The sequence below is a fragment of the Rhizobium sp. SAFR-030 genome (assembly GCF_059415005.1).
The window spans coordinates 113,175-170,085 of the sequence record NZ_JBPFDO010000005.1 but is presented as its reverse complement, the minus strand read 5'-3'; the positions used below and the strand labels follow the sequence as shown (position 1 = coordinate 170,085).

At 62.9% G+C, this 56,911-nt stretch carries 55 protein-coding genes (2 of these 55 only partly in view); 25 read left to right on the top strand and 30 right to left on the bottom strand.

The genetic code is table 11. From position 1 onward, the window contains the following. The 4 genes from ACR65N_RS16485 to ACR65N_RS16470 form a co-directional block, all read left to right on the top strand. On the top strand, positions 1–867 hold the 3' portion of the coding sequence (locus ACR65N_RS16485) for an ABC transporter substrate-binding protein (RefSeq protein ID WP_430306354.1). It extends 741 nt beyond the left edge of the window; 867 of the gene's 1,608 nt are visible here — the last part of the coding sequence; the start codon falls outside the window, past its left edge; its stop codon occupies positions 865–867. Between the two features lie 75 nt (positions 868–942). After that, positions 943–2,049, top strand: a complete 1,107-nt coding sequence (locus ACR65N_RS16480; RefSeq protein WP_440457898.1) for an NAD(P)/FAD-dependent oxidoreductase — start codon at positions 943–945, stop codon at positions 2,047–2,049. An 85-nt stretch (positions 2,050–2,134) separates the two neighbouring features. Then, positions 2,135–2,491 carry a RidA family protein gene (locus ACR65N_RS16475; protein WP_430306356.1) on the top strand — a complete coding sequence of 119 codons (357 nt, stop codon included), beginning with the start codon at positions 2,135–2,137 and terminating at the stop codon, positions 2,489–2,491. 53 nt (positions 2,492–2,544) lie between these two features. Next, the gene (locus ACR65N_RS16470; RefSeq protein WP_440457897.1) at positions 2,545–3,666 is read left to right on the top strand and encodes an alpha-hydroxy acid oxidase; all 1,122 of its coding nucleotides are present in this window, start codon (positions 2,545–2,547) and stop codon (positions 3,664–3,666) included. Positions 3,667–3,783: 117 nt separating this feature from the next. On the opposite strand, the gene ACR65N_RS16465 is transcribed toward ACR65N_RS16470, so the two are convergent. Genes ACR65N_RS16465 through ACR65N_RS16450 form a run of 4 tightly spaced genes read right to left on the bottom strand, consistent with a single transcriptional unit; the run spans position 3,784 to position 7,274 of the window. Further along, the gene (locus ACR65N_RS16465; RefSeq protein WP_440457896.1) at positions 3,784–4,305 is read right to left on the bottom strand and encodes a winged helix DNA-binding protein; all 522 of its coding nucleotides are present in this window, start codon (positions 4,303–4,305) and stop codon (positions 3,784–3,786) included. 51 nt (positions 4,306–4,356) lie between these two features. Continuing rightward, entirely contained in the window at positions 4,357–5,346 is a 990-nt protein-coding gene (locus ACR65N_RS16460; RefSeq protein ID WP_440457895.1) for a TRAP transporter substrate-binding protein, read from the bottom strand. A gap of 24 nt (positions 5,347–5,370) precedes the next feature. Next, entirely contained in the window at positions 5,371–6,687 is a 1,317-nt protein-coding gene (locus ACR65N_RS16455; protein ID WP_430306360.1) for a TRAP transporter large permease, read from the bottom strand. A 2-nt stretch (positions 6,688–6,689) separates the two neighbouring features. After that, positions 6,690–7,274 (bottom strand): TRAP transporter small permease, encoded by a 585-nt coding sequence (locus ACR65N_RS16450; RefSeq protein WP_440457894.1) that lies wholly within the window; start codon positions 7,272–7,274, stop codon positions 6,690–6,692. 195 nt (positions 7,275–7,469) lie between these two features. Here ACR65N_RS16450 and ACR65N_RS16445 point away from each other — a divergent pair, with 195 nt between their 5' ends. Both ACR65N_RS16445 and ACR65N_RS16440 read left to right on the top strand, forming a co-directional pair. Continuing rightward, entirely contained in the window at positions 7,470–11,117 is a 3,648-nt protein-coding gene (locus tag ACR65N_RS16445; RefSeq protein WP_440457893.1) for a hydantoinase B/oxoprolinase family protein, read from the top strand. A 261-nt stretch (positions 11,118–11,378) separates the two neighbouring features. Then, positions 11,379–11,561, top strand: coding sequence for a hypothetical protein (locus tag ACR65N_RS16440; protein WP_440457892.1), 183 nt, complete (start codon positions 11,379–11,381; stop codon positions 11,559–11,561). 103 nt (positions 11,562–11,664) lie between these two features. On the opposite strand, the gene ACR65N_RS16435 is transcribed toward ACR65N_RS16440, so the two are convergent. The 3 genes from ACR65N_RS16435 to ACR65N_RS16425 form a co-directional block, all read right to left on the bottom strand. Continuing rightward, on the bottom strand, positions 11,665–12,645 hold the full coding sequence (locus ACR65N_RS16435) for a sensor histidine kinase (protein WP_440458122.1): 981 nt from the start codon (positions 12,643–12,645) through the stop codon (positions 11,665–11,667). 32 nt (positions 12,646–12,677) lie between these two features. Then, complete coding sequence (locus ACR65N_RS16430) at positions 12,678–12,902, bottom strand: hypothetical protein (protein WP_440457891.1); 225 nt, start codon at positions 12,900–12,902, stop codon at positions 12,678–12,680. 125 nt (positions 12,903–13,027) lie between these two features. Further along, positions 13,028–13,237, bottom strand: coding sequence for a cold-shock protein (locus ACR65N_RS16425; RefSeq protein WP_430306365.1), 210 nt, complete (start codon positions 13,235–13,237; stop codon positions 13,028–13,030). A 234-nt stretch (positions 13,238–13,471) separates the two neighbouring features. Between ACR65N_RS16425 and ACR65N_RS16420 the strand changes: the two genes are divergently transcribed. Both ACR65N_RS16420 and ACR65N_RS16415 read left to right on the top strand, forming a co-directional pair. Further along, on the top strand, positions 13,472–13,792 hold the full coding sequence (locus tag ACR65N_RS16420; RefSeq protein WP_440457890.1) for a hypothetical protein: 321 nt from the start codon (positions 13,472–13,474) through the stop codon (positions 13,790–13,792). Positions 13,793–14,126: 334 nt separating this feature from the next. Then, on the top strand, positions 14,127–14,309 hold the full coding sequence (locus ACR65N_RS16415) for a hypothetical protein (protein WP_430306367.1): 183 nt from the start codon (positions 14,127–14,129) through the stop codon (positions 14,307–14,309). 78 nt (positions 14,310–14,387) lie between these two features. On the opposite strand, the gene ACR65N_RS16410 is transcribed toward ACR65N_RS16415, so the two are convergent. From ACR65N_RS16410 to ligD, 3 genes are all read right to left on the bottom strand, one after another. Then, complete coding sequence (locus ACR65N_RS16410; RefSeq protein ID WP_430306368.1) at positions 14,388–14,555, bottom strand: hypothetical protein; 168 nt, start codon at positions 14,553–14,555, stop codon at positions 14,388–14,390. Between the two features lie 311 nt (positions 14,556–14,866). Then, positions 14,867–15,793 carry a manganese catalase family protein gene (locus tag ACR65N_RS16405; protein ID WP_440457889.1) on the bottom strand — a complete coding sequence of 309 codons (927 nt, stop codon included), beginning with the start codon at positions 15,791–15,793 and terminating at the stop codon, positions 14,867–14,869. A 392-nt stretch (positions 15,794–16,185) separates the two neighbouring features. Next, positions 16,186–17,226 (bottom strand): non-homologous end-joining DNA ligase, encoded by a 1,041-nt coding sequence (gene ligD / locus ACR65N_RS16400; protein ID WP_440457888.1) that lies wholly within the window; start codon positions 17,224–17,226, stop codon positions 16,186–16,188. Positions 17,227–17,719: 493 nt separating this feature from the next. Between ligD and rsgA the strand changes: the two genes are divergently transcribed. The 10 genes from rsgA to ACR65N_RS16350 all read left to right on the top strand — a co-directional run bounded on the left by rsgA (position 17,720) and on the right by ACR65N_RS16350 (position 31,184). Continuing rightward, complete coding sequence (rsgA, locus tag ACR65N_RS16395) at positions 17,720–18,742, top strand: ribosome small subunit-dependent GTPase A (RefSeq protein WP_440457887.1); 1,023 nt, start codon at positions 17,720–17,722, stop codon at positions 18,740–18,742. A 407-nt stretch (positions 18,743–19,149) separates the two neighbouring features. Further along, positions 19,150–22,590, top strand: a complete 3,441-nt coding sequence (locus ACR65N_RS16390; protein WP_440457886.1) for a response regulator — start codon at positions 19,150–19,152, stop codon at positions 22,588–22,590. Then, positions 22,587–23,420: a CheR family methyltransferase gene (locus ACR65N_RS16385; RefSeq protein ID WP_440457885.1), complete on the top strand. Its 834-nt coding sequence runs from the start codon at positions 22,587–22,589 to the stop codon at positions 23,418–23,420. Before ACR65N_RS16390 ends, ACR65N_RS16385 begins: the two co-directional genes overlap by 4 nt. Next, on the top strand, positions 23,417–23,986 hold the full coding sequence (locus ACR65N_RS16380; RefSeq protein ID WP_440457884.1) for a chemotaxis protein CheB: 570 nt from the start codon (positions 23,417–23,419) through the stop codon (positions 23,984–23,986). Before ACR65N_RS16385 ends, ACR65N_RS16380 begins: the two co-directional genes overlap by 4 nt. Further along, positions 23,983–25,539 carry a response regulator gene (locus ACR65N_RS16375; RefSeq protein ID WP_440457883.1) on the top strand — a complete coding sequence of 519 codons (1,557 nt, stop codon included), beginning with the start codon at positions 23,983–23,985 and terminating at the stop codon, positions 25,537–25,539. The genes ACR65N_RS16380 and ACR65N_RS16375 overlap by 4 nt, the downstream gene beginning before the upstream one ends. A 440-nt stretch (positions 25,540–25,979) precedes the next feature. Then, positions 25,980–26,468, top strand: a complete 489-nt coding sequence (locus ACR65N_RS16370) for a Csu type fimbrial protein (protein WP_440457882.1) — start codon at positions 25,980–25,982, stop codon at positions 26,466–26,468. A gap of 14 nt (positions 26,469–26,482) precedes the next feature. Then, complete coding sequence (locus ACR65N_RS16365) at positions 26,483–27,205, top strand: fimbrial biogenesis chaperone (RefSeq protein ID WP_430306377.1); 723 nt, start codon at positions 26,483–26,485, stop codon at positions 27,203–27,205. 34 nt (positions 27,206–27,239) lie between these two features. Then, positions 27,240–29,627 (top strand): fimbria/pilus outer membrane usher protein, encoded by a 2,388-nt coding sequence (locus ACR65N_RS16360; protein WP_440457881.1) that lies wholly within the window; start codon positions 27,240–27,242, stop codon positions 29,625–29,627. Then, positions 29,609–30,577 (top strand): Csu type fimbrial protein, encoded by a 969-nt coding sequence (locus tag ACR65N_RS16355; protein WP_440457880.1) that lies wholly within the window; start codon positions 29,609–29,611, stop codon positions 30,575–30,577. The genes ACR65N_RS16360 and ACR65N_RS16355 overlap by 19 nt, the downstream gene beginning before the upstream one ends. A gap of 55 nt (positions 30,578–30,632) precedes the next feature. After that, positions 30,633–31,184 (top strand): metallophosphoesterase family protein, encoded by a 552-nt coding sequence (locus ACR65N_RS16350; protein WP_440457879.1) that lies wholly within the window; start codon positions 30,633–30,635, stop codon positions 31,182–31,184. A gap of 18 nt (positions 31,185–31,202) precedes the next feature. Here ACR65N_RS16350 and ACR65N_RS16345 read toward each other — a convergent pair whose 3' ends face one another. The 9 genes from ACR65N_RS16345 to ACR65N_RS16305 all read right to left on the bottom strand — a co-directional run bounded on the left by ACR65N_RS16345 (position 31,203) and on the right by ACR65N_RS16305 (position 37,856). After that, entirely contained in the window at positions 31,203–32,135 is a 933-nt protein-coding gene (locus ACR65N_RS16345; RefSeq protein ID WP_440457878.1) for an NAD(P)/FAD-dependent oxidoreductase, read from the bottom strand. Positions 32,136–32,215: 80 nt separating this feature from the next. Beyond that, the gene (locus ACR65N_RS16340; RefSeq protein WP_440457877.1) at positions 32,216–32,962 is read right to left on the bottom strand and encodes a phosphatase PAP2 family protein; all 747 of its coding nucleotides are present in this window, start codon (positions 32,960–32,962) and stop codon (positions 32,216–32,218) included. A 42-nt stretch (positions 32,963–33,004) separates the two neighbouring features. Next, positions 33,005–33,847, bottom strand: coding sequence for a DUF1206 domain-containing protein (locus ACR65N_RS16335; protein ID WP_440457876.1), 843 nt, complete (start codon positions 33,845–33,847; stop codon positions 33,005–33,007). 97 nt (positions 33,848–33,944) lie between these two features. Further along, complete coding sequence (locus ACR65N_RS16330; protein ID WP_440457875.1) at positions 33,945–34,970, bottom strand: DUF3618 domain-containing protein; 1,026 nt, start codon at positions 34,968–34,970, stop codon at positions 33,945–33,947. Beyond that, positions 34,970–35,386, bottom strand: a complete 417-nt coding sequence (locus ACR65N_RS16325) for a phage holin family protein (RefSeq protein WP_430306385.1) — start codon at positions 35,384–35,386, stop codon at positions 34,970–34,972. Before ACR65N_RS16325 ends, ACR65N_RS16330 begins: the two co-directional genes overlap by 1 nt. Next, complete coding sequence (locus tag ACR65N_RS16320; RefSeq protein WP_440457874.1) at positions 35,379–36,044, bottom strand: nutrient deprivation-induced protein; 666 nt, start codon at positions 36,042–36,044, stop codon at positions 35,379–35,381. Before ACR65N_RS16320 ends, ACR65N_RS16325 begins: the two co-directional genes overlap by 8 nt. 134 nt (positions 36,045–36,178) lie before the next feature. Continuing rightward, positions 36,179–36,583, bottom strand: coding sequence for a DUF2177 family protein (locus ACR65N_RS16315; protein WP_430306387.1), 405 nt, complete (start codon positions 36,581–36,583; stop codon positions 36,179–36,181). A 29-nt stretch (positions 36,584–36,612) separates the two neighbouring features. Continuing rightward, positions 36,613–37,278: a ChrR family anti-sigma-E factor gene (locus tag ACR65N_RS16310; protein WP_440457873.1), complete on the bottom strand. Its 666-nt coding sequence runs from the start codon at positions 37,276–37,278 to the stop codon at positions 36,613–36,615. Next, positions 37,275–37,856, bottom strand: coding sequence for a sigma-70 family RNA polymerase sigma factor (locus ACR65N_RS16305; protein ID WP_440457872.1), 582 nt, complete (start codon positions 37,854–37,856; stop codon positions 37,275–37,277). Before ACR65N_RS16305 ends, ACR65N_RS16310 begins: the two co-directional genes overlap by 4 nt. Before the next feature lie 210 nt (positions 37,857–38,066). Between ACR65N_RS16305 and ACR65N_RS16300 the strand changes: the two genes are divergently transcribed. From ACR65N_RS16300 to ACR65N_RS16290, 3 genes are read left to right on the top strand one after another with little or no spacing between them, the layout of a single operon-like run. Then, positions 38,067–39,413, top strand: coding sequence for an NAD(P)/FAD-dependent oxidoreductase (locus ACR65N_RS16300; protein ID WP_440457871.1), 1,347 nt, complete (start codon positions 38,067–38,069; stop codon positions 39,411–39,413). After that, a complete protein-coding gene (locus tag ACR65N_RS16295; protein WP_440457870.1) occupies positions 39,410–40,189 on the top strand; it encodes a DUF1365 domain-containing protein in 780 nt (259 codons plus the stop codon). Before ACR65N_RS16300 ends, ACR65N_RS16295 begins: the two co-directional genes overlap by 4 nt. A gap of 15 nt (positions 40,190–40,204) precedes the next feature. Beyond that, positions 40,205–41,428, top strand: coding sequence for a class I SAM-dependent methyltransferase (locus ACR65N_RS16290; RefSeq protein WP_440457869.1), 1,224 nt, complete (start codon positions 40,205–40,207; stop codon positions 41,426–41,428). A gap of 42 nt (positions 41,429–41,470) precedes the next feature. On the opposite strand, the gene ACR65N_RS16285 is transcribed toward ACR65N_RS16290, so the two are convergent. Further along, entirely contained in the window at positions 41,471–42,247 is a 777-nt protein-coding gene (locus ACR65N_RS16285) for an SDR family NAD(P)-dependent oxidoreductase (protein ID WP_440457868.1), read from the bottom strand. 177 nt (positions 42,248–42,424) lie between these two features. Between ACR65N_RS16285 and ACR65N_RS16280 the strand changes: the two genes are divergently transcribed. Next, on the top strand, positions 42,425–43,372 hold the full coding sequence (locus ACR65N_RS16280) for a nucleoside hydrolase (RefSeq protein ID WP_440457867.1): 948 nt from the start codon (positions 42,425–42,427) through the stop codon (positions 43,370–43,372). Between the two features lie 71 nt (positions 43,373–43,443). Here ACR65N_RS16280 and ACR65N_RS16275 read toward each other — a convergent pair whose 3' ends face one another. The 10 genes from ACR65N_RS16275 to ACR65N_RS16230 all read right to left on the bottom strand — a co-directional run bounded on the left by ACR65N_RS16275 (position 43,444) and on the right by ACR65N_RS16230 (position 54,226). After that, a complete protein-coding gene (locus ACR65N_RS16275) occupies positions 43,444–44,373 on the bottom strand; it encodes a pseudouridine-5'-phosphate glycosidase (RefSeq protein ID WP_440457866.1) in 930 nt (309 codons plus the stop codon). 5 nt (positions 44,374–44,378) lie between these two features. Next, positions 44,379–45,497 carry a carbohydrate kinase gene (locus ACR65N_RS16270; protein ID WP_440457865.1) on the bottom strand — a complete coding sequence of 373 codons (1,119 nt, stop codon included), beginning with the start codon at positions 45,495–45,497 and terminating at the stop codon, positions 44,379–44,381. Positions 45,498–45,593: 96 nt separating this feature from the next. Further along, positions 45,594–46,901 (bottom strand): nicotinate phosphoribosyltransferase, encoded by a 1,308-nt coding sequence (gene pncB, locus ACR65N_RS16265; protein ID WP_440457864.1) that lies wholly within the window; start codon positions 46,899–46,901, stop codon positions 45,594–45,596. A gap of 151 nt (positions 46,902–47,052) precedes the next feature. After that, a complete protein-coding gene (locus ACR65N_RS16260) occupies positions 47,053–47,361 on the bottom strand; it encodes a hypothetical protein (RefSeq protein WP_430306400.1) in 309 nt (102 codons plus the stop codon). A gap of 102 nt (positions 47,362–47,463) precedes the next feature. Next, on the bottom strand, positions 47,464–49,092 hold the full coding sequence (locus tag ACR65N_RS16255) for an ABC transporter ATP-binding protein (protein ID WP_440457863.1): 1,629 nt from the start codon (positions 49,090–49,092) through the stop codon (positions 47,464–47,466). After that, positions 49,089–49,586: a type II toxin-antitoxin system VapC family toxin gene (locus ACR65N_RS16250; protein WP_440457862.1), complete on the bottom strand. Its 498-nt coding sequence runs from the start codon at positions 49,584–49,586 to the stop codon at positions 49,089–49,091. The genes ACR65N_RS16255 and ACR65N_RS16250 overlap by 4 nt, the downstream gene beginning before the upstream one ends. Continuing rightward, complete coding sequence (locus ACR65N_RS16245) at positions 49,583–49,888, bottom strand: hypothetical protein (RefSeq protein WP_440457861.1); 306 nt, start codon at positions 49,886–49,888, stop codon at positions 49,583–49,585. Before ACR65N_RS16245 ends, ACR65N_RS16250 begins: the two co-directional genes overlap by 4 nt. Before the next feature lie 63 nt (positions 49,889–49,951). Next, complete coding sequence (locus ACR65N_RS16240; protein ID WP_430306404.1) at positions 49,952–51,106, bottom strand: ABC transporter permease; 1,155 nt, start codon at positions 51,104–51,106, stop codon at positions 49,952–49,954. Then, a complete protein-coding gene (locus tag ACR65N_RS16235; RefSeq protein WP_440457860.1) occupies positions 51,106–52,185 on the bottom strand; it encodes a microcin C ABC transporter permease YejB in 1,080 nt (359 codons plus the stop codon). The genes ACR65N_RS16240 and ACR65N_RS16235 overlap by 1 nt, the downstream gene beginning before the upstream one ends. Positions 52,186–52,387: 202 nt before the next feature. After that, a complete protein-coding gene (locus tag ACR65N_RS16230) occupies positions 52,388–54,226 on the bottom strand; it encodes an extracellular solute-binding protein (protein ID WP_440457859.1) in 1,839 nt (612 codons plus the stop codon). 213 nt (positions 54,227–54,439) lie between these two features. Between ACR65N_RS16230 and mepA the strand changes: the two genes are divergently transcribed. The 3 genes from mepA to ACR65N_RS16215 all read left to right on the top strand — a co-directional run. Next, positions 54,440–55,477, top strand: a complete 1,038-nt coding sequence (mepA, locus tag ACR65N_RS16225) for a penicillin-insensitive murein endopeptidase (protein WP_440457858.1) — start codon at positions 54,440–54,442, stop codon at positions 55,475–55,477. Between the two features lie 94 nt (positions 55,478–55,571). Then, positions 55,572–55,946, top strand: coding sequence for a methylglyoxal synthase (locus ACR65N_RS16220; RefSeq protein WP_430306408.1), 375 nt, complete (start codon positions 55,572–55,574; stop codon positions 55,944–55,946). 22 nt (positions 55,947–55,968) lie between these two features. Next, on the top strand, positions 55,969–56,911 hold the 5' portion of the coding sequence (locus ACR65N_RS16215; RefSeq protein WP_440457857.1) for a glucokinase. Its footprint extends 83 nt past the window's final position; 943 of the gene's 1,026 nt are visible here — the first part of the coding sequence; the start codon lies at positions 55,969–55,971; its stop codon lies off the right edge, out of view.

Sequence of the window (56,911 nt, the reverse complement as noted above, 5' to 3'; positions counted from 1 at the left end):
GCGTCGGTGCGATTGCAGCGGGCGATGGCCGGAGAATGCCAGATTGCCCTCTACCCGAACCTCGCGGACCGGGCGATGATTGAAAAAAGCGGCGCACTTCAGGCAGTTCGCACGCCTGTCGCATCGACGGGCTTCATCACCTTCAACTTCCGGGACGAGAAGTTCAAGGACAAGCGGGTGCGGGAAGCCCTCGCTCACGCCATCAACATCAAGCCGCTCGTCGACCTCGTCTACGACGGAATGGGGACTGTGACCGGCGCGGTCATCCCGCCTTCGCTCTGGGGCCATGACAAGGACGCGGGCGGTTACAGCTACGATCCGGAACTGGCAAAGAAGCTGCTCGCCGAAGCCGGCTACAAGGACGGATTTTCGACGCAGCTTTGGGCGATCCCCGTCGCACGCCCCTACATGCCGAACGGCCGCCGCGCGGCCGAGATGATCCAGTCTGACTGGGCCCGGATCGGGGTTAAAGCCGAAGTCATCTCCTACGAGTGGGGCGAGTACATCACCCGCGCCCGCAACGGTGAGGCACAGGTTGGAATGTTCGGCGGGATCTACGATTTCCCGGATCCGAGCCAGATCCCGAACAACTACTTCACCTGCGATTCAGCCGGCAAACCGAGCCCCTCCAACATCGGCGCCTGGTGCGACAAGGAGTTCATCGGGCTGATGAACCAGGCCGGCACCGTCACCGGACAGGCAGAGCGCATTGACCTCTACAAGAAGGCGCAGGAGGAGTTCCATGCCGAAGTGCCGGCCGTGATCCTCGGCGGCGCCGATACGATTACCGCCGTTGCCAAGACCGTCAAAGGCTATGTGCCGGCGATCTTCGGCACCAGCCGGCTATCGGGCGTCACTGTCGAATAAGTGTGATGAGCCGGCCGCAGTCAGCACCTGTGACTGCGGCCCTGGCTGTTGGAAATGCAATCCAGGAACTATGAAATGCGTGTCTTGATCATTGGCGCCGGTATCCTCGGCTCCAGCACCGCCTATCACCTTGCCCGTCAGGGTGTGGATGTGGAAATCGTCGATGAATCCCATCCGGGCAAGGCCACGATGGCCGGCGCCGGCATCGTCTGCCCCTGGGCCACCAAGGCCGACGAGCCGGAATGGTACCGGCTCTATGCCGCCGGGGCCCGTTTCTACGACGAATTGATCTCCGGGCTGCAGGCGAGTGGAGAAACCGACCTCGGATACGGCAAGGTCGGCGCGCTCGTCGTCGCCGAGGACCGTGCCGAGTTTGACGCTGCGGCCGAGCGCATCGCCCGCCGCGTCAAGGACGCGCCCGAAGCCGGCGACGTGCGTCACCTGACGCCGGCCGAAGCACGCGCACTCTTTCCGCCGTTGCGTGAGGATTTCGACGCCATCTACATCCCGGGTGCCGCACGTGTCGATGCCCGGCTTCTGTCGGCGGCAATGGTGCGCGCGGCAGTCGCCATGGGTGCCAGGTTCCGCAGCGACTACGTGACGTTGAAGACGGACGGCGATCGCGTCCGCTGTCTCGACAGTACCGGATCGGACATCGCGGCCGACGAGATCATCGTCACGGCGGGCGCCTGGGCATCTCAGATCCTTCGACCGCTTGGCCTTGATCATCCGGTCGTGCCGCAGAAGGGCCAGATCGTCCACCTGCGTCTTCCCGGCATTGCCACGGCAAGATGGCCGGTGGTCCTGCCGATGAGCAGCCATTACATGCTCGCTTTCGATGACAGCCGAGTCGTCATCGGCGCGACGCGGGAAAGCGGTTCGGGCTTCGACTACCGGGTCACAGCCGCCGGCGAGCTCGAGGTGCTGGCCGCCGGGCTCAACATTGCACCAGGCCTTGCCAATGCGACGCTGATCGAGACGCGTATCGGCTTCCGACCGGCCGGGGACACGATGAACCCCATTCTCGGTCGCATGCCCGGCTACGCGAACCTGACGATCGGCAACGGCCTGGGGGCTGGTGGACTGACGATCGGACCCTTTGCCGGCAGCCAGCTGGCAAAGCTTGCGATCGGACAGCCAACCGATCTGCCGCTCGACCAGTACGCCCCGAAAGCCGTCTGACCCACCTCTCTGCTCAACGGCCGCACATCCCGTCCGTTGCAACCCGCGACGGCCAACTCTCCTATCTCGCAAAGGAAAAACGATCATGATTACCCGCCACCGCAAGCACCGCATCATGCACGGCGTCGTCGAACACAACGGCGTCCTTTATGTCGGCGGGCATGCCGCCTCCGATATTTCGGTCGGCATGAAGGAGCAGACCGAGCAGACATGCGCAAAGCTCGAAGACGTGCTGAACGAGTGTGGCTCCGACAAGCATCATATCCTGTCCGCCCGCATCTATCTGTCCGACATGTCCGGCAAGGAAGCCATGAACGAGGCCTGGCTCGCCTGGCTGGACGGCGACGACTTGCCATCGCGTGCCACGATCGGCGTCGCCGACCTTGGCGATCCGAAGCGGCTGATCGAGATCGTGCTGATCGCGGCCAAGAAGGACGCATAGTCGAAGGCGCGGGCGGGCGCCACAGCGCCTGCCCCTTTCGCAGAGGAACGGGCATGACGGACAAGCCAGAGCGGATCGACGATCGGTACGCAACACCCGAGAAGTACACGACGCTGCGCGGCATCTACCATGACGCAAGACGCCGGCTTTCGGACATCGACTGGAACTACCTCTCCTGCGGCACCGGGGATGAAGTGACGCTTCGGGAAAATACGGCGGTCTTCGACCGGATCAGATTTGAAGTGCCGCTGTTTGCCGGGATCGACAATCCGGATACGCGGACGAACGTGCTCGGCTTCGACCTCAGCTTTCCTGCCTTCATCGCGCCGTTCGGCGGGGGTGAAGCAGTCTTTCACCCGGAGGGCCACCTCGCGATTGGCCGGGCCGCATCCGCGGCTGGCATTCAGCAGATGGTGCCGGTGGCTGCCTCCCATTCCCTCGAGGATATCGCCAAGGCATCTCCCGTCGCTTCGGTATTCCAGATGACTTTCGTTGGAGAGGAAGCTGCGGCGCTCGACATGATCGAGCGGGCCAAGGCCGCTGGATACTCGCATATATGTGCGACCTACTCGCCGATCCGCCAGTGGCGCGAGCGCATGATGGAAGACCGCTTTTCCTTGCGCAGCGAAAACGGTCCCTCGAATTTTGGCCCGGGTCGATCCGATCCGGCGGCACTGAAGGAGCTTCTGGCCTTCACGAAGCCGCGCTGGACATGGTCGCAGGCGGCGGATGTCATCAAGCGCTCTCCCCTTCCCTGCATCGTCAAGGGTATCTCAAGCGTCCGCGACGCTCAGGCAGCGCTCGATGCCGGCGCCGTTGGCCTCTACGTCTCGAACTATGGGGGGCGCACCATCGACCGTACGCCGACAGCGCTCGAGACGCTTCCTGCCATTCGCAAGGCCGTCGGCAAGCAGGTGCCGATCATCCTCGACTCCGGCATCCGGCGTGGCAGCGATATCGCGGCCTCGATCGCGCTTGGCGCCAATGCGGTCGCCCTCGGTCGTCTGATCGCCTACGGCATGGCCGCCGACGGCGAAGACGGCGTTCGGCGAACCCTTGAGCTGCTCCGGCAGGAATTCTGGACGACGCTGGGTCATCTCGGTTGCTCTTCGGTGGACGACCTTAACGAGGCGGTTCTGTCAAACGGCGCGACGAGCATCAACCTTCAGATATAACTCTCGAGGTCCCCGAGGCAGGATCAACGCGTGCCGGAGACAACCCGGCAGCTGCAAGGGCTTGCCTCGGTGGACTGCAGCGGCCCTTCCGCCCAGGCGCTAACGGGAGGGTGTTCCTTACAGCGAAGCTGCAGCGCGGGCAGCCTGGTCATAGTGGCCGGAGAGCGCCCGCAGCCTTGCTGCCACTTCCGACAAGCTGTCGATCGAGACCTCGGTTGCCAGGACCGATTTGACCAACAGGCTTTCACGCGTCGATTTGTACCGCACGCACGCCTCGGCGCCGGCCTCGGTCACCATCACCAGCTTTTCCTTGCCGCGTCGGCCGGACTTGATCAGCTTCAGCCGCTCCAGCTTCTTCAGAGCATAGGTCACGACATGGGTATCCTCGATGTTGAGCACGAGCGTGATGTCGGCAAGCGTCTTTGCCTTGTTGCGGCTATTGATGTTGTGCAGGACGAGGATATCGACCGGTGACAGGTCCGGAACGCCGGCCGCTGCCATGCAGCGGACCATCCAGCGACTGAAGGCGTGGTTCAGCATCACGAGGCCGAACTCTATCTCCGAGAGGGCAGGAAGCGCGCCGCTCGCCAGATGCTCCGACGAGACGATCGGACCGAGGCCTTTGTCTTCTTGTGACATGATATCCTCCGGGAACGGAGCGCCGCGGACAAAAGCCGCGGCGCTCTCGGCTCACATCTTCTTGTAGGCGTCGAGGATAGCCTTGCCGTCGGCGCCGGCCTTCTTCGACCAGTCATCCGTCAGCTTGGCGCCGACGTCCGACAGACCGGTCTTCAGCTCGGCGCTTGGCTCCAGCACCTGCATGCCGTTCTTCTTCAGCGTCTCCATGTAGGAGGCGGTCTTTTCGACAGCGAGCGCCCAGCCGCGCGTTTCCGCTGCCGCGGCGGAATCAGTCACGGCCTTCTGGACGGCCGGATCAAGCGCTGCGAAGGCCACCTTGTTGACGAAGATGACGTTCTTCGGGATCCAGGCCTGGGTGTCGTAGTAATGAGTGAGCGATTCCCAGATCTTCGAATCCACGCCGGTGGCGCTGGAGGTCATCAGGCCATCGACGACGCCTGTCGCCAGCGCCTGGGGCAGTTCGGCCGCCTGCACGGTGACAGGCTGGGCACCGACGAGTTCGGCGATGCGCGAGGTGCCGACATTGTAGGCGCGCCACTTGAGACCCTTGAGATCGGCAACGCTGTTGACGTCCTTCTTGGTATAGACGCCCTGCGGCGGCCACGGCGTTGTGTAGAGAAGCTTCAGGCCCTGCTTGTCGAGCGCCTGCTCGATAGCCGGCTTCGATGCTTCCCACAGCTTCTTCGACTGCTCGAAGCTCGTTGCCAGGAAGGGTACGACGTCGAGGCCGAAGATGGGGTTCTCGTTCTCGTGCAGCGACAGCAGCACCTCACCCGCCTGCGCCTGGCCGGTCTGGACGGCGCGCTTGATTTCCGGTGCCTTGAACAGCGAGGCATTGGGATGAACGGTGATCTTCAGCTCGCCCTTGGTCGCCGCATCGACGTCCTTGGCGAACTGGTTGAGGTTCTCGACATGGTAGTTTGCCGGCGGATAGGCGGACGGCAGGACCCAGGCGGTCTGTGCAAGCGCGGCACCGGCGCCGGCGACAATGGCTACGGCACTCAGGCCGAGGCGCGCGATGGTTTTGAAATGCATGGTCATATTTTTATTCCCCTTTTCACGTCGTTATCCCGGGTAAACCATTCGTGGCAGGACCAGCACGATTTCCGGGAAAATCGTGAGGATGGCGACCGTCGCCAAAAGCAGGAAGAAGAACGGCAGTGCGGCTCTTGCTACCGTCAGGCTGTCGCGTCCGCTCATCGTCTGGAGAACGAAGAGATTGAACCCGACCGGCGGCGTAATCTGGGCCATTTCGACCATCAGCACCAGGAAGATGCCGAACCAGACGAGATCGAAACCCGCCTGCTGAACCATCGGCAGCACGACGACCGTCGTCAGAACGATCATCGACAGACCGTCGATCGCGCAGCCGAGCAGGACATACATCAGGGTCAACACGGCGATCAGCGCGAAGGGGCTGAGCTGGAAACTATCGACCCAGGCGGCCAGCGCATTGGGAATGCCGGTATATCCCATGGCAATCGACATATAGCCGGCGCCGGTGAGGATCAGCATGATCATCGACGTCATGCGGGTCGCGCCCATGACGCTGTCGATAAAGCTTTTCCAGGTCAGCGCCTTCTGGCAGAGCGCGATGACCAGCGCGCCAAGCACGCCCCAGGCGGCGCATTCGGTGGCCGTCGCCCAACCGAGCATGAGCGCACCGAAGACGGTGAGGATCAACAGCGCAAGTGGAATGAGGTTCAGCGTCTGCCTGAGCTTTTCCCGCAGCGACATGCGCGGTTCCGGCGGCGGGCTCTGGTCAGGATTGGCAAGATGCCAGACGATGATGGCGCCCATATAGAGGCCCATGACGATCACCGCGGGGATGAGGCCCGCCATGAACATCTGGATGATCGAGACATTGGCCGCGACGGCATAGACGATCATCGGGATGGACGGCGGCACGAGAAAGCCGAGCGTACCGGCGCCGGCCAGCGAGCCGAGGCTGATCTTTTCGTTATAGCCGCGCTTCTTGAGCTCCGGCAGGGTGATCTTGGCGACCATGGCCGTGGTTGCGGCAGACGATCCCGAGACCGCGCCGAACAGGCCGCAGCCGAGGACGTTAACATGCACAAGCCGACCCGGCACCCAGTTCAGCCAGGGCGAGAGGCCGCGGAACATTTCGTCCGACAGCCTCGTCCGGTAGAGGATCTCGCCCATCCAGATGAACAGCGGCAGGGCGGCCAGGCTCCAGGAGGCTGAACCACTCCAGGCATTGGTGGCAAGTGCCGCGCCGAGCTGAATCCCGGCGGGGGCAAACTGCATGGCGAGGAAGCCGCAGATCAAAAGCGTCAGGCCGATCCAGACGCCGCCGATGAGCAGCAGGAGCATGGCGGCGAGAATGAGACCCGAGATCTCCACGAGGTGGCTGGCATCCATGGTTACACCCCGCTTTCCATGACGCGTTCGATGATTTCCTCGTCGGTGGTCGCAGGCGGCTTTTCGTATCGCGGGCTGCCGCCGAAGGTCACGTGCAGCAGTTCATCGACGAAGGCGATGGCGAGAATGACGAGGCCGAGCGACATGCCGACCTGCGGTATCCACAAGGGAACGGCGATCACGCCCTGCGAGACGTCGTTGAACACCCAAGAGGTCCAGGTCATGTCGACGGCAAACCAGGCGAAATAGAGCACCGCCACGGTGCCGATAAGCGTGCAAACGATCTCGATGACCTGCCTCGGCTTGCCGGTGATCCGGTCGATCACCAGGCCCATGCGGATCAGCTCGGCTGAACGAAACGTATGAGCGAGCGCCAGGAAGGCGCATGCGGCCATGCACCAGGCGGTAAAATCATCGCCTGCCGGGATGTCGAGGCCGAGCGGCCGTCCGGCGGAAAGAGACAGCATGATGACGAAGATGGCGACGAGGAACACGCCACCGAGATAGCCGGCGCCGAGATACAGCGCGTCCAGCCCCCTGCGGAGCCCATCGGGGAAGACGCTATGGTGCGGATCAGCGGTGGACATGGCTTGCCCTCCGCTCGAACATGCGGAAATCGCTCATGTGGCTTCCCCTCGGTTGCCGTTGCGGGTCCGGCTCTTGCGGCCGTTGTTGCCCGTTCGATAGGCATGATGCAGCAGTAGGCATTTTCCGTCAATCAATCATTGACGTTTTGTCGACGAACTGTTTTCGTTGACACCTTGAGCAGAAAGGGATGGCGGATGTCTGGCAGTGCAACCGGGTCAAGCGACGGCAAGTGGGACTTCTGGATCGACCGCGGCGGCACGTTCACGGACATCGTCGGCCGCAAGCCGGATGGCACGCTCGTCGCCCGCAAGGTTCTGTCGGAAAACCCGGAAGCCTATCGCGATGCCGCCGTGCAGGGGATCCGCGAGCTACTCGAAGTTCCGGTTGGTCAGCCCATCGCATCGAGCCTGATCGGCGCGGTGAAGATGGGCACCACGGTTGCGACGAACGCACTTCTGGAACGCAAGGGCGAAAAGACGCTGCTGGTGACGACCAGGGGTTTTCGCGACGCGCTGGCGATCGGTTACCAGGCGCGCGCCGACATCTTTGCCAAGAAGATCATCAAGCCGGAACTGCTGTATTCGGCCGTCGTCGAAGTGGAAGAGCGTGTCCGCGCCGACGGTACGGTCGAGGCGGAGCCACGGGAAGCAGCCGTTCGCGCCGACCTGCAGGCGCAGTTCGACGACGGCATCCGTGCTCTGGCGATCGTCTTCATGCATGCCTACCGCTACCCGGCGCACGAACAGCTTGTCGCCCGGCTGGCGCGCGAGATCGGCTTCACCCAGATCTCCGTCAGCCACGAGGTTTCGCCGCTGATCAAGCTGGTCGGCCGCGGCGATACAACCGTGGTCGACGCCTATCTGTCGCCGATTTTGCGCCGATATGTCGAGCAGGTTGCAAGCGAACTCGGCGCCGACGCCAATGACGCCGGAGAGGACGCCCCGCAGCTGATGTTCATGCAGTCTTCCGGTGGCCTCACCGCCGCGCGGCTGTTCCAGGGCAAGGACGCCATCCTGTCCGGCCCGGCGGGCGGCGTTGTCGGTGCCGTCGAAACGTCGCGGCTTGCCGGTTTCGAGAAGATGGTCGGTTTCGACATGGGCGGCACGTCGACGGACGTCTCCCACTACGACGGCGAACTCGAGCGCTCGTTCGAGACCGAGGTCGCGGGCGTTCGCATGCGCGCACCGATGATGTCGATCCACACGGTTGCGGCGGGCGGCGGCTCGATCCTGCATTTCGAGAACGGCCGTTTCTGCGTTGGCCCTGACTCGGCTGGCGCCAATCCCGGTCCGAAAGCCTATCGTCGCGGCGGTCCGCTGACCGTTACCGATGCGAATGTCATGCTCGGCAAGCTTTCGCCCGCGCTCTTCCCGAAGATCTTCGGTCCGAACGGCGACCAGCCGCTCGATGCGGATGCGGTGCGGACAGCCTTCGAAGAGATGGCAAAAGTGGTGGGCGACGGTCGCACGCCCGAACAGGTAGCCGACGGATTTCTGGCCATCGCGGTCGAGAACATGGCCAATGCGGTGAAGAAGATCAGCGTCCAGCGCGGTTACGACGTCACCCACTATGCGCTGACATGCTTCGGTGGCGCCGGCGGGCAGCATGCCTGCCTGACCGCCGACGCGCTTGGCATCTCGACGGTGCTGATCCACCCGTTTTCCGGCATCCTGTCGGCCTATGGGATGGGTCTGGCCGACATCCGCGCCACCCGCCAGCGCACGGTCTCGGAGGCGCTCGAAAGCGCGCTCGCGGCGCTTTCCCCGGTGCGCGACGAGTTGACCGCCAGCGTGCTTGCGGAAATGAAGAGCCAGGGCGTGGCCGCGAACGATACCGACATCGCTCACCGGGCTCATCTACGCTATCAGGGGACAGACACGACTTTGTCCGTAACCGTGACCGATGCGAAAGAGATGACCGCCGCGTTTGAGACGGCACACCGCAAGCAGTTCGGTTTCATCTTCGACAACCGCGAGATCATCTTTGAAGCCTACGAGGTTGAAGCCATCGGCGGCGGCGCGGATTCCTCCGAACCCGAGTTCCCGCTGGAGACTGCAGCACCGAAATCCGACGAAGAGACCAGGTTTTTCTCGAGCGGCGCATGGCGCCAAGCACCCATCTACCGCCGCGCCGACATCGCGCCGGGCGCGCGCGCCAACGGCCCCTGCCTGATCGTCGAGCCGCACCAGACTATCGTCGTGGAAGATGGCTGGGCCTTCGAGATCACCAGGCTGAACCATGTCGTGCTGAAGCGTGTCACCGCACTCTCCCGCGCCATGGCAGTCGGCACGCAGGCCGATCCGGTCCTCCTCGAGGTCTTCAACAACCTGTTCATGTCGATCGCCGAGCAGATGGGCGTGACGCTGCAGAACACCGCCTCCTCGGTCAACATCAAGGAGCGGTTGGACTTCTCCTGTGCGGTCTTCGACGAGAGCGGCGCGCTGGTTGCCAATGCTCCGCATATGCCGGTGCATCTCGGCTCGATGGACCGGTCTGTGGAGAGCATCATCGCCCAGAACAGGGGCAGGATCCGCCCCGGTGACGTGTTTGCTCTGAACGCGCCCTATAATGGCGGCACGCATCTGCCGGACATCACTGTGGTCACCCCTGTCTTCGACGAGGCCGGCGAAAAAATCCTGTTCTACGTCGCCTCGCGCGGCCACCATGCCGATGTCGGCGGTACGGCACCCGGCTCGATGACGCCGCTTGCGACCACCGTCGACGAGGAAGGCGTGCTGTTCGACAATGTGCTGCTGGTCGATCGCGGACGGTTCGACGAGGCGGGGATCACCAGACTGCTCTCCGAGCACCCCTACCCCGCCCGCAACGTTGCCCAGAATGTCGCCGACCTTCGCGCCCAGATCGCCGCCAACGAAAAGGGCGTGCACGAGATGCGCAAGATGATCGGCCAGTTCGGCCTCGATGTCGTTCAGGCCTATATGGGCCATGTGCAGGACAATGCGGAAGAAAGCGTTCGTCGCGTGCTTGAAAAGCTCAACGATGCCGAATTCGCCTATGTGACCGACCAGGGCAGCACGATCCAGGTGAAGATCACGGTCGACAAGCAAAAGCGTGAGGCGACCGTCGATTTCACCGGCACTTCGGCTCAGCAGAAGAACAACTTCAACGCCCCCGAACCGGTGACCCGCGCGGCGGTTCTCTATGTCTTCCGGGTCATGGTCGAAAGCTCCATCCCGATGAACGCCGGCTGCCTGAAGCCGATCCGTATCATCGTGCCGGAGGGTTCGATGCTGAAGCCTCAGTACCCGGCCGCCGTCGTCGCCGGCAATGTCGAGACCTCACAGCATGTCACCAATGCGCTTTTCGGCGCCTTGGGTGCGATCGCCGCAAGCCAGGGCACGATGAACAACCTCACCTTCGGCAACGCGACCTACCAGTATTACGAAACCCTGTGCTCGGGTTCGCCGGCAGGTCAGTTCAACGACGGCACAGGCTTTGCCGGAACCGATGCGGTCCACGTCCACATGACCAATTCGCGCCTCACCGATCCGGAGATCCTGGAAACGCGTTATCCGGTGCTGCTCGAGGATTTCCACATCCGCAGGGATTCCGGCGGCAAGGGCATGTTCTCGGCCGGAGACGGCACGACGAGGACGATCCGCTTCCTCGAAGGCATGGACTGCGCCATCCTCTCCTCGCACCGGACGATCCGGCCGCACGGACTGGACGGCGGCGGTGAAGGCGAACTCGGTCTCACCACCGTGCGCCGTCTCGATGGCAGTCTAGAGGAACTTCGTGGTTGCGATCAGACCTTTATCCACGCCGGCGAAGCGGTAAAGGTCGTGACGCCTACGGGAGGAGGCTACCGAAAAACTGCCTAGCGGCGTCGGAGCCGGCGGGGCCGTCCAAGAGAACCCCTCAGCTGCCAAGCATGCAGTGCCCGCTTCCCAGCAGGCGTCAGATCTCGTCCAATCATCCAAACCTCATCCGTCCCTACGCCCCGAGATTTGGCGGGACAGCACGGATGGGCTCGAAGGGGGGTACCGGACCGAGCCTGCAACTTCCGGGTCCGGCCGAAGTTGCAGAACCTGTAGACTTTCCACTCCGCTGGTGAACCAAGGACGGTGCGCATGGATGACGAGTTGGCCGACACCCGCACGCACCTTGCTGCCGCGATCCAGCATGCTCGATCCCTGCGCGCGGAACTTCGACAGCAGACGGCAAGAACCCGGACGACAATGGAGAAGATCGAGATCGAGCGCGACCGACTTCGCGACCTGATCAGGACCAGCAACGTTCTGTTGAACTATCGCGGCGACGAGTAAGCGCAGAACCGCGCGGGTCGCGTTTCGACCACCAGTGCCACCGCAGCGATCCTCGATCGAGGAGACCAGCACCGCAGGCCGGAAGGTCACATCTTCAGCAGGATCAGACGGCCAGTCGACGAGCGTCGATCTTGAGGCTCACCAGCGCGCCCGCCGGCGTCCAGTCATAGGCGATCGAGCCGCCCAGATGTCCCGCCATGGTGCGCTCCAGGAGCTTGCTGCCATAGCCACCTGGCCCTGTCGGCGGGACGACACTCGGGCCACCCTGCTCGATCCATGAAAGAGTGACATGGTTCTCGTCGACGGTCCCGGAGACGTTCAAGGTGCCGGCTGCGGATGACAATGCACCATACTTGAGGGAATTGGTGGCGAGCTCGTGGATAACCAGCGCGAGCCCGGTTGCTGCGGCCTCACCGACGCCCATTCTCGGCACAGCGACCCGGACGCGTCCCGAATAGGCAGCAGTTTCGTCATAGGGAGCGAGAAGGATGGTGATCAGGTCGCCGAGCAGAGCGGCGGTTCCCTGGCCTCCGGGCAAAGGTCGAACAAGGTCGTGGGCACGGCCAAGCGCGGTCAGCCGCTCCGTCAGTTGCGAGGTCATGTCCGCAATCGAACTCGATGAGCGGGAGGTCATCTGCGTCAGCCCCGACGCAATGGCGAGCAGGTTCTTCACCCGGTGGCTCATCTCGCCTGCCAGGAGCTCGTGTCCCTCTTCAGCCTGCTTGCGGCCCGTGACATCGAGGAAGATGCCGGTCATCAGGCTTGCAATGATATCCTCGTCACTTCCCTGGCCGCGGGCCGACACCCATCGGACATCTAGGTCGCTCAAGATCCGAAAATCGATTTCGTAGGGCCCGACGACGGCGCGCGTCGCTGCAAAGGCCGCACGCACCCGGTCCCGGTCAGCGGGGTGGATCTTGTCCGAAAGGTCTTCGAAGGAGAGAACGCCTTCGGTGGTGATGTCCCAGAGCTCGTAACCGCGCTGGTCCATCCGGAACGCGTCCGTATCGACGTTCCACGTCCAAAGAGACACGCCGGCGGCCTTTATGGCGCGGCGCAACTGGGTGAGATTCCACTCAGCCATCCCTGGATGATCGGGCACTGGATTTTCCTTGCTTAGGCTTTTCGAGCTCGCTTCGCGATCAGGCCGGCGGAAGCCGTCGCGATCGCCTTGGCTTCTCTCGTCAGACGCTCTTCGCGCAGTCGCATCGTCTTTGCATCCCGTGCCTGGACGATCGAGTCCATCTCTTCGACGGCGTGACCGCGGGCGAAGAACTGCGTCTGTGTCAATGCGAGGGCAAGCTCGGCCTTCTGCCGAGATTTGGACTGTGTTTGCGTCATGTGAATTCCGATCCGTTCGCGTGCGGAGCATCAAAAAAGGCCAGGCAATTTGCCCGGCCTCGTAGCTGAATAACGTGTTCCGTCAGTGCCGGTACATCCATGGTCAAGGACGGAACCAGTTAGGATCAGGCAGCCTGCAGGTTGCAGGCGGACATCTTGCCCGACTTGTTGTCGCGCTCAAGTTCGTAGCCGAGCTTCTGGCCTTCGACGATTTCGCGCATTCCAGCGCGCTCGACGGCCGAGATGTGAACGAAGGCGTCGGCGCCGCCGTCGTCAGGCTGAATGAAGCCGAAGCCCTTGGTGGAATTGAACCATTTTACTGTGCCGGTGGTCATGATGATGAACCCTCTCAAAGCATTGTTGATCGACCGCGCAGCGGAAGCGGCGCGGATGGTGACAGCGATGTTTTTGAAAGGAAGGTTCGTTCAAGGCACGGACGAAACCGCGCGGTAACCAAAGCTCAGCAAGCAAAATATCGATAAACCGTAAATAGAGACTACCCCACGCAAAGTCAACCTTTAGTTTTTACCGGGCATCGAAGGTGGGCCGCCACGCGCCATATCAATTTAATGGAAAAAACTCAGATAGACGACATCAACGCCCAGATCATCAAGCTTCGCGCGGCCCTGCCGACCTGGGGCGTCGAGGCAAACGACCTGGTGGAGCTTGCCCAGAATGCAGAGCGGGCAGCGGCCAAGCCGGATGAGCGAACGATGCAGCGCGTTCGCGGCCTGATCGAGACGACGACCGGGTGGCACAATACGCTTCTCTATTGGGAGGAGCAGGATGCGGCTCCCGCGCTCAGCGCGGAATTCCGGGTTCTGCGCGGTTCACTGGATGCGATGCGCTCCGAAGTGGCGAATGCCACCGGCATGTTTCACTCGGAGTGATTATCGACTGCTTTGACCATGTCGAAGGCAGGTTAGCGGTGCGGACATCATCATGCGTACGGATGACGGTGATGTGCGGATGATTGCCGGCTCAAGGCCCGCGAGGCGGCTACGTATCGCTCCGTCCGGCCCGTGCCGGATGTCGAGCACTGGTCACGACGCAGTTCAATGAGGCTGCCCTTGATCAACACCAGACTGGATGCGGCTGTCACCTACCGGCTCCACCCGATTACGCCCCTGACACTCTGCGATTGCCAGAGATCAGCGCGGGCAGCGCTGCAGGAACTTAATTCGCACTAAAGCATTCTTTGCGCGTCGCAAGGAGGCTTTTTCTATGACCCAGACCAAGCAGAAGCCCACGCAAGAAACAGTCAACTATACGGTCGAAACTTTCCAGGCTGCCTATGATCTGCCGCTCGCCAAAGCGGCCGAACTCTTCAGCAGATTTGGGCCGTCGTCGCATGACCTCGATCCGCTTATGAAGGCCTTCAAGAACAGGCGGGCTTTCGATCCCTGATGCCGGAGGCCAAGCCGCCTTCTGCAAGCCCCCCTGCCCGCATCCAAGGAGACGGGCAGGGATCAAGGCGTTAAGCAACTATCTTTTGGAAGAGGGTTTTGCCTTGCTGCCCTGGCTGTGTGCGCCGGTGGTCTTAGCGTCGTAACCTTGGCCGTGGTTTGTCCCGCCGAGATGGCCGCCGCCGCTCGTGTTGGCAACCTGCCGCTCGGCCCGCTTGATCTGCTGGGTCGCATCTGTCTTTTTCATGGTGTGCTTTCATCGTGGCAGAGATGAGAAAAGGCCGGGCGTTGCCGCACCGACCTCAATCATCGCCGTCTTCAACTGGTCGGATCACCTAGGTGATCGACGGTGAAGCGACGGCGGCACTTGCGAACATCGAGTATTTTCAACGTTCATCAGCAATGCCGATATCATCGATATAGGACCATTCGCCGGCCAAACAAGCGCGGCACAAGCGCCACACTATGGCGCCTCGATTTGCCGTGGGGCGCAGGGTGTCGTGATGTGAGGCCCCGGTGCGTTGCGGGGCCTCGTTCCGTTGCTTGCTTCGGGTCGAGTTATCTCGACTTCTTGTAGAGCTTCTGGGCGATCTCGAACATCTCTTCCGGCGCGTAGTCGGGTGTGAAGGCCGAGGGGACGCCGACGAGCTGATGGATTTTTCCGCCTTCGGGCATTCCGTCAACAACTTCAAGCTCGCCCGGCGGATCATTCGGAAGAGCGACTTCGCCATTGCCCCAGATGCCCGACATCTCCTTGTAGTCGTTCGGGCTGAAAGTGTAGAGGCGGCGGTGCGATCCTTCGTCGAGATATTTCTGGCACTCCGGGATCTTGCTCAGCGGGATGTTCGGCGTCGGCAGAAATTTTTCGATCTCGACGCCGGTGATCTTCTTGAGAGCCAACGCATAGGCATGGGCGTGAACCGAGCCGCGCACCAGAAGATAGCCGCAGACTTCGCGGCCGGTCGGATCGGTCAGGGTTTCGTAGACGCGCAGCTTATGCAGCCGCGCCCCGCATTCCAGATGGAAATTGTGCAGGAGATCGATCACGACGTTGCCGGTCGTGGTGATGAAGTCGTTGTTCCAGGAGATGCCGTTGCTGTTGACCGGCATGGCACCGCCGCCGCCCGACAGGAAGGCTGCAGCCAGGCGTATGTCCTTCATGTCCTCGAACGGCGCTCCGGAAATATCGCCGCCGTCACCCGTATCGCCCTTCGGCTTGTCTGGGCCGTTGTTGAGCATGGCGACACCATTGCTGACAAGCTCCACGTGGCCGAGTTCCTCGGCGGTGATGCTCGCGACGAGGCTGTAGAAAGGCTTCAGTTTCTCCTTCGATCGGAAGTTGAAGCTTTGAAACATGTAGTTTCCAAGCGTCGACATCTCACCATACTTGCCGCCGAGGAGCTCCTGCAGCGCGGCTGCGGCATTTGGGTCTGCACGTTTGGGAGCCGGCAGGGAAGCCTGCAACTGGTCGACTCGCATAAACATATTGATGTCCTTTGGTTGGAGGCGAACTACAACCCTCGTACAGAGCCATTGTTCCTGGATGCTCCGAACGCCTTGGATGTCACACCGCAGCACATCTCCCGCTAAATAACGGCGCTGCTCAGCCCTCGCGACCCCGAAAACGGCGTCTTTTTCTGCTGCCTAGGGTTGTGTAACCCTTGGTTTTGGTGCTGATCACTGAGACCATCAGGCACAGTCTACGTTGCCGCGTGCTGGACGAGGCGAACAAGGCTGCCGTGACGGTCAGTGTCGTGGATGCAGACGGCAGGGCCGTTCATGATCGTCAGCTGCGCAGCCACGCTTGAGCCGGTGATCGGCTCTTCGCTTGCAGTCTGACCGATCGGAAGGAAGCCTTCCTTTAGAGGCCGGAGCTCTTATGCGAGGCGGTAGATGTCGGCATTGTCCTGCCTGTCGCGCAACCCCTTGTAGGACGCGTGGCGCAGACTGCCGTCATTCGTCCAGCCGCGATACTCGATCTCGGCAATCAGCGTCGGGCTGGTCAGCACCAACTGCTTTCCCGGCAGCCGGATCGCCGGTGTCCTGGTCTTCAGCAGGTCCAGCGTCTGCTTGAGCTCGCGCGCAACAGCCCGTGTGAAGCCGGTGCCGACGCTTCCGACATGCACATAGTCCGAGCCACGCAGAGCCGCCAGCACAAGACTACCGACGGCTCCCCTGTCGGTCGTTGATGGTTCGTAGCCGACGACCACGAAGGCGTCGCTCTCGACGCACTTGATCTTCAACCAATCGCCCGTGCGGCCCGACCGGTAGGGTCGGTCGCGATGCTTGGCGATGATGCCTTCAAGACCGTGCTGGCAGGCTGCCTTCAGAAAGGTCTCCGGGTCCGCTTCGATCTCATGAGAAAAGCGGATCGCGCCCTCATCGTCGGTCAGCATCCCCTCGAGCAGCTTTCGACGCGAACTGCATTCCACTCCGGTCAGATCGTGACCGTCGAGATAGAGCAGGTCGAAGGCATAAAGGATCGCAGCCCCCGCCGGCTTCTTGCCGCCGCGGCCACCCAGCGAGTTCTGCAGCATGCCGAAGTCCGATCGTCCCTGATTGTCCAGAACAACCGCTTCGCCGTCGAGGATGGCCGAGAGCGGCAGCATTTCTTGCGCGGCTGCGACGATCGATGGGAACCGGTGGGTCCAGTCATGCCCGCCGCGCGTCAGGATACGGATCCTGTTCGTCTCGAAGTGGATGGCAAGGCGATAACCATCCCACTTGATCTCGTAGGACCAATCGTCGCCGGCAGGAGGCTGGCTGACAAGTTTGGCCAGGCACGGTTCGATGCGATCGGGCATCGGATCGAAGGCCAGCTCAGGCTGACGCGGATCGCGCCGACGGATCCGGCGGCTCTGGACCGGTGCATCGTCGGTAAGCAGCGGGCGGCTGGGCTTGCGAGGACGTTTCGTCATCCGCGCACTTCAGCAGGCAGGTCTTAACAAGTCGTAGGCTGCACGTCACTTTGAAGCTGCGTCCAGCACCTCCAGGTTCCGGTCTCCAGATAGGTGCGTCCACGCCCGCCTTGGCAGGCCATCTCGATCACCTTCGACTCCAGGAAGATCCTGAGCTGAAAGCGGTCTGATTCATTCGTCTTTTGCGGGAGTACCTGATAAAGCAGACTGCTGGGCATGACGGTCGACATCATCTTCAGAGTTCCGGAACCATCGATCGACACTGGAGAGCGTCTTGGGTTGGAAATCGCCGAAGTTTGAATATGTGAACGGGTACAAGATCGTCGAAATCGACGGGCCCGCTTTCCAGGTCTACGATGGCGTACGTCAGATTGGCGAACAGTTCCCCTATTCAGGCGAGGCTGCTGCTTACGCAAACTCGCTTCCGAAGCGCAGCTAGTCCGGCGTCTTCGGGCATCATGATCAAAGTCTGTAAGCCAATGCGAGCGCGAATTTGACGAACGTCCGTCCTCACTCCCCTTTGGAACTGCTGGGTTGGTCCGATTTTTTCGCAGATCAGATAAAGCAGAGCCAAGCGGACCTGATTCCGATGCGCATTGCGTCGGTTCACCGTGCGCGCATCGACACGATCGGCGTTGCGGGGCCGATCGAGCTGCAGCTCGCATCAGACGCCAACACGGGTGATTTCGCGGTCGGTGACTGGGTACTTGCCGATTCACAGTCGGATATGCTTGTCAGCCGGCTCGAACGGAAGACCGTGTTCCGGCGACGCCCTGAAGTCGGACGTGGGCAGCAGCTTATGGCTGCCAATATCGACACCCTGTTGATTGTGACGTCGTGCAATGCCGATTTCAACGTCGAGCGGCTGGAACGTTACCTGATCATGGCCAATGAGGCCGGCTGCACGCCAGTTATCGTGCTGACCAAGGCTGACACCGCTGAAGATGTCGGCTCATTCCAGGCCCAGGCGGAGGCATTGCAACGCGATCTGCCAGTTGTTGCGCTCAACGGGCAATCCGCCGATGCGATCACATCCTTGCGGTCGTGGTGCGGCGTCGGACAGACGATCGCGCTTGTGGGATCCTCCGGGGTTGGGAAGTCGACGTTGGTCAACACTCTGACTGGAGCTGCAGCTGGTTCGGAGCAGAAGACCGGGACTATCCGTGAACATGACGCGCAGGGTCGCCACACGACGACTGCGCGGTCGCTGCACGCCATTCCGGGCGGTGGTTGGGTGATCGATACGCCCGGGATCCGGACGCTCTATGTCAGCGACGTCACGGACGGGATCGACACGCTGTTTGCTGACATAACCGAGCTGGCACCGCTCTGCCGCTTTCGCGACTGCACCCATGCGCATGAGCCCGGCTGCGCGGTTCAGGCCGCCGTCAAAACGGGTAGTCTTGCCGCCGACCGGCTTGAACGGTGGCGCAACCTCGTATCCGAGAATCGTGATCGAACACCGGTGCTCAGCGGCCCTCGTGGCAACAAGACCTTTCGCAAGAAGAAATACTGACGGTCGGCACGTCAGGGTTAGGTCGATGGCTCGGTGAACGGCGGGGCATTCGGGTATGCAAGTGGCATGCCCTGTGCGTTCGCCGCTATCTTCTGCAGCCGAGCTGAAGTGCACCCTGAAGTGTGACGCCGATACCCTCATAACGGCGCCCACCGCGTGTCAGAAACGCCGGCAACGTCCCCTCGCATCGCCCCGACACAATAGGCTCGTCAGGCGCTTGAAGCCTGGCTTCACTACCCTAGATTCCACGCGTTGGAAGGGCGCCGGCAACAGCGTATCTACGGCCTGCAAGATGCAGAACCGGGAATGATGTCGAAGGTTCCATCCCCAGTCGCAATACTGAGGCTCAAGTCAACCTGATACCGTCGTCGTCATCCATCCTGCTTCCCTCTTCCATCGGGATCCTTATGAACAAGCGCATAGCACCGGCACCCAGCCGGCGTACAATCGGCCTCGACCCGGCCGTCCTGTTTGGCCTCCTGGGCGCCACGGCATTTTTCCTGCTGAGTGGCGCTATCGCCTATTTCAACCTCGATACGCTGCGCACCAACAATAGCCGCGTCATTCATTCGCACGAGGTGATCGTCGCGCTCGACGGGCTGATCTCGAGCGCCCAGGATGCCGAAACCGGGCAACGGGGGTTCCTGCTGACCAACAGCGAGCGCTACCTCGACCCGTTCGAGGCGGCACGGATGGCGATCCCCAGGCAGCTGGAGAAGATTGCCCAGCTCACCCAGGACAATCCTTCGCAGCAGGAGCGGATCGCCCTGCTGAAGACCCATGTCGAAGGAAAGCTCGCCGAACTCAACGAGACGATCGTGCTTCGGCGCACGCAAGGCGTCGAGGCAGCGCTGGCGGTCGTCAACTCGGATCGCGGCAAGGCGGAGATGGACGCGATCCGCACGCAGCTGAACGCGATGCGCCAGGAAGAAGCCAAGCTGCGCGCCCAGCGGCTGCTCGAAATGGACGGCGCCTACAAGACCGCCTTCGTCAGCAGCGTTCTTGCCGCCTTGCTCGGTGTGTCGCTGACGCTCGCCATAGGCTTCCTGATGCGTCAGGCGACGATCAGCCGTCGGCGCGAGGATTGGCTGCAGTCGGGACAGGTCGGGCTGAGCGCGGCGTTGATGGGCGACCAGCGAACCGAACAGCTGGGTGAGAGCATCCTGCAGTTCCTGTCCCGCTATGCCGGTGCAGTCGCGGGCGCGATCTACGTCAAGGAACTGGACGATTTCAGCCGCGCCGCCGCCTATGGCGTGCCTGACAGCGCTGCCATTCCCGCCCGCTTCGGGCCGAAGGAAGGGCTTCTCGCGCAGGCCGTGGCCGAAGCGCGCACCGTTCTCATCAACGACGTTCCGGACGGCTATCTGACGTTCGGCTCGTCGCTCGGCCGCGACAAGCCGAGGCACCTGGTCATCTCGCCGGGGATCGTCGACGAAGGCGTCAACTCCGTCATCGAACTCGGCTTCCTGCAGCCGGTCGACGAAAGCATCCTCAGCCTGCTCGAGCAGGCGTCTGCGTCGATTGCCACCGCCATCCGCTCGGCAAAGTACCGCAGCGATCTCCAGAACCTTCTGGAGGAGACGCAGCGGCAATCCGAGGAACTGCAGGTGCAGGGCGAAGAACTGCGCGTCTCCAACGAGGAACTGGAGGAGCAGGGTCGTGCCCTGAAGGAATCCCAGGCACGACTGGAGCAGCAGCAGGTCGAGCTGGAACAGACCAACTCGCAGCTGGAAGAGCAGGCGCAACAGCTGGAGGCGCAGCGCGACGATCTGGAGCGCGTCAACTCGTCAGTACAGCTGAAGGCGCGCGAGCTGGAACAGGCAAGCCGCTACAAGTCGGACTTCCTTGCCAACATGTCGCACGAACTGCGCACGCCGCTCAATTCGTCGCTGATCCTGGCAAAGCTTCTTGCCGACAATCCGGACGACAACCTGACGCCGGAACAGGTGAAATACGCGCTGACGATCCAGTCGTCCGGCAACGATCTGCTGAACCTCATCAACGACATTCTCGACCTCTCGAAGATCGAGGCCGGCCATGTCGACATCCGCCCCGAACCGGTTTCGATCGAGCGGATGACGAACGGCCTGCGTCAGCTGTTCGAACCGATCGCGCAGAACAAGTCGCTGTCGTTCGAGGTGACGAGCGCGCCGGACCTGCAGCCGATCATCGAGACCGATCCCCAGCGCCTGGAGCAGGTGTTGAAGAACCTGCTGTCGAACGCCTTCAAGTTTACCGAACGCGGCAAGGTGACCCTGTCGCTTGGCCGGGCCGCGGATGGCCGTATCGCCTTTGCCGTTTCCGACACCGGGATCGGCATCGCCGAAGAACAGCAGCGCAAGATCTTCGAGGCCTTCCATCAGGCCGACGGCACGATCAGCCGCCGCTATGGCGGCACCGGTCTCGGCCTGTCGATCTCGCGGGAACTGGTCCGGCTGCTTGGCGGCTCGATCGGGGTCGAAAGCCGGCACGGCCAGGGAAGCACGTTCACCGTCATCCTTCCCGAGGCCTATGATCCGTCGAAGGTCGAATCCCGCGACATCCTCAGCGCAAGTGCCCCGACCGTTGCTGCAGCAGCACCGGCCGCGGAAGACAAGCAGCCGCGTCGCGCCGATCGTCACCGCATCGTCGAGGACGATCGCGCGGCCGCCTCGGACGACAAGCGAATCCTGCTGGTGGTGGAGGACGATGATACCTTCGCCGCGATCCTGCGCGACGTGGCGCGGGAAATGGGTTTCCGCACGCTGGTGGCAGGAACCGCCCAGGAGGCACTGGAACTCGCCCAGCAGTTCATGCCGAGCGCGCTGGTGCTCGACGTCGGTCTTCCAGACCAGTCCGGCCTGTCGGTTCTCGACCGGCTGAAGCGCGACGTGCGCACGCGGCACATCCCGATCCACATCGTCTCGGCCGACGACTACACCGAAACGGCACTGTCGCTCGGCGCTGTGGGCTACATGCTGAAGCCGGTGCAGCGCGAGCAACTCGTCGAGGTGCTGCAGCGGCTCGAGGCAAAGCTGATGCAGGGAGTCCACCGCGTCCTTATCGTCGAGGACAACGAGGTGCAGCGCGAAGCGGTGGCCAAGCTTCTGACCTCGCACGACGTCCAGACCGTCAGCGCCGGAACCGCCGCCGAGTGCCTGACGCTTCTGAAGGAGCAGACGTTCGACTGCATGGTGCTCGACCTGTCGCTTCCGGACGCCTCGGGATACTCGCTGCTCGAGACGATCAGCCAGGACAACAGCCATTCCTTCCCGCCGGTGATCGTCTATACCGGACGGGTACTATCCGCCGATGAGGAGCAGCGGCTGCGCCGCTATTCCAAGTCGATCATCATCAAGGGCGCCAAGTCGCCCGAGCGGCTTCTCGACGAAGTGACCCTGTTCCTCCACCAGGTGGTTTCCGAACTGCCGGCCGAACAGCAGAAGATGATCCGCAAGGCGCGCAACCGGGATGCTCTGCTCGAGGGCCGCAAGATCCTCATCGTCGAGGACGATGTGCGAAACGTCTACGCTCTCACCAACATCCTCGAGCCGCGCGGCGCGATCATCGAGATCGCCCGCAACGGCCAGGAGGCGCTCGACAAGCTTGCCAAGTCGCAGGGCGAGCCGGATGCGGCCATCGATCTGGTGCTGATGGACGTGATGATGCCGGTGATGGACGGCCTGACCGCTACGCGTGAGATCCGCAAGAAGCCCGAGTGGCGCAAACTGCCGATCATCACGCTGACGGCGAAGGCGATGCCCGACGACCAAAGACGCTGTATCGAAGCCGGTGCCAACGACTACATGGCCAAGCCTCTCGACGTCGAAAAGTTGCTTTCTCTGGTTCGAGTCTGGATGCCGCGGTGACCGAAACATTCGAAAAGATCGAGGACATCGAGATCCGGCTTCTGCTCGAGGCTCTGTATGTCCGTTACCACTACGACTTCCGCAACTATGCGATGGCGTCGGTGAAACGCCGTCTTCGGCAGGCACGCGAGCACCTGGGCTTCCCGACCATCTCGGCGCTCCAGGAACGGGTGCTGCACGACGAGACCATGCTGCCGCGCCTGCTCGGCTACCTGACCGTGCAGGTGAGCGAGATGTTCCGGGATCCCAGCTATTTTCGCGCCATCCGCGAGACGGTCGTGCCACATCTGAAGACCTATCCGTCGCTGAAGATCTGGATTGCCGGCTGCAGCGGCGGCGAAGAGCTCTACTCGTTCGTCATCCTGTTCCGCGAGGAAGGGCTGGAAGAACGGACCATCTTCTATGCGACCGACATCAATCAGGATGCCCTGCGCACCGCCGAGGCCGGCGTCTACGGTCTCGACCGGCTGCAGCTGTTCACCGAGAACCACCGGAAGTCGGGCGGCAAGTCCTCGCTGTCCGACTATTACTCGACGGGGTATGACCGGGCGACGTTCGACCGTTCGCTGAGGGAACGGGTGGTATTTTCCGACCACAGCCTGGTGACGGACGCCGTCTTCGGCGAGATGCATCTCGTCTCGTGCCGCAATGTGATGATCTACTTCGATCGGCCCCTGCAGGATCGTGCCATCGGCCTGTTCAAGGACTCCCTGTCCCGGAAGGGGTTCCTCGGCCTCGGCGCCAAGGAGAGCCTGCGGTTTTCCGACCATGCCGGCGCATTCAACGAGTTCGTCCGCGAGGAGAAGATCTATCAGAGGATCGGCAAATGACGGGTCCGCGCACGAGCGCCATCGTCATCGGCGCGTCCGCCGGCGCCCTGGACGCGCTGTCGGTCATCCTGCCGCGGCTTCCCGCCGACTTTCCGCATCCGCTGATGATCGTCGTGCATGTGCCGCCGGACAAGCGAAGCGTGCTCGCCGACCTGTTCGGCAAGAAAAGCCGGATCAGCGCCGTCGAAGCGGAAGACAAAGAGCCGATCAAGCCGGGAACGGCCTATTTTGCACCCCCGGACTATCATCTTCTGGTCGAGGCGGATATGACACTGGCACTGACGAACGAGGAGCCTGTCCTCTTCTCTCGCCCCTCTATCGACGTGTTGTTCGAGAGCGCGGCAGACATATTCGGGACGGCGCTTACGGCGATCATCCTGACCGGAGCCAACCAGGATGGCTCGCAAGGTTCGAAAGCAGTCGCCGCGGCTGGCGGCAATGTCATTGTTCAGGATCCGGAGGAGGCGTTCGCGTCAGCCATGCCGGAGGCAGCCATCAAAGCGTGTCCGGGCGCCAGAGTCATGTCGCTCGATGCGATCGCTGACCATCTACGGAGCATCGTATGATCATGAGCCCAGTCACGTTTCTATTGGTCGACGACCTTGAGGAAAATCTGCTGTCGCTCGAGGCGCTGCTGCGCCGCGACGATCTGAAGCTGCTGAAAGCCCGCTCCGGCGATCAGGCTTTGGAACTGCTGCTCGAGCACGACGTGGCGCTGGCGCTCATCGACGTGCAGATGCCGGGCCTCAACGGCTTCGAACTCGCCGAGCTGCTGCGCGGCAACGAGCGGACACGCCGGGTACCGATCATTTTCGTCACCGCCGGTAGCACCGACAGCAAGCGGCGGTTCCAGGGGTACGAAGCGGGTGCCGTCGACTTCATCCAGAAGCCGATCGAGGCGGATATCCTGCGCAGCAAAGCTGACGTGTTCTTCGAACTCTACCGCCAGCGACAGCAGATTGCCGCACAGCGCGACGAACTGCAGCTGCAGGCCGAAGCCTTGAAGGACGCCGATCGTCGCAAGGACGAATTCCTGGCAACCCTCGCCCACGAGCTTCGCAACCCGCTGGCCCCTCTGCGCAACGGTCTCGACATCCTGCGCCGCAGCCCCGACGGCGAAAACGCTTCCGACATCCGCGAGATGATGGACCGCCAACTCGTGCATCTCGTGCGGCTGATCGATGACCTGCTCGACGTGTCGCGCGTCAGTCAGGGCAAGATCGAGCTGCGCAAGGAGCCGATCATGCTGGCCGATGTCATCCGGTCGGCGGTCGAAGCCAGCCGCCCGTCCATCGATTCGGCGGGGCATTCCCTCACCGTCGACGTCGCCGACGACCAGCTCTATGTCGACGGCGATCAGGTGCGCCTGTCACAGGCGATCTCCAATCTCCTGAACAATGCTGCAAAGTACACGCCGCCAAAGGGCAGGATAAACCTCGCCGTCAACCTACAGGGCGAGACAGCCGTCATTGCGGTTTCAGACAACGGCTTCGGGATCCCGCCCGACATGCAGTCGAAGGTCTTCCACCTGTTTACGCAGATCGACGATCACCTGCAGAAGGCACAGGGAGGGCTCGGCATCGGCCTTGCGCTGGTGAAGCAGCTGATCGAGCTTCACGGCGGCACCGTCACGGCCTACAGCGCCGGCCAGGGTCGAGGCAGCACGTTCACCATTCGGCTGCCGGTCATCGCCTCGCCGCGACTGGCAGAGACAGCCGAAACGGCAACACCGACAGGTTTATTGAGACACAGCCTCAGAGTACTCGTCGTCGAGGACAATCCGATCATCGCCGACACGCTCGGCATGCTGCTTGAAGATATCGGGCACCAGTTCGAGGCTGTGCATGACGGCCGCCAGGCGCTCGACGCCGCCCGGCATTATCGACCGGATGTGATCCTTTTGGATATCGGGCTCCCCGGCATGGACGGCTACGAGGTTTGCCGGGCGCTGCGCAACGACCCGGAGTTCGAGAAAACCACCATCATCGCGCAGACCGGATGGGGCCAGAGCCGCGACAAGGATCTGGCGTCGGAAGCCGGCTTCGACTTCCATCTCACCAAGCCGGTTCCGCTCGAGCATCTTCAAAAAGTCCTGGCGACAGTCACGTCGCAGGGCTGATCCAGCCCGTCCCGCATCGACAGCGGCGCTCGCCATCCTGCAACCGGAAGCGGTCGGCTCGTTTGCTCAGACGGCGCGGGCGCGCAGCGTCGTGGAGTCGGTTTCGGATGATGAAGGCCGGTACGCTTCAGGTTGCCGATCGTTGCCGTCAACTGACGACAATCCGCGGAGCCGTACAACGTGCCCGCGAGCCTTCATAAGCTCTCCGAGCCCGGCGCTTCTCCTTTTTCATCCGCCTCTGTGCTCAAAAGGCCGTGTTTTGCGAGGGTCGGATGCAAAAACCTGCCCGGCTACAACCCCCGCCTTGTAAATTCCCTTCATTGATGATTAAGGTCTAATATGAGATAGTCCGAATATACGAGCCACTGGTTGTGTCTGGTTGCGCATCTTGCGTCGCCCCGGTCTCGGAGTTCGGTTGCGTTAACAAGGAAGGATCGGGAATGCTCTTATTGAAAGGCCCTGTTGCGGTCGCCGGTATCGTCGTCGCCCTGACGCCTGCACCCAGCTTCTCGCAGACCTCGACTGCCAACTTCAACGTGCAGATCACCATTCAGGCCGAGTGCCAGATCAACTCTGCGACCAACCTGAACTTCGGCACGAGCGGCGTCATCGACACCAACATCGATGCTGCCAGCGCGATCGCCGTCCAGTGCACGCAGGGCGTCCCCTACGCCATCAGCCTGAACGGCGGATCGACGCCGGGCGGCACCGTCGCGGCCCGTCTGATGGCGGGTCCCGGTGGCGCGACGATCGGCTACTCGCTGTTTACCAATGCCGAGCGGACCGCCGTATGGGACGAGACCAATACCGTGCCGGGCACCGGCACCGGCGCTGAACAGGTCTATCCCGTCTATGGACGCGTCGTGCCGCAGGCGACACCCGCCGCAGGCGTCTATCAGGATACGGTCACGGCAACTCTCACCTATTGATCAGGAGGCTGAACATGCGGATCACTCTGCTGATGGCGACCCTGATTGCGGGCTTGCAATTGTCTCCTGCCACCGCGGCATCGTTGCGAATCGCACCTGTCCTGGTCGATCTCAGCGCACCGACTTCCGCGACGACGCTACGGATCTGGAACGATGCGCAGAGTCCGGCGAATGTCCAGGTGCGTATCTTCCAGTGGAGCCAGAATGGCGGCAAGGACGTTTTCACGCCCGCCACGGACGTCGTCGTCAGCCCGCCGATCACCAAGCTGGAAAGCGGCGGCGAAAACATGATCCGCATCGTTCGGACGTCGAAGACGCCGGTTCGCGGCGAAGAAAGCTACCGGGTGGTCATCGACGAATTGCCGCAGGCCGCCAACCGGCAACCGGCTGGAACGGTCAACCTCGTCGTGCGCCACTCGATCCCGGTGTTCTTCTCTTCCGGTTCCAACACGGGTGCCGAGCCGGCCTGGTCGGTCCGCCGCACGAAGGGCGGATATGAGGTCAATCTCGCAAACAGCGGCGGCAAGCGCATCCGGATCGCCAATCTCGCACTTCTGGATGCCGGCGGCACGGCCGTGGCGAAACAGCAAGGGCTGGTCGGGTACGTCCTCGGCCGCTCGAACGCAACATGGTTCATTCCGGCTTCAGGTGGCAAGGCTGGCGGCAACTCTCTGACCATATCGGCCGAGAGCGACATTGGAAGCATCAGTGCCAGGGCGAGTGTCAGGGGCGGCTGACGCCTTCGGACTGACGATACTGGCTCTTGCAGTCATGACATCGAGCTTTGAGAGCGCGGCGCAGGGTTTGCCACCTCCGTCGGTGGCGAATGCTTTGCCCATCGGCGGCCCTGTCGAACTGCAGCTCGAAGTCTATGTCAACGACGTCTCTTCCCAGCTCGTCGCGACCGTGCGTCAGGATCTCGAAGGCAACCTGTTCATCGAGCCCAGCCAATTGAAGAATGTCGGCATTCTCCCCGCCAAGAGCGCGGTGGAGAAGGATGGCTGGGTAGCGATCTCTCGTCTGCCGAACGTCGCCTGGGAGTATGACGAGGACAACCAGATCCTGCGTTTCTCTGCAGTCGAAGCCGCGCGTGCGGCGAAGGTGATCGACGTGGCTCCAACCCCTTCCACGGCGCTGGCCGAGGCAGGAGACGGCGAGGATACGCACGCGGGATCAGGGACCGGCGCCCTGGTCAACTACACCCTCTATGCCTCCACCGGCGGCAACGGCTGGTCGGACCTTGCCGAGTTCCAGGGGCTCTCGGCCCTGACGGAGGCCCGTGCGTTCAGCGGGCTCGGTGTCCTGTCCTCCTCGCAGATCTTCGCGACGAGCCTCGACAACTCCTTCGACATGACGCGGCTGGACACCACCTGGTCCTATTCCGACGAAGCCCGGATGATGACCTATAATGGCGGCGACATCATCACCGGCGGCCTTGCCTGGACGCGGCCGGTCCGTATGGGCGGACTTCAGGTGCAGCGGAATTTCGCGCTGCGGCCGGATTCCGTCACCATGCCCATGCCGATCTTTGCCGGGTCGGCCGCCGTTCCCTCGACCGTTGACGTCTATGTCGACAATACGCGCCGTCTGTCCGAACAGGTGCCCGCCGGGCCCTTCGCCATCACCAACATGCCGGTCGTCACCGGCCACGGAACGGCGCGGATCGTCGTGCGCGACAGCCTCGGACGCGAGACGATATCCGAACGGCCATTCTTCGCGTCCGCCGATCTGCTTGCCGACGGTCTCTTCGATTTCTCGGCCGAGATCGGCTATGCCCGCCGGTCCTTCGGTATCGACAGCTTCAACTATGACGAGGCGCTGGTCGGATCCGCGACCGCCCGCTACGGCGTAACCGACCGCCTGACCCTGGAAGGCCATGCGGAGGCCGGGCAAGACTTCTACACTGTCGGCATCGGCGGGGTCTTCAACGTCGCGGACTATGCGCTCGCCTCGCTTTCCGGTGCCACCAGCCGCTTCGCCGGAGAGACCGGCTTCCAGGTTGCCGGCAGCCTTGAGACCGAAATCCTCGGCGCCAAGGTTTTTGCCCGCACCCAGCGGACCTTCGGCGAGTTCAACGATATCGCCTCGGTCACCGCGGAGCGTTCGGACGCGCGCATTCCCGGCGACGACCAAGGCGTCCGCCCTCCAAAGGCCCTCGACCAGATCTCCGTCTCAACGCCTCCGCTGTTCGGCGAGACGACGCTCAACCTGTCCTTCACCCAGATCGAGAGCTTCGACGACACGCGCTCGCGGATCCTTGGCGTCACGGCCAACCGACCGATCGGCGATAGCGCCAATCTGTTCGTCACCGCCTACAAGGATCTCGGGGAGGAGAACAACTACGGAATATTCGCCGGACTTTCCTGGTCGTTCGGCAGCAACCTGTCGGCCTCGGTCGGAGCATCGCTCGACGACAAACACTACGCGATCACCACCGACATCAGCAGATCCGAAGGCCAGGAGATCGGAAGCTACGGCTGGCGGCTGCGCGGATCGATGGGCAAGGACGCGATTGCCGCCGCAAGCGCCAGCTACCGGGCTCCGGCGGCGCGGCTCGAAGGCGGCGTCGAGACGATCAACGACAACACGCGCGCCTATGGTCAGGTTGAGGGTTCGATCGTCGTGGCCGGTGGTGACGTGTTTCTCGGCGAGCGCGTCGATGACGCTTTCGGCATCGTCGATGCCGGCGCACCGGATGTGTCCGTGATGATCGAGAACCGTCCGATCGGCCAGACGAACCGGCGCGGCAAGATCCTCCTGCCGAACCTGCGCTCCTATGACAAGAACAGGATCTCGATCGACCCCACCAACCTGCCGCTCGACGCCAAGATCGATACGACGAAGCGCATCGTTCGACCGAAGGATCGGGCCGGCGCGATCGTAGACTTCCAGGTCGAGACCGGGCTGCAGGCGGCGCTGATCACGCTCCGGAGCGAGAGCGGCGAGTACATCGCCGTCGGCGCGGCAGGCACGACGCCTTCCGGCACTGAAATCCTCGTCGGCTATGACGGCCAGATCTTCCTCAACGACGTGCAGACTGCTCAGACGATCGACTTCGTCCTGCCGGGAGGCGGCGCCTGCCGCGCAACGATCGCGGCGATCGCTGTCGCCAGCAACAGCATGGGAACAGGAGAGGCCTTATGCAGCGCCACCCGCTAAGAAAGATCGTCCGTTCTCTGCTGCTGGGCGTGCTCCTTTCCCTGTCGCCGGGACTTGCGCAGGCGGCGTTCAGCTTCACGGTCAGCGACCTCAATTTCGGTAGCGTCAATCTGCTCGGGGCAAGCACCTACGACAGCACGGCGACCGTCAGCATCTCCTGCACCAATACCGATCTGCTGTCGCTCACCTACCGGATCTGCCTCAACCTCAATGCCGGCGGGGTGCCGGCCACAGGCTCGACCCGCAATCTCGCCAATGGGAGCAGCCGGATCACCTACCAGCTCTTTCAGGACGCCAACCGGACGGTACCGTGGGGATCGAATACGTCGACGGGCTTCGGCAATCCACCTCAGGTCAATTTGCTGGTTCTGCCGGGAGCGACGCTGAACGCGACGCGAACGATCTATGGCCGCATCCTGGGCCCGCAGGCGACGGCACCCGGCGGCCTGTACACCTCGCTGTTCTCAGGTGCCGGCGGGGCCAACTTCACCTATGCGCCTCTCGCGCTGGCAACCGCATGCAGCAATATCAACCAGAACCCGACACGCCCGCAGTTCACCGTACGCGCCAATGTCGACCGCACCTGCAACGTCAACGCCCTGCCGATGAATTTCGGTACGCACGGCGTGATCGATAGCGTGGTGGATGCGACAAGTTCGCTATCGGTGACCTGCTCCACCGGGCTGCCATACACGATCGCGCTCAACAATGGGGAAACGGGAACAGCGCCCGATCAGCGGCGAATGACTCGAGGAAACCAGGCGGTCATCTATGGGCTTTACCAGAATGCGGCGCGGTCGCGTGTCTGGGGGCCGGCAGCCGATCAGGGGGTGGGATCCGTCGGCACGGGCGCCGGTCAGACTTTCCCCATATACGGCCGCATTTTGCCGCAGACGACGCCATCGCAGGGCGTCTACAACGACACGGTCGTGGTGACCGTCACCTATTGAACCTCAAGGCAGATCGACGGTTTCTTCGCGCGCGACGGCCGCTATATGGTGGAGAATGCCAACCACCTACTTCACCAGCGATACGCATTTCGACGACCCCCGCGTCCTGAGGATAGATCGGCGGCCGTTCGCTGATCTCGACCTCCACGACGAGACGCTGATCCGCAACTGGAACGAACGCGTCAAGGAAGACGACGAGGTCTTCCACCTGGGCGATGTGATGTCGACCCGCCGCAGCAGTCCTGAAACGCTGCTTGCCCGGTTGAACGGCCGCAAGCACCTCATCGTCGGCAACAACGATCCACAAATGGTGCAGGATTGGCCCGGCTGGGCCAGCGTCCGCTCCTACCTCGAGATGGAGCTGGACGGCCACTTCCTCATTCTCTGTCACTATCCATTTCGCACCTGGAACCGGATGGGCAAGGGCTCCGTCAATCTGCATGGTCATTCGCATGGCCGGCTGAAGCCGATGCCGCGTCAGTTCGACGTGGGGGTCGACCCGCAGGCGCTCTATCCGGTGACGCTGGCCGAAATCCTTGCTTCGCGAACGCGCGGCAGGAAGGCCACGGCTCCCGTACGACCCGATCCGGGCCCTGGCTCTGCGTAAGGCACAGTGACCTGAGCTTCAGCCATTTCCACCGCTGACGCGCATCAGCGGCCGATGTGCCGCCAGATCGTTGCGGATGGCCGTCGCCGCCACGGCGCCCTGGCCCATGGCATTGACGATCTGGTCGAGCCCGGCCACCACATCGCCGGCGGCATAGAATCCGCCGATTGTCGTACGCTGGTGTCGATCGACAATCGGACAGCCGTCCTTCGACATCCGGGCGCCGAGCGACGTCGCAAGTCGGCCGCACACTTCGGTGCCGAGCCCGACATAGAGCGAGGCAAACGTCAACGACGTCTCCGGCAGGTCGAGGCGGATCTCGTCGCCATCGATGGCCATGGCGTGCGGTACCGGCTCCAGGCAGACGACCCCCGCCGCGGTCAGGCGCGCCCGGTCGTCGCCGCTCAGCCGATGGCCGCCCACCGGCGGCACAAGCGTCACGCGATCGGTGAAGCCGCGGATAAAGGTGGCCTCGTTGACTCCGTGCGTCCCGGTGCCCAGTACCGCGACGGACTTGTCGGTAACTTCGAAGCCGTCGCAGATCGGACAGTAGCGCAGCAGGCCGCGGAATAGTGCCTCGTCATGCATTGCCTCATCCATCGTCGGGCGGTGGTTGATGACACCCGTCGCCAGAAGCACGGTGCGGGCGACCTCCTCCACGGCGCCGCCGACCGCGACGAAACGGTCGCCATCGCTGCGCAGTTCCTGCACTTCGATCTGCCGCCGCGCCACTCGGAAACCATCCACCTGGGTGCGCATCCGGGCCAGTAGATCCTTGCCGGAGATGCCATCCGGAAATGCCGGCTGATTGTGGCTGATCGGAATGAGGTCGGCGCGGCTATTCCCCGCATCCAGCAGCAGCACCGACATGTGGAAGCGTGCCAGATACAGGGCTGCCGTCAGCCCGGCCGGACCGCCGCCAATGATGATGCAATCGTACAGGTGACGCATGTTTCTCCGAGCGTTGTTACGGGCGCGGTACTTGCGGCAGTCGCCAAAGTTCCACAGGTGGCTGAGGGCGTAGCGACCGGTCAGTCACGCGGGTCGGGATCTGAACCTGCGACCGATGCCTCCGGCTCCGGCCGAGCGGAAATGTAGCGCCGGGCGAGCATCCAGCACGCCAGGGCCCACGTGGCGCCGGCGCACCAGCCACCCAGGACGTCCGTCGGATAGTGGACGCCGAGAAAGACCCGGCTCAAGCCGACGAGCAAGGTGAGGAAGACTGCGGCGCCGATCATGAAAAGCCGGGTGCTGCGTGTAGACTGGGCCCTCGACAGGAGCGCACCGAGGGTCAGATAGGTGACCGCAGACAGCATCGCATGCCCGCTTGGAAAGCTCAGATCGCTGACGTCTACCAGATGCGGCACGATATCCGGACGCGGGCGGGCGATGAGGATCTTCAAGAGGCTGCTGGCGATCCAGCCACCAAGGACGGAGCCTGCCGTGAACACGGCGATCTCGAAGCGTCGCGAGAGAACGAGATAGCCGACGGTGATGATGGTCATGATCGACAGCACCGTGACGCCGCCGAGTGCGGTGATATCGCGGACCGCGTGGTTGAGCCAGGCCGGGCCGATCGTTTGCGACGGATCACCGGCCTGGCGCAGCGCCAAAAGCATGAGCTCGTCCAGGGCGAAAGCTTCGCCCTCCAGCACTTCGCTCGTCAGCTTGGCAAACAGGAACAGACCACCGGCAAGCAGCGCAAAGAACAGCAGGCTCGCCTGCTCCATGCTGACGACCCTCTGCGCGGCACGCCCGACAAGCCTGCGATAGTTCATCGATCGTCCTTCTTACTCGTGCGTCATGCAGCCGGCCAAGCGCTAGATCGGCATCGCCTGTCTGGCCTGTTGCAGGCTCGGCGGCTGTACCCGGCGGTAGCGCGCCTCAATGAAACCGTAGAGGCCGAAGGACAGGAGACCAAGCCCCAGCAGGATATAAAGCGCGGCGCCAAACGGCAACTGCCTGACCCAGGTCAGCGCATCGGCGGTGCTGCCTGCCTGATCGGGATCAACGGCGAAGGCCGCATAGAGAAAGAAGCTGGCGACGATGAGAAACACGACGCCCTTGGCCACAAGCCCGAAGACGCAGGCGAGATCCAGCGCCGGATGCAGGTGCGCGTCGAGCGACAGAAACCGCCGATAGCGCCGGCCGATGCCCTTGAAGATCAACGCCAGGCCGGCGCCGAGGATGCACAGGCCGACAATACCGACCAGATAGGGACCGAAAGGCTGCCGCATCAGCCAGGCAGTCCAGCTCCGCGAGCCGTCGCCGGAACCACCGCCGCCCATCTGCAGCGCGTGGCTTACGGCGTAGAATGCGAGACCGCTGTAGGTGATGGCGCTGACCAGCATTCCAGCCCGGGCGACATAGCCCTTGGCGTTCTCAGGATGATTGTCGGCATTGGCGATTGCCTGCATGAGGCGCCACAGGACGAAACCGATGAGCGCCACGGCAACGAGACCAAGCCAGATGCGACCGAAGGGCTGATCCAGCAGCAGTTGCAGCGCCGACTTGGAATCTGGACTACCGCCGCCGACACTGCCGAGCAGCACAAGGCCCGCCACCATCACATAGACGAGCCCGCGCGCCGCGTAACCTGCACGCGCCAGCCACTCCAGTCTCTCCGTCGCCGATCTCTCCGCCGCCTGTCTTGTCATTGCCATCTTGAGCCTCGCCGCATTTCCGTTATCGTCGTATCAGACAGAGAAAGGCCCGCCGGAGGCGGACCTTTCCTGCTGCGTCACATTCTTCGCGCAGGCGTCAATGCGCGCGCGGCGTGGTGGTGCCGTCGGCCTGGCGATACTGCTGGGCTTCCTCTGCAATCCGCTCGCGTGCGACGTCGTGCACTTCGGATGCAACGGCTGCGACCTTGTGCGAGACATCGGTCACAACATCTTCGGCCTTGTCCATGGCCGCGGAAGCACGGCTTGCGACCTCGCCCTTCACCTGGTCGGCCATCTCGCCGAGCATCTCGTCTTCCTGCTCGGTCCGCGGCAGTGCAGCGCCGATGGCAGCACCGATGGCGAAGGCAAGCGCGCCGCCGACCAGCGGCTGGTCCTGGAACTGACGCAGGATGACTTCATTCATCCGCATCGTCTGCTCCTTCACCGTATCGCCCATGTGTGCCGAGCTCTTGCCGGCAGAGCGACCCGCTTCCTTAACGTTGCGGCCCATCTTGCTGGCCTGATGACCGATCTTCTGCCAGGTGCTGGAGATCCAGCCAGAGGCATCGTCGAACAGCTTGCCCGTCTCGTCGCGGATATCGTTGATCTGGCGGCCGGCAGAGTCGGCAAAGCCGCGATAGGTCTTGCCGCTTTGATCGACGAAGTGGCCGGCGCGGCGGCCGGTTTCGTCGGTGATCGCCTTGAACCGGCTACCGGCAGAATCCGTGAAGTGGCTGTAGCGGCCGGTGGTGTCGTGCTCGACTGGGCCGAGACGACGGACCGGGCCGGAGACGGTGGCCAGCGGGTAATCCACATCGTCGTCCTCGACATCCGGATAGCGCGTCGCGGACGTGGTGGAACCGGAATTCTGGCTTGCCATCATCCACGCCAGGCTGACGCCCATAAGCGCTACCGGCATCGGGTTGGTCTTTACCGCTCCGCCAAGATTGGCAAAGAAATCGGCTGCGCCGCTGCCCTTCGCATAGGAAAGCGCCTCGTCGATGAGCTGGCCCGGCGACATGCGGCTCTGGATCTCGTCCAGCTTCGCACCAATCCGCTGACGGTCCTGCTCGATTTCGCGCTCGATCTGCTCTGGGCTGGAATTATCGTTGGTGTAAGCCATCACGTTCTCTCCTTGAGGACCTGCGCATCGCGCCGAAGCGAGGTGGTGGTGCGGTCGAAATTGAGGTTGTTGTCCTTGATGGCAGCCAGACCCCGGGAAATCATGCCCCAGGCGATCAGCGCGACCACGACGCCAACAACGACAGCCGACAGTGCTTCGGCGTTATGCTCGGCGAAGCCGCGGGCGATGAGGAAGGCCGACAGGCCGCTCACCAGGGCGGCCAGAAGCACACCGACGGCGCCGATCGCGAAGATCAGTCCGGCCAGAAGCGCCTCGACGCCGACGATGGCACGCGACATCTTTTCGGATGCCTCGGCCTTGGCGAGGCTGATCTCCTTGCGGAAAAGGCCGGAGATATCGCCGACCAGGCCCGTCACCAGTTCGGAAAGCGGGCGGTTGTCAGTTCCGTTAGCCATTGATGCCTCCCTGATTGGGCGTGGTGCCAGCCGTGGAGGCGGCAGTGCGGGTGCCGGACGCGGATGCGGTGCCGGTTGCACGGGGGGTGGTGGATGATGTGCCGAGGTCAGAGCCTGGGGTGCCGGTCGTGCGCGGCTTCATCGACGACTGGCGGCTGGCGGAGGCCCCGATGAAGCGGCTGGCGGCGAGGCCGGCGATTGCAGCCATGCCCAGGAAGGCAAGCGGCTGGCGGCGACCGAAATCTTCGGCCATGCCGGCGATCTCGCTCATGTTGCGGCCCTTGATGTCCTCGGCAAAGCGCTCGACCGTCTCGCCCATCTGGCGGGTCATGCGGCCGACATCCGGCTGTTCCTGGTTTTCGAGTTCGTCGCCGGCCTTCTTGATGGCAGCAGCGATGCCGGCCATCTTCTCGGCGGCAAAACCCTTCTGCTCCTCGGCCATTTCACCGGCGCGGGCAGACACGTTCGAAAACTCTTCCTGCGCCATGTTGCGCACCGAGGCCAGGTCTTCCTTGGCCTTCTGGCGCAGGTCGCCGTCGGCATGCGCGCCGGCGTTCGAGGATCCCTGGCCGTCCGACCGGCCGGGCTGGTCTGTAATGGATGCGTAGGTGGAGCCGGCCTGTGGACCGTCACCCCTGTTCATGTCTCTGTCCGTCATGGAACTCTCCCTTTGGTGGCGGGTGATCGGCTTTGCGAAGAGTTCGCTGCGATCAGGGAGAGAACACAATCCCGCCGGCTTTGTTCCGACGGCCCGGCAACCGGGCGCGCAACGCGCTGGGAGACGGTGTCGCGCTAGCCGACGAGCTTCTGGGTCACCAACAAGCCAATCGCGGCGGCGGTTCCTGTGAGCAGCGTGCCCCAGGCGAGATCGACGAGGCTCATCGGCAGGGGCCAGGACTTCAGCGTCGCCAGATTGGTGATGTCATAGGTCCCGTAGGCGACGAGGCCAAGCAGCGCGCCGGCAAACAACGCCTGGCTCCAGCTGCCGCCGGCGATATATGGGTGCACGGCGAAGTAGACGATGCCGGCCACGTAGACGAGGTAGAAGGCACCCGCAGCGACGAAATTCGGGCGTTCACGCATCATCTCGCCGAGCTGACTGCGATAGAAGCCGGTAGCCACCGTTCCCAGCCACAGAAAATCGAGCCCGAAGAAAACGGCAGCCGTCGACAGGTAGGCAACCACATAGACCAACATCGTTATCTCCGCGTGTATCGGGGGTGCTATCAGATCTTCAGGATCGGCTGGATCAGCCGGACGATCCAGCTGCTGAATTTGAGCGGCGCCTCGGTTACCGCAAGGCAGATGCAATCCTCGCCTTCGGTTGCCGTCGGCGTGTGCAGGAGATCGCCGTCGGCATCCTCCACGTCGCCGCGGGCAAAGACCTCTTCGCCATCCCGGAAGCTGCCGGACAGCACCAGAGTCAGCTCACGGCCCTCGTGTGTATGCTCAGGAACCGGGCGGCCGGCAGGTATCCGCAGGAGACGAACCTGGCTCGACCGATCGCCGGTATCGATGCGGATGTGGTAGGCGCCGCGACCGAGCGCGCGCCATTTGAGGTCGCCGACATCGCCACCCACATACGACCTCAGCGGCTCCGGAATCACACTCGGCACTGCCAACGGGGCGGACTTCGTGAGCGCTGTCGGCTCTTCGGCAGGCTCGCAGACGATGCGCGCCTTCATCCGTTCCCATTCCGATGCCGTCACCTGCGGGCCCTCGACGACCTTGTCGAGGAGCGCACCGGCCGCTCCTTCCATCGCCTGCAACTGTCGCCGGCATGCCGGACACAGCGCAAGATGGGTGGCTACCACCAGGCTCCAGCCTTCCGAGAGATTGCCCGAGGCGTAGTCGAGCAAGAGCATTTCGTCGATGTGATGGTTGACCTTCACCGCCGGCCCTCCAGCGTCGTGCGCAGCTTTTCGAAGGCCAGCCGAATGCGGGATTTCACCGTTCCGAGCGGGATGCCCAGGTCCTCGGCGATGGTGGAATGCGACACATCGTCGAAGAATGCCCGGCGCAGCACGTCCATCTGCTCTGCGGGAAGCGTCAACATTGCCTGCCGCAACAGCTCCGCATCCTGGCGACCTTCGAGCTCGACGTCGGCGGGCGGCACATCGTCCTTGACGAAGACCGGATCGGTCTCGTCGAACATCGGACGCTTGCGGCGCAAGGCGTCGATCCGCTGATTGCGGGCGATCGTGAAGATCCAGGCGGACACGTTGCCGCGGCCGGGATCGAACTGCACGGCCTTGTTCCAGACCGCGGTCATGGTTTCCTGCATCAACTCATCCGCAAGCTGCACGTCGCGCGTCTTCATTGCCATGAAGGAGCGCACCCGTGGCCCGTAATAGCGAAACAGTCTCTCGAAGGCTTCGACGTCCCGACTTTCGCCAACTGCGGCAAGGAGGCGGGAGAGGTCGGCCGGTGCGAGATCCTGATCCGATGTTTGCCTGTCGCTACGTTTCATCCTGCGGCCATGCTGAATACGATCGATCGGCGGAAATACCGCCCTCGCTTCGTTGTGGCACGCCCTTGCCAGGATGGAAACCGTCAAGCTCATGCAGGCCGTTACGGCGAAGCCTCGAAGGCGGATCATCCAGAAAAGCGGAATTTCTGCAAATCCGTTTGCGTTTCTGCTGCGTAACGACAAAACCCGAACAAACAACGGAAATGGGCAATGGTTTCAGGTCAGTCGGAAAATCGTCGTATCGCCGTTGTTGGCTCGGGCATCAGCGGACTTTCGGCCGCCTGGCTTTCCGCATCAGCACATCGGGTGGTCCTGTACGAAGCCGCAACACGGCTTGGCGGGCATGCGAATACCGCAAGCGTTCCCACCCCGACGGGCGACCTGGAGGTCGATACCGGCTTCATCGTCTTCAACGACAAGAACTATCCGAACTTGGTTGCGCTGTTTGACCATCTGGGCGTTGCGACAGAAGCCTCCGAAATGTCGTTCGCGGCATCGATCGACGATGGCGCCTTCGAATATTCCGGCACCGGACTGAAGGGCCTGATCGGCCAGCGTAGCAATGCCGCCCGCCCGCGCTTCTGGCGCATGCTGTCGGATGTCCTGCGATTTTACCGGGCGGCCGAGACGCTGATGCAGAAGGCCGATCTCGACACCATGACGCTCGGCGAATATCTGGACAGGGAGCGCTACTCGAAAGCCTTCATCGACGATCACCTGCTGCCGATGGGCGCCGCCATCTGGTCGATGACGACGTCGGACATGCGCTCTTATCCGCTCGGCGCCTTCGTCCGCTTCTTCGTTCATCACGGTCTGATCCTGCTTTCCGGCAGGCCGCGCTGGCGGACGGTGTCCGGTGGCAGCCGCCAATACGTTCAAAAGCTTGCCGACGCCTTTACCGGCGATATCCGCCTCGGCTGCGGGGTTGCAAAGATCTCGCGCCAGGCCACCGGCAAGGTTCTGGTGACCGACATCCACGGCCAGCAGGATCTGTTCGACGACATCATCATCGCCTCGCACGCCGACGAGGCTTTGCGGCTGCTCGAGGATGCCGATCCGATGGAACGCGAACTGCTGGGCGCCTTCCGCTACACCGACAACGTCGCCATCCTACATTCCGACGAACGGCTGATGCCGAAGCGTAAGAGCGTGTGGTCGAGCTGGAACTACATCGGCGGCAAGCGTCAGGACGAAGAGACCCCGCTCTGCGTCACCTACTGGATGAACCGCCTGCAGAACCTTCCGCAGCAGCACCCGCTGTTCGTCACGCTCAACCCCTGCCGGGAGATTGCCGAAGACCGGATCATCGGCACCTACCACTACACGCATCCGCTTTTCGATACCGCGGCGATGGCCGCACAAAAACAGATCTGGGAGCTGCAGGGCCGCCGCAACACCTGGTTCTGCGGCGCGCATTTCGGCAGCGGCTTCCACGAGGATGGGCTGCAGGCGGGGCTCGCCGTCGCCGAAGCGCTGACCGGCACGCGCCGGCCGTGGAACGTCGCGGACGAATCCGGCCGGATCTACGCGCAACCGCTGCTGGCTGCAGCCGAATGAGCGGCACCTCCGCCCTCTATGCCGGCACAGTCGTGCATGCGCGCCAACGCCCGAAGCGGCACAGCCTGCGCTACCGCGTCTTTTCGATGCTCATCGATCTCGACGACGTCGAAAACCTCGACCGCTCGCTGAAGCTGTTCGGCTATAATCGCCGCGGCGTGTTCAGCTTCTGGGACAAGGATCACGGATCCGGCGAGACCGGCGCGCTTCGCACATGGGTCGAGGACCATCTGCGCCAGGCAGGGATCGACAGGACCGACACCCGGATCCGCATCCTCTGCTATCCGCGGATGTTCGGCTACGTCTTCAATCCTCTAACGATCTACTTCTGCGAGGATCCCGATGGCAGGCTGCTGGCCCTGCTCTACGAGGTCTGCAACACCTTCAAGGAACGCCACACCTACATCATTCCGGCCGCGGGAGCATCCGACGGCGCGGTCCGTCATTCCTGTGCCAAGGCCATGTATGTTTCGCCCTTCGTGCCGATGGATTGCACCTATGATTTCGACATCACTCCGCCTGGCGAACGCGTCCGGATCGACATCCATGAGCGGGATGCGGATGGGCCGCTGCTGTTTGCGGGCTTCGCCGGCAGGCGCAAGCCGCTCGACGATCGTGGGCTCCTGAAGATGCTCGTGACCTACCCGCTGATGACGTTGAAGGTCGTTGCCGGCATCCACTGGGAGGCCTTCCGGCTGTGGCGAAAGGGCGTCCCCATCCATCGCCATCGGCCGGCAGCCAAGCCGATCGCCAGCTCCGTCGAAACTGCTGTCTGAGCAAGGAAGCACCGCATGACGCATGCAGACCACGGAAATCCGCTCCTCATCGAACAGGATGCGCCCCTTTGGGAGCGGATGATCTGCCGGATGCTGGCGCGCACCCGGCATGGACGACTGACGGTGATCTTCCCGAGCGGCCGCGAGCATCACTTCGGCAGCGGTGCGACCGGTCCGGCCGCCACCGTCCGCTTCAACCGGCCCCGCGTGCTGCGGCGTATCGTTACCGGCGGAAGCCTTGGCTTTGCCCGCTCCTACATGGACGGCGACTGGTCCAGCCCTGACCTCGGCAAGGTTCTCGACCTTGCAATCACCAACGAAGCGGACTGGTCAAGGCTTGCAAAGCCGATGGCGCTGATCGCCAGCATCGCGCGCCTGAGACATCGGCTGCGCAGAAATTCGAAGGCCGGCAGCCGCCGCAACATTGCTTTCCACTACGATCTCGGCAACGAGTTCTACCGGCACTGGCTCGACCGTTCGATGACCTATTCCTCCGGCATCTACCCGGCAGCGGACTCAAGCCTCGAAGACGCGCAGCGGGAGAAATACGGCCGCATCATCCGCGAGCTCGGCATCGGCCCGGACGATCACGTGCTGGAGATCGGCTGCGGCTGGGGCGGCTTCATGGAGCAGGCCATCCGCGAGACCGGATGCAGGGTGACCGGCCTGACGCTTTCCAAGGAGCAGGCTTCCTTCGCGACGCGGAGGCTTGCCGAAGCCGGGCTTTCCGATCGGTCCGATATCCGCCTCGAGGACTACCGCGATTGCCGCGGACGGTTCACCAAGATCGTCTCGATCGAAATGTTCGAAGCGGTCGGCGAAGAGCACTGGCCGATCTATTTCGACCGTGTGCGAGACCTGCTGGTGCCGGGCGGCCAGGCGATGATCCAGGTGATCACCATCGACGAGGGCCGCTTCCAGCACTACCGCCGGCACGCAGACTTCATCCAGACCTACATCTTTCCCGGCGGCATGCTGCCGACCGTCAGCGGCTTCGGCGAGATCGCCGAGAAGGCGCATCTGAAGGTGCGCGACTGCCTGCGGTTCGGGCTGGATTACGAGCGCACGCTGCTCGCCTGGGACCGCGCCTTTCAGGCGAAGTGGGGAAAGATCGCGCCGCTTGGTTTCGACGAACGCTTCTTCCGTACTTGGCACTACTACCTGCATTACTGCGCGGCAGGCTTTCGCAACGGCCGCATCGACGTGGCGCAGTTCAGGCTGCAGAGCCCCGCAGCCTGACCGCCACGTGGAGCGCCAGGCGGCCTGTCAGCGGGCGGAGCGTCAGCGACGGACCATCCGGCGGGTGATCATGAAGCGCAGGCTTCGCGGAAGGGCGCGCAGGGTCTTGATCGACAGCGCCATCTTCCACGGAAAGATGATCTCGAAGCGGTTGCTCTTCAGGCCCTTGATGATCGCGTCGGCTGCCTCGTCGACGGAAATCAGGAAGGGCATCGGGAAATCGTTCTTCTGCGTCAGCGGCGTGTCGACGAAGCCCGGATTGATGATCCGCAACCGGACGTCCTCGCGCTCGAGTTCCGGATAAAGCGCCTCGCAGAGAGTGTTGAGTGCCGCCTTGGAGGCGCCGTAGAAGCCCCCACCCGGCAGGCCGACGTAACCTGCGACCGACGCGACGACGGCGATCTCGCCATGGCGACGCGTTACCATGTCGGGGATGACCGCTTCCAACGTATGGCCCGTGCCGATCACGTTGAGCATGAAGGTGTCGGCCAGAGCGCCGCTGTCAAACTGCGTGACGCTGTCGCGCTTGTAGCTGCCGGCGGAAAACAGCGCCAGATCGATCGGCCCCAGGCTGTTGCGGATCGCCGCACCGGTTGCGACGGCTGCGGCGCGATCTGTGACGTCGAGCGGGAAGGGAAAGATGCGACCCGGCAGTTCGGCCTGCAGCTGCGCCAGCTTTTCAGCGTTTCTGGCACTGACCGCGACGCGCCAGCCTTCGTCGGCGAGACGGATCGCGACGGCTCTGCCGATTCCGGAACTGGCGCCGGTAATCCAGGCGACTTCGCCCTCGCCGGAGAGGGATGCGGGTGTGTCGGTCATCGTAGCCTCCGTTTTTACAGATCACTACGCATGGGATGCGTTTCGGTTCTTTCAGAAGCGCCGAGAACCGCAGGGAGCATGGGTCAAAGCGTCGGCTTCCTGCTTGCCGCTCGCTGTTCTGCATGGCAAAGCCATGTTGTATCGCATCGCCTTGCCACGACAGGAGGACCGACATCCATGACCCAGAAGATCATCATCGACACGGATCCCGGCCAGGACGATGCGCTGGCGATTCTGCTGGCGCTGGCAAGCCCCGAGGTCGAGGTGCTCGGCATCGTCGCGGCCGCCGGCAACGTTCCGCTGTCGCTGACATCGACGAACATCCGCAAGATCTGCGAGCTCGCCGGACGCCCGGATGTGCGGGTCTTTTCAGGCTGCGAAGGACCGATGGAAGGCAGCCTGTTTACGGCCGAATACGTCCACGGCGCAACCGGCATGGACGGCGCCGACCTGCCGGAGCCGACGATGCCGCTGCAAGCGCAGCACGGCGTCGACTTCATCATCGAGACGGTGATGGCCAATGCGCCGGGGACCGTGACCATCTGCACGCTCGGGCCGATGACCAGTCTCGGGACCGCCCTTGCCCGCGAGCCGGCGATCGCCGCACGGATCAAGCAGATCGTGTCGATGGGCGGCGGCCTCTTCGAAGGCGGCAACGTGACGCCGGCGGCGGAATTCAACATCTATGTCGACCCGCGGGCAGCCGAGATCGTGCTGGGCTGTGGCGCGCCGATCGTCCTCATGCCGCTCGATGTCACCCACAAGACGCTGACAACTTCCGCGCGGGTTGCCGCCGTAAAGGCGCTCGGCACGAGGCTTTCAGATGCCGTCGTCGGCTGGCTGGAATTCTTCGAGAGGTTCGACGAGGCAAAGTACGGCACCGATGGCGGTCCGCTGCACGATCCGAACGTCATCGCCTACCTGATCAAGCCGGAACTCTATGCGGGCCGGCTTTGCAACGTCGAAATCGAGACGAAGTCGGAGCTCACCAAGGGCATGACCGTCGCCGACTGGTGGGGCGTCACCCAGCGACCGAAGAACGCGACGTTCATGCGCGACGTCGATGCCGACGGCTTCTATGCGCTGCTGACCGAACGGCTGCAGCGTCTGCCGCACACCGCGTGACGCCTGGATGAGGTTCCCTCCGACACGCGGAGGGAACCTGCTTCAGCGGGCACTGGCCGACGGCGACGCGGTCAGCCGTTGGCCTTCTTGATTGCCGCATAGGCGACCGCCATGCGGGCCGCGAGCGCTGCATTGTTCTTCACCAGCGCAATGTTTGCCTTCAGGCTTTCGCCGTTCGACAACTCGTTGATGCGAGACAGCAGGAAGGGCGTCAGCTCCTTGCGGCCGATACCGCGCTGTTCAGCTTCACGCACCGCATCGGCAATCGTTCCATCGATGAAATCAGCCGTGAGGGCCGCGTTCTGCGGGATCGGATTGGCGATCAGCAGCCCGGTTCCGGTGCCGAGACGGTGATGAAGGTGCATGGCCTCAGCGATCTCTTCCGGCGTATCCAGCCGGTGATCCGCCTTGTAGCCGCTGGTGCGGGTGAAGAATGCAGGAAAATCCTCCGTGCCATAGGCAATCACCGGAACGCGCTGGGTTTCCAGATATTCAAGCGTCTTGGCGATATCGAGGATCGACTTGACGCCGGCGCAGACGACAGCCGTCTTCGTACGGCCAAGTTCCGTCAGGTCCGCCGAGATGTCGAAGGTCTGTTCCGCCCCGCGGTGAACGCCGCCGACACCACCCGTGGCGAAAATCTCGATACCGGCCAGGTCGGCGAGCAGCATGGTTGCCGAGACCGTCGTGCCGGCGGAGGCCTTGCGCACCATGGCGACCGCGAGATCCCTGCCGGACGCCTTGACGATGCCCTTGGCCTGCGCCAGCGCTTCCAGTTCGTCGCGCTCCAGCCCGGCCCGCAGCTCCCCTTCGACCACGGCGATCGTTGCCGGGACCGCACCGTTTTCGCGGACAACGGCCTCTACGGCGAGTGCCGTTTCGACATTCGCCGGATAGGGCATGCCGTGGGTGATGATGGTCGATTCCAGAGCCACCACCGGCCCGCCGGCGGCAAGCGCCTCTTGCACTTCACGGCTCAGCTTTGGACGTAGCAGGGTCATCGGGGTCATCCTTCCTGGTGTGCAAGCCGGTGTGCATGGGCCTGCAGAAAATGTTGCGAGAGTTCGGGGTGGACGCTTGCCGAGGTTTCTGTGGTGAGCGCCCCGAGCAGGCTGCCGAGGCGGGCTGCCTTGTAGACATCCTGTTCTGCGAGAAGACCGTGGAGCGCGCCGGCGATCATGGCATCCCCGGCGCCCGTCATGTCGATGGCGTTTGCAGCAACGGCGGCAAACGTCCGGACGTTGCTCTCAGCGGCAACGGCCATGCCGCGCGCACCCATGGTGACGACGACGTTGCCAGCTCCCTGACCGGCAAGCCGGGGTGCGGCATCGGCCGCATCATCAAGCGACGTATGGCCGCTGCGGCCGAGCCGGCTGTTGGCCTCGTCAATGTTCATGAACAGCAGGTCTATTCCCGTCAGATCCTCCGGCAGGCGGCCGACCTTGTGGGTCGAAACGGCGTCGACCGCCAGCTGGAAGCGGGCGCCTTGCCGGCGGGAAACGAGGTAGGCGAGCGTATCGGCGGGCAGATTGCAGTCGGCAAATACCAGCGAGGCCGATGCCAGATGCGCCCAGGCGCGATCAATGTGGTCCGGACGCAGGAGATCGAAGATCCCCATGTCGGCAATGCCCATGACCAGATCGCCCTTCGGGTCGAGGATCGCCGCATATTCGGCCGTCTGTCGCTCACGCGTGGTCACCACCTGGCTGACATCGACGCCCCGCTCGCGCAGATGCGCAAGAATCGATGCCCCTGTCTCGTCCTCGCCGACGAGCGAGACGAAGCTGGTGGGCGTGCCGAGAAGCGCCAGATTTTCTGCCACGTTGCGGGCAACGCCGCCGAAGCTGCGCGTACTGTCCACCGGATTGGAGGTTTCCATCACCACCGGCTCGCGCGCCCGATACTTCCGATCAAACACCGCGCCGCCAATCAGGACGGCACGTTTCGGTTCCGGGAGAAGATAGCCGCGCCCGAGCACATAGCCCTTCTGCACCAGCTGGGACACGTGCGCCGCCACCGTCGACCGCGCCAGGCCCAAAGCCGCTGCAATCTCCTGCTGACCGGCAAACGGATTGTCCCGGATGATCTTCAGTACCGATATTTCCTGCGAACCGAGATCGTCCATCCAAGTCGTGTCCCACGCAATCTTGGACACCTTCTCCCAACAACTGTTTTCCTTGTCAACAGTTGTTTAATCGACGGCTTGCAACGGCACGCCTTGTCAGACGAGAACAGCCTGCTCCACGCGATCCTCCTGGCCGAAGAAGCGCAGGTAGCGCTGAACTTCCGCAGGGTCGCCGGTCGCCTTGCGTGGATTGTCCGAAAGCTTGACGGCGGGGCGCCCATTGGCTTCGCTGACCTTGCAGACGATCGAGATCGGCTTCAGCCCATCGATTTCACTCGGGGCGCAACCGGCAAAGTCGTTGGTGAGATTGGTACCCCAGCCAAAGCCCATGCGGACGCGGCCCTCGAAGTGCCGGTAGGTATCGATGATCGCATCGACGTCGAGCCCGTCGGAAAACACCAGCAGCTTCTGCCTCGGATCACGACCCATCTTCTTCCACCAGGCGACGATCCGTTCACCGCCCTCGATCGGCGGCGCGCTATCCGGCCGAAAACCAGTCCAGTCGGCCACCCATTCCGGCGCGTCGCGCAGGAAGGAGGCCGTGCCGAATGCATCCGGGAGAACGACCAGCAGGTTGCCGCCATAGAGTCGGTTCCACTCCTTGAGCACCTGGTAGGGTGCGGCGCGCAGCTCCGCGTCACTGTTGGCAAGCGCCGCCATCACCATCGGCAGTTCGTGCGCATTGGTACCGACGGCTTCCAGATCCGAATCCATCGCAAGCAGGACGTTGCTGGTGCCGGTAAAGGCCGGGCCGATACCTTCCTTCAGCGCCTCGACACACCAGCGCTGCCACAGGAAGCTGTGGCGACGGCGGGTTCCGAAATCCGAAATCCTGAGACCCGGCAGAGCCTGCAGACGCTCGACCTTTGCCCACATCTTAGCCTTGGCGCGTGCGTAGAGAACGTCGAGCGTGAATGGTCCGAGGCTCCGCATCGCCGAGCGCGAGCGCAGCTCGTTGATGATGGCAAGCGCCGGGATCTCCCACATGGTTGTATCGGTCCAACGGCCGTGGAACGTCAATTCATACTGCCCGTCCCGTTTGGACAGCTCGTATTCCGGCAGCTGGTATCGGGAAAGCCAGGCCAGGAAGTCAGGTTCGAAGATCTGCTCCTTGCCGTAGAAGCTGTTACCGGCAAGCCAGATCATCTCCTTCTTGGAGAGCCGGAGCGTCCGGGCGTGATCGAGCTGATCGCGAAGCTCGGCCTCGTCGATTTCGTCGGTCAGCCGCACTGTCTTGGTGCGGTTGATCAGCGAAAACGTCACATCCGTATCCGGATGCAGCTTCCAGATCATCTGCAGCATCAGAAGCTTGTAGAAGTCCGTATCGATCAGGCTGCGGACAATGGGATCCAGCTTCCACGTGTGATTATAGACACGTTTCGCGATATCGGTCTTCGTTGCCATGGCTGCCTCTGCCCACACTCCTCCCGGGAGGGGGCTTCGTTACGACGGAGGCTCCCGCGCAGGGAACCTCCCGGACGTTATCGAAAAAAGCCGGAGCAAAGTCCAGACACAGACCGCTTAAATCGATTGAGCCGCTGGCGACCTGGAAGCATCAGGGATTGGCCGAGGGCTGAGCGTTGGGATTGGCCGGGGTCGTCGAGCCGGCGGGCGGCGTTGCCGTCTGTTCGGCCGGCGGTTCCGTCGACTGTCCCCACCATTCTGCGGCTCCCCAGGCGACCATGGCGAGCACCAGGCCACAGACCAGCACCATGAAGACGGGCATGCCGCGTCGGCCCTGGCGGGCCTCCGTGGGGCTCATGGGACGCTCGGCCTGTTCCACCGGGCGCGTCGCGCTGCGGGTGAAGTTCGGATCCTGCAAATGTGCGGGCGTGGTCTCGGTGGGATCGATACGGCTGTTCATGCGCGTTACTCCTCTTGTCGCGCGGCATCGGCCCCGCGTCTCCTGGAAGGCAACGGGAAATCTTCGGGTTTGTTCCCGTAACGGCGACCTGCCTAATGGCGACTACTGCGCGATGGCACCGGTTGCGATCGCCTTCATGTTGAAGGCGGCAGCCATCAGGGCGCGCGTGTATTCGTTCTGCGGCGCGCCGAAGATCTGCTCCGACGGCCCCTCCTCCATCACCTTGCCGGCGCGCATGACGATCACGTGGTTTGCGAGCGCCTTCACCACCTTCAAGTCGTGGCTGATGAACAGATAGGCGAGATCATGCTTGCGCTGCAGGTCGCGTAGCAGGTCGACCACCTGCGCCTGAACCGTCATGTCGAGAGCGGAGGTCGGCTCGTCGAGCATCACGAACCTCGGCTTCAGCACCATCGCCCGCGCGATCGCGATGCGTTGCCGCTGGCCGCCGGAAAATTCGTGCGGATAGCGCCAGCGCGTGGCGGGATCCAGGCCGACCTCGTCCAGCGCGCCGGCGACTGCCCGGTCACGGTCCGCCGACGACAGGTTGGGCTGATGCACCTTCAGACCCTCGGCAATGATCTCTCCGACCGACATGCGCGGGCTGAGCGAGCCGTAGGGATCCTGGAAGACCACCTGCAGCCTGTCACGCAGCGGTCGCATGCGCTTGAAGCTGTAGGAGCCTATGTCCTTGCCTATGAAGGCGATCTGACCCTGCGACGAGATCAGCCGGGTGAGCGCCAGACCAAGCGTCGTCTTGCCGGAGCCGGATTCGCCGACCACGCCGACGGTCTCGCCGGCGCGCAACGTCACATTGATGCCGTCGACCGCCTTCACGTGATCGACCACCCGGCGCATGAAGCCGGCCTTTACCGGAAACCAGACGCGGACGTCGCGGCCTTCGATGACCACGGGTCTCGACGGATCTGCCGATGGCGGTTCGCCGCGTGGTTCGGAGGCGAGCAGGTGACGCGTGTAATCATGCTTTGGTGCTGCGAACACCTCCTCGACGGTACCCCGTTCGACGATCTTGCCCTTGGTCATGACGCAGACCCTGTCTGCAAACCGCCGGACGATGCCGAGATCATGGGTGATGAAGAGAATGGACATGCCGTACTCGACCTGCAACCGCTTCAGCAGTTCGAGGATCTGCGCCTGCACCGTTACGTCGAGCGCTGTGGTCGGTTCATCGGCGATCAGCAGTTTCGGCCGGTTGGCGAGCGCCATGGCGATCATGACGCGCTGCCGCTGGCCACCGGAGAGTTCGTGAGGATAGGCTTTCAGCCGCTTTTCCGGATCGCGGATGCCGACCTGGTGCAGCAGTTCGAGGATACGCTCGCCAACCGCCTCGCCAGCCATCCCCTGATGCAGTTCGACAATCTCGCCAACCTGCCTCTCGATCGTGTGCAGCGGATTGAGCGATGTCATCGGCTCCTGGAAAATCATCGTGACATCGTTGCCGCGCACCTGACGCAGTTGCGCTTCCGACGCCTTCAGCAGATCGCGCCCGCCAAACAGGATCTCCCCGGAGGGGTGGCTGGCGGAGGGATAGGGCAACAGCTTCAGTACCGAGTTGGCAGTCACCGACTTTCCCGAACCGCTCTCGCCGACCAGAGCCATCACTTCGCCGGGCGCGATGTCGAAGGATACCCGGTCGACGGCAAGCGTCTGCTTGCCGCCCTGATGGAAGGCGACGGAGAGATCGCGGACGGAGAGAAGTGGATCGGTCATGCGGTGAGGCTTTCGAGAAGAGCGGCAAGCGAGGGTTCGTCAGGGCGGATGATGGCAAGAGGTGTCATCTCGATGGATCCGAGGAAAGGGTGCTCCAAGGCGGGAACATCCTGCAAGGCCAGGTCCGCAGTCATGAGGTGCGAGCAGCGGTGCACCAGGGCGGAAGCCAGATGGATGGCATCCGGAAGTTTGAGGCGTGGAACCCGGGCGCGCAACAGCGCGGCCAGATCGAGAACGGGTGCATCGACTTCACAGACCGACAGCCAGGAACTGGGCTGAGCCCAGGATGAGTAAACCGATGCGGCGATGGCGTCTCCGTCACGCAGCGGCTTCACCATCAGTTCCGCGAAAGCCAGCCTGCTGGTGATGAACAGAGGAGGCAAGTCACGCTCCGCCAGAACCACGCTTGCCAGCAAACGCCCCGTGAGCGTGAGGGGCTCACCCAGGCTTATGAGAACGTTCGTATCAAGATAGATCCGCCCGGGAGGCCTCATTTATCGTCCCATTCATCGCGCAGCGTGCGCACGCGCGCCACCGCCTCCTCCACCGAGACGGCTGGTCGATCGGTCATACGCAGGAGCCCGAGCTGCTCCCGAAGATCGTCCCGGGACATCGGCTTTCGATCCTCTGGATCCGTCGACCAAAAATCCGCGGCCCATGTTTCCAGACGCTCGGTGGCCGACATAGCAGCTTCCACCTCCACCACCACGCGCACCGTCGAGCCCGCCTCAAGACCTTCGCGCAGGTCTTCGGGCAGGTTTTCCACCGGGTAGTGCTCACGCACGATCTTGTTCATCTCGTCCGCCTTGTCTGCGCCAATCAGCATGCTGCCACAAAATGCGTCCGAAGACGATCCGGTTCACCCGAAGGTCTTGCGTGGATCGAAAGCGTCGCGCACCGCCTCGCCGATGAAGATCAGCAGCGACAGCATGATCGACATGGAGAAGAACGCCGCCAGCCCCAGCCACGGTGCCTGCAGGTTGTTCTTGCCCTGAGCGATCATCTCACCGAGCGACGGCGAGCCGGGCGGCATGCCAAAACCGAGAAAATCGAGCGAAGTGAGCGTGGCGATGGAGCCCGACAGGATGAAGGGTAGGAAGGTCAGCGTTGCCACCATGGCGTTGGGCAGGAGGTGACGGAACATGATCGTCCAGTCGCCGACGCCGAGCGCTCTTGCAGCTCGCACGTATTCGAAGTTTCTCGCCCGCAAAAATTCGGCGCGCACCACATGCACGAAGCCCACCCATTCGAACAGCAGCATGATGCCGAGCAGCACGAAGAAGCCGGGCGGCAGGATGGCCGCGATGATCAGGAGGATGTAGAGAACCGGCATCGACGACCAGATCTCGATGAAGCGTTGCATCAGAAGGTCGGTCCAGCCCCCGAAGAAGCCCTGGATGGCGCCGGCCGTAACGCCGACGATCGCCGAGCAGATGGTCAGCGCCAGGCCGAACAGCACCGAGATGCGGAAACCGTAGATCAGCCGGGCGAGTACGTCGCGCGCCTGATCGTCGGTCCCGAACCAGTTGAGGTTACCGAGCCGGCAATTCACATCCTCGGCGCCTTGCGGATAGGCGCTGCAGCGTTCGCCCGCATCCATCAGCCAGAAGGGCGGGGTCGGCGCCGAATGCGGGATGGACGAGTTGACGGTCTGGTAGGAGTAGCGGATCGGCGGCCAGATCATCCAGCCATTGCTGTTGATCTCTTCCTGGATGAAGTCGGAACGGTAATCGGTGGTCGCCAGGAAGCCGCCGAACTTCTCTTCCGGATAGTTTACCGCCACCGGAACCAGGATCTCGCCCTTATAGGAGACGAGGATCGGCCGATCGTTGGCGATCAGTTCGGCGCAGAGCGACAGCCCGAACAGCACGAGGAAAATCCAGAACGACCAGTAGCCGCGCCGGTTGGCCCTGAAGTTCTGCAGCCGGCGGATATTCGTCGGCGCAAGCCAGGGCCTGCGCGGCGGAGCGGCTCCGAGATTGTCTCGATCGATGGTGGAAGCATTGGAGGTCATCATACCTCCCGCTTTTCAAAATCGATCCGTGGATCGATCCACGTATAGATGAGGTCGGAGACAAGGCTGACGACGAGGCCGAGCAGCGAAAAGATGTAGAGCGTGCCGAAGACGATCGGATAATCGCGGTTGACGATTGCCAGGTAGCCGAGACGGCCCAAGCCGTCTAGCGAGAAGATGTTCTCGATCAGCAGCGAACCGGTGAAGAAGGCCGAGATGAAGGACGCCGGGAAGCCGGCGATGACGATCAGCATGGCGTTGCGGAATACGTGGCCGTAGAGCACGCGCCGCTCCGGCAGGCCCTTGGCGCGCGCCGTCACCACATACTGCTTCTTGATCTCGTCGATGAACGAGTTCTTGGTCAGCAGCGTCGTCGTGGCGAACGCTGACAGCGACAGGGCGATCAGCGGCAGCGTCAGGTGCCAGAAATAATCGAGGATCTTCTGCCACCAGGGCAGTTCGCTCCAGTTGTCGGAGACGAGGCCGCGCAGCGGGAACCAGTCGAAGAACGAGCCGCCGGCAAACACGACGATGAGCAGGATGCCGAACAGGAAACTTGGTACCGCATAGCCGACGACGATGATCCCGGAGGTCCAGACATCGAAGGCCGAGCCATCGCTGACGGCCTTCTTGATGCCGAGCGGAATGGAGATCATGTAGGAGCCGAAGAGGATCCAGACCCCGAGCGATATCGAGACAGGCAGCTTGTCGAGGATCAGGTCGATCACCGAAGTATTGCGGAAGAAGCTTTCACCGAAATCGAAGCGGGCATAGTTCCACATCATTTCGAGGAAGCGCGTCAGCGGCGGCTTGTCGAAGCCGAACTGTTTCTCCAGCCGCTCGATCAGCTCCGGATCAAGACCCTGTGCGCCGCGGTAGCGCGCTTCATCGCCGCCGCCGAGCTGCTGGACGTCCGAGCTACCGCCGAGCCTGTCACCGCTGTCGGATCCCTGGATCTGGGCGATCACCTGCTCGACCGGGCCGCCGGGGGCAAACTGCACGACGAGGAACGAGATCCCCATGATCCCGACGATCGTCGGGATCATCAGCAACAGGCGCCGCAGGATATAGGCGCCCATCAGCGCGCTCCGCCTGGGCAGCCGTCAGGGCTACGGGTCTCGTTGGAAATCGGGCACTCGGTCATTGTAACTCTCGTCGGCTTCTTCTCATCGGGGAATCAGCGATCCGCTCATTTGGACTGTTTGCACCGGCTAGCACAAGCGCTCTCGCCTTCGCCGTAAGGAGATCCAGGCCCCTCACCGTCGTTGAATAGGCCGGCGGTCACTGCTTCGCCTTCGCCCACCAGATGTCCGGGAAGCCGATGCCATACTCCGGCAGCGTCTGCGGATGCGCAAGCCGGTTCCAGTAGGCGATCTTGGTCTCGCCCGTGTAGAACAGCGGCATGACGTAATGCCTGGCGAGCAGGACGCGGTCCATGGCCTTGACCGCCGCCACCTGTTCGTCGCGATTGGGTGCCGCCGTGATCATCCCGATCAGCGTGTCGATTGCCGGATCGGCAATCCCGGCATAGTTGCGCGATCCGTTGCGGCCGACCGATTGCGAGCCCCAGTAATCTGCCTGTTCATTGCCGGGATTCATGGTCTGCGCCCATACGCTCCAGATGACATCGTAGTCGAAGCTGCGAATACGGTTGATGTACTGCGAGGCGTCGACGGTACGGATGCGGGCATCGATGCCGATTTTCTTCAGGCTGGCGACGAAGGGCAGCACCGATCGCTCCAGCGCCGGACTGTTCAGGAGGATTTCGAAGCTCATCGGCTGGCCGGTCTTGGTGTTGACCATCCGGTTGCCCTTCAACTCCCAGCCGGCCTCCTTCATCAGGGCGATCGCCTGCCGGAAATTGTCGCGAACCTTCTGCGGATCGCCGCCCACCGGGTTTGTGTAGGGCTTGTTGAAGACCTCCGGCGGCACCTGGTCCTTGATGCCTTCGAGAATTTCGAGTTCGCGTCCCTGCGGCAGGCCGGAGGAGGCAAGTTCGGTGCCCCAGAAGAAGCTGTCGACGCGCTTCAGACCGCCATAGGCGAGGTTCTTGTTCAAATCCTCGAAGTCGAAGGCGTAGTTCAGCGCCTCGCGAACCCTCTCGTCCTTGAAGATGTCGCGGCGCATGTTCGGCACCATGGCCTGCATGACGCCGGTGGCGCGGAACTGGTTGGGAAGCGCCTCGCGCACCACCCGGCCGTCCTTTACCGCATCGAATGCGTAACGGGTGGCCCAGCGGCTGGAACTGCTCTCCTGATAATAATCGATAGTGCCGGCGCGGAAAGCTTCGAACTCGACGTCCGGATCGGCAAAGTAGGTGTAGCTGATGGTCGCAAAGTTGTGCTGCCCGACGTTGATCGGCAGATCCTTGCCCCAATAATCGTCGCGGCGCTCGTAGCGGATGGTCGAGCCTGGCTGTACGGCGCCGATCTTGTAGGCGCCGGACCCCATCAGCGGCTCCAGCGTCGTGCGTGAAATGTCGCGCTGCTGACCACGGGCATCCTTGCCCTCCCACCAGTGCTTCGGCAGGACAGGAAAATCTCCGACGATGGCGGGAAGCTCGCGGTTGTTCTTCTCGTCGAAGCGGAAGGTGACTTCACGGTCGCCGGTCTTCTCGGCAGCGGTCACATGGCGATAGTAGCTGGCAAGCTGGGTGCTGTGCTGCTTGGCAGCGTCGAAGCTGAAGATCACGTCCTCTGGCGTCACCGGCTGTCCGTCGGCCCATTTCGCCTCCGGCCGCAGCCGGAAGCTCGCCGACGACATGTCGTCTGGAACGGCCACCGCTTCGGCAAGCAGTCCGTAGCTAGCCAGAACCTCATTCTCGGAAGTCTTGAGCAGTGTCTCGAACACGAGGGTCGTTCCCAAGGCCGGGCTACCGCGGTCGATCAGCGGATTGAAGCTATCGAAGGTGCCTTCCGCCGACAGGCGCAGTTCGCCGCCTTTCGGCGCGTCAACGTTCACGTAAGGGAGCGCCTTGAAATCCGGTGGCAGTTTGGGCTCCTCGAGCACCGAGATCGCGTGCCGCCAGATCGGCTCCTGGGCCTCGGCGACCAGCGGCACCCAGGCCATGGAGATCGTGGCGAGCGCCGTCAGACCAGTTCGCAGATGCGCCAGGAGCATGCAGCTTTTCCTCGTAATGTTCGACCGATGTCGAGGAACATAAGACAAAGCGGGCCAAAATACAGTCGCACCGTCTCACAAGCTTTTTATCACGTCGCCTTCGTTACGCCGTGATCGGCGCGCGACGGATTCACGACAGGCCCAAATCAGTCTAGATTGACGGGCGCAAGCTTGCACGGCCTCCGCCGCGCTCAATCAGGTAAATGACAGTCGATGCCGAACCCACCCTTCTTGCTCCGCCGGCTCACCATCTCCTCGCTCGGGCTTCTGATGACACTCGCGGCTGGCGCTCCGGCGGTTGCCGACCAGCCCGCCAAGCAGGCCTTCGGCGCCGTGGCGGCACCCAATGCCGGCGCGCAGCAGCCCATCGGCTCCTACGCCAAGGGCTGCATTTCCGGCGCCGTGGCACTGCCGGACGATGGACCGCACTGGCAGGCGATGCGCCTGTCGCGCAACAGGCACTGGGGCATGCCGCAAACGATCGCGACGCTGCAACAGCTGTCGCAGGACGCGGTGCGACTTGGCTGGGGCAACGGCATCCTGGTCGGCGACATGTCGCAACCGCGTGGGGGCCCGATGGCATCGGGACATGCGTCCCATCAGGTAGGCCTCGACGTGGATGTCTGGTTCACGCCGATGCCAGACAAGCGCCTCACGCCTGCTGAGCGCGAGACCATCCCGTTCACCTCCATGCTCGACAAGAGCAAGTTCCTGAGTGTCGACAGCCGGCGCTGGACCAGCACGTCCGCACGTCTGGTGATGACGGCTGCAAGCTATCCGCAGGTCGAGCGGATTTTTGTCAATCCGGCGATCAAGAAGAAGCTCTGCGAAAGCTGGACCGGCGACCGCTCGGATCTTGGCAAGGTCCGTCCAATGTACGGCCATGACGAACACTTCCACATTCGCCTCACCTGTCCGCCGGGCGTCGCAAGCTGCAAACCGCAGGCACCGGTGGCGTCGGGCGACGGCTGCGACAAGTCGCTGGCGTGGTGGTTCACTCCGGAGCCTTGGGCCAAGCCGAAACCCGATCCGAATCGCAAGCCACCGCCGCCGCCAAGGCCTGTGATGGTTTCGGACCTGCCGAAGGCCTGTGCCGCGGTTCTGGCCGCCCCCAGTTCCAGCTCCGGCTCTGCGGTTCGCGCGTCCATGACGGCGTCGCCGGCCGAACCCGAGACCGCCGTGCCGGCTGCCGCTGCGGTTCCGGTCCTCCCGGATACGGCGCCGGAGCCACGACCGCGGCCGACAAATTGATCCTGCGGCCGTAAATCGATTTAAAGCCTTCCATTGCGAAACACCTTCGGTGTAGAAAACGAGCCTCCCGAGAGAAGCCGAGGAACGAGGTCTCGTGACGGAAAAGCCCTGCATCGCGCTCATTGCGCATGACCAGAAGAAAGCCGAAATGGCGGAGTTCGCGCAGCGCCACGAGAAGGTGCTGGCCGGTTTCCGCATCGTTGCCACCGGAACCACGGGAGGACGCGTGCAGGAAGCCTGTCCCAGCCTCTCGGTCACTCGGCTGAAGAGCGGACCGCTGGGCGGCGACCAGCAGATCGGCGCGATGATCGCCACCGGCGAGGTCAGCATGCTGATCTTCTTCACCGATCCGCTCACGCCCCTGCCGCACGATGTCGACGTCAAGGCGCTGACGCGGCTTGCTACCGTCTATGACATCCCGATGGCGCTGAACCGCGCCACGGCCGAAAAACTCGTCGACTTCCAGTAAGTCCGCCGCACGGAGCCCCTTGATGGCAAGAGAATTTCACAGCGTTGCGCCGCTGGCCTTCCCGATCCTGATTGGCGATATCGGCGGAACGAATGCGCGGTTCTGGGTTCTGGCCGACAGTCTTGCCGAACCGCAGCAGTTTCCCAATGTCCGCACTGCGGATTTCGAGACAATCGACCAGGCCATCCAGCAGGAGGTCCTCGACAAGACGTCCAAGCAGCCGCGATCGGCAATCCTCGCTGTTGCTGCACCCATCGAGGGTGACGAGATCCCGCTGACCAATTGCGACTGGATCGTCCGGCCGAGACAGCTCATCGAACAGCTGGGCTTCAGCGACGTGCTGGTGATCAACGATTTCGAGGCGCAGGCGCTGGCGATCGCGTCGCTGTCTCCGGACGACCGCATGCCGGTCGGTCCGCGTAACGATGCCCCGGTCGCCTCGCGCGTCGTACTCGGGCCCGGCACCGGCCTCGGGGTCGCCGGACTGGTGCATGCCCGCGACATGTGGTTTCCGGTGCCCGGCGAAGGCGGGCATGTCGATCTCGGTCCGCGCAGCGAGCGCGATCTCGAGATCTTTCCGAACATCGAGCGGATCGAGGGCCGCGTCGCCGGCGAGCAGATCCTCTGCGGTCGCGGCCTCGTCAATCTCTACCGCGCCATCTGCAAGACCGACGGCATCGAACCGATCTACAACGATCCGGCCGATATCACCACGCATGGTCTGTCCGGCCACAACCCGCAGGCGTTCGAGACCCTCACGCTGTTCGTCACCTATCTCGGCCGGCTTGCCGGCGACATGGCGCTGATCATGATGGCCAAGGGCGGCGTCTATCTGGCCGGCGGCATTTCGCAGAAGATCATCCCCGCCCTCAAGCGACCGGAGTTCCGCGCAGCGTTCGAGGACAAGGCACCGCATACGGCGCTGATGCGCCAGATTCCAACCTTCATCGTGACGCATCCGCAGG

Coding starts and splice junctions, on each gene's coding strand:
- ACR65N_RS16315 (WP_430306387.1), bottom strand. CDS start 36,583: ATGTTGGTCTATGTGGTTGCCTACCTGTCGACGGCTGCCGTTTTCTTC.
- ACR65N_RS16455 (WP_430306360.1), bottom strand. CDS start 6,687: ATGGATGCCAGCCACCTCGTGGAGATCTCGGGTCTCATTCTCGCCGCC.
- ACR65N_RS16410 (WP_430306368.1), bottom strand. CDS start 14,555: ATGAAAAAGACAGATGCGACCCAGCAGATCAAGCGGGCCGAGCGGCAG.
- ACR65N_RS16325 (WP_430306385.1), bottom strand. CDS start 35,386: ATGGCTAACGGAACTGACAACCGCCCGCTTTCCGAACTGGTGACGGGC.
- pncB (WP_440457864.1), bottom strand. CDS start 46,901: ATGGCAACGAAGACCGATATCGCGAAACGTGTCTATAATCACACGTGG.
- ACR65N_RS16415 (WP_430306367.1), top strand. CDS start 14,127: ATGACCCAGACCAAGCAGAAGCCCACGCAAGAAACAGTCAACTATACG.
- ACR65N_RS16250 (WP_440457862.1), bottom strand. CDS start 49,586: ATGAGGCCTCCCGGGCGGATCTATCTTGATACGAACGTTCTCATAAGC.
- ACR65N_RS16260 (WP_430306400.1), bottom strand. CDS start 47,361: ATGAACAGCCGTATCGATCCCACCGAGACCACGCCCGCACATTTGCAG.
- ACR65N_RS16390 (WP_440457886.1), top strand. CDS start 19,150: ATGAACAAGCGCATAGCACCGGCACCCAGCCGGCGTACAATCGGCCTC.
- ACR65N_RS16380 (WP_440457884.1), top strand. CDS start 23,417: ATGACGGGTCCGCGCACGAGCGCCATCGTCATCGGCGCGTCCGCCGGC.
- ACR65N_RS16230 (WP_440457859.1), bottom strand. CDS start 54,226: ATGCTCCTGGCGCATCTGCGAACTGGTCTGACGGCGCTCGCCACGATC.
- ACR65N_RS16425 (WP_430306365.1), bottom strand. CDS start 13,237: ATGACCACCGGCACAGTAAAATGGTTCAATTCCACCAAGGGCTTCGGC.
- ACR65N_RS16360 (WP_440457881.1), top strand. CDS start 27,240: ATGACATCGAGCTTTGAGAGCGCGGCGCAGGGTTTGCCACCTCCGTCG.
- ACR65N_RS16355 (WP_440457880.1), top strand. CDS start 29,609: ATGCAGCGCCACCCGCTAAGAAAGATCGTCCGTTCTCTGCTGCTGGGC.
- ligD (WP_440457888.1), bottom strand. CDS start 17,226: ATGACGAAACGTCCTCGCAAGCCCAGCCGCCCGCTGCTTACCGACGAT.
- ACR65N_RS16480 (WP_440457898.1), top strand. CDS start 943: ATGCGTGTCTTGATCATTGGCGCCGGTATCCTCGGCTCCAGCACCGCC.
- ACR65N_RS16285 (WP_440457868.1), bottom strand. CDS start 42,247: ATGACCGACACACCCGCATCCCTCTCCGGCGAGGGCGAAGTCGCCTGG.
- ACR65N_RS16305 (WP_440457872.1), bottom strand. CDS start 37,856: ATGAAACGTAGCGACAGGCAAACATCGGATCAGGATCTCGCACCGGCC.
- ACR65N_RS16375 (WP_440457883.1), top strand. CDS start 23,983: ATGATCATGAGCCCAGTCACGTTTCTATTGGTCGACGACCTTGAGGAA.
- ACR65N_RS16460 (WP_440457895.1), bottom strand. CDS start 5,346: ATGACCATGCATTTCAAAACCATCGCGCGCCTCGGCCTGAGTGCCGTA.
- ACR65N_RS16330 (WP_440457875.1), bottom strand. CDS start 34,970: ATGGCTTACACCAACGATAATTCCAGCCCAGAGCAGATCGAGCGCGAA.
- ACR65N_RS16470 (WP_440457897.1), top strand. CDS start 2,545: ATGACGGACAAGCCAGAGCGGATCGACGATCGGTACGCAACACCCGAG.
- ACR65N_RS16445 (WP_440457893.1), top strand. CDS start 7,470: ATGTCTGGCAGTGCAACCGGGTCAAGCGACGGCAAGTGGGACTTCTGG.
- ACR65N_RS16240 (WP_430306404.1), bottom strand. CDS start 51,106: ATGACCTCCAATGCTTCCACCATCGATCGAGACAATCTCGGAGCCGCT.
- ACR65N_RS16340 (WP_440457877.1), bottom strand. CDS start 32,962: ATGAACTATCGCAGGCTTGTCGGGCGTGCCGCGCAGAGGGTCGTCAGC.
- ACR65N_RS16345 (WP_440457878.1), bottom strand. CDS start 32,135: ATGCGTCACCTGTACGATTGCATCATCATTGGCGGCGGTCCGGCCGGG.
- ACR65N_RS16290 (WP_440457869.1), top strand. CDS start 40,205: ATGACGCATGCAGACCACGGAAATCCGCTCCTCATCGAACAGGATGCG.
- ACR65N_RS16335 (WP_440457876.1), bottom strand. CDS start 33,847: ATGGCAATGACAAGACAGGCGGCGGAGAGATCGGCGACGGAGAGACTG.
- ACR65N_RS16255 (WP_440457863.1), bottom strand. CDS start 49,092: ATGACCGATCCACTTCTCTCCGTCCGCGATCTCTCCGTCGCCTTCCAT.
- ACR65N_RS16320 (WP_440457874.1), bottom strand. CDS start 36,044: ATGACGGACAGAGACATGAACAGGGGTGACGGTCCACAGGCCGGCTCC.
- ACR65N_RS16300 (WP_440457871.1), top strand. CDS start 38,067: ATGGTTTCAGGTCAGTCGGAAAATCGTCGTATCGCCGTTGTTGGCTCG.
- mepA (WP_440457858.1), top strand. CDS start 54,440: ATGCCGAACCCACCCTTCTTGCTCCGCCGGCTCACCATCTCCTCGCTC.
- ACR65N_RS16295 (WP_440457870.1), top strand. CDS start 39,410: ATGAGCGGCACCTCCGCCCTCTATGCCGGCACAGTCGTGCATGCGCGC.
- ACR65N_RS16235 (WP_440457860.1), bottom strand. CDS start 52,185: ATGGGCGCCTATATCCTGCGGCGCCTGTTGCTGATGATCCCGACGATC.
- ACR65N_RS16435 (WP_440458122.1), bottom strand. CDS start 12,645: ATGGCTGAGTGGAATCTCACCCAGTTGCGCCGCGCCATAAAGGCCGCC.
- ACR65N_RS16365 (WP_430306377.1), top strand. CDS start 26,483: ATGCGGATCACTCTGCTGATGGCGACCCTGATTGCGGGCTTGCAATTG.
- ACR65N_RS16450 (WP_440457894.1), bottom strand. CDS start 7,274: ATGTCCACCGCTGATCCGCACCATAGCGTCTTCCCCGATGGGCTCCGC.
- ACR65N_RS16270 (WP_440457865.1), bottom strand. CDS start 45,497: ATGGACGATCTCGGTTCGCAGGAAATATCGGTACTGAAGATCATCCGG.
- ACR65N_RS16245 (WP_440457861.1), bottom strand. CDS start 49,888: ATGAACAAGATCGTGCGTGAGCACTACCCGGTGGAAAACCTGCCCGAA.
- ACR65N_RS16280 (WP_440457867.1), top strand. CDS start 42,425: ATGACCCAGAAGATCATCATCGACACGGATCCCGGCCAGGACGATGCG.
- ACR65N_RS16405 (WP_440457889.1), bottom strand. CDS start 15,793: ATGTTTATGCGAGTCGACCAGTTGCAGGCTTCCCTGCCGGCTCCCAAA.
- ACR65N_RS16350 (WP_440457879.1), top strand. CDS start 30,633: ATGCCAACCACCTACTTCACCAGCGATACGCATTTCGACGACCCCCGC.
- ACR65N_RS16420 (WP_440457890.1), top strand. CDS start 13,472: ATGGAAAAAACTCAGATAGACGACATCAACGCCCAGATCATCAAGCTT.
- ACR65N_RS16430 (WP_440457891.1), bottom strand. CDS start 12,902: ATGACGCAAACACAGTCCAAATCTCGGCAGAAGGCCGAGCTTGCCCTC.
- ACR65N_RS16275 (WP_440457866.1), bottom strand. CDS start 44,373: ATGACCCTGCTACGTCCAAAGCTGAGCCGTGAAGTGCAAGAGGCGCTT.
- ACR65N_RS16475 (WP_430306356.1), top strand. CDS start 2,135: ATGATTACCCGCCACCGCAAGCACCGCATCATGCACGGCGTCGTCGAA.
- ACR65N_RS16370 (WP_440457882.1), top strand. CDS start 25,980: ATGCTCTTATTGAAAGGCCCTGTTGCGGTCGCCGGTATCGTCGTCGCC.
- ACR65N_RS16465 (WP_440457896.1), bottom strand. CDS start 4,305: ATGTCACAAGAAGACAAAGGCCTCGGTCCGATCGTCTCGTCGGAGCAT.